The organism is Pseudoclavibacter sp. 8L (assembly GCF_902506465.1).
Classification (GTDB): Bacteria; Actinomycetota; Actinomycetes; order Actinomycetales; family Microbacteriaceae; genus Pseudoclavibacter.
Window position 1 is genome coordinate 736,058 of record NZ_LR733185.1, and the last position, 57,671, is coordinate 793,728.

Annotated in this window: 48 protein-coding genes (2 of these 48 running past the window's edge); 22 read left to right on the top strand and 26 right to left on the bottom strand. The window is 67.8% G+C overall.

Annotated features, from left to right (window positions below):
- The 6 genes from GV007_RS03490 to GV007_RS03515 form a co-directional block, all read left to right on the top strand.
- Positions 1-583: the 3' portion of a glycosyltransferase family 2 protein gene (locus tag GV007_RS03490; protein WP_160071018.1), read on the top strand. The gene continues 251 nt to the left of window position 1, outside the view; only the last 583 of its 834 coding nucleotides appear in the window; its start codon lies beyond the left edge, outside the window; its stop codon occupies positions 581-583.
- Positions 580-1,575, top strand: a complete 996-nt coding sequence (locus GV007_RS03495; protein WP_160071019.1) for a glycosyltransferase — start codon at positions 580-582, stop codon at positions 1,573-1,575. Before GV007_RS03490 ends, GV007_RS03495 begins: the two co-directional genes overlap by 4 nt.
- A 179-nt stretch (positions 1,576-1,754) precedes the next feature.
- Positions 1,755-3,506 carry an ABC transporter ATP-binding protein gene (locus GV007_RS03500; RefSeq protein WP_160071020.1) on the top strand — a complete coding sequence of 584 codons (1,752 nt, stop codon included), beginning with the start codon at positions 1,755-1,757 and terminating at the stop codon, positions 3,504-3,506.
- A gap of 4 nt (positions 3,507-3,510) precedes the next feature.
- Positions 3,511-5,682 carry a glycosyltransferase gene (locus GV007_RS03505; protein WP_160071021.1) on the top strand — a complete coding sequence of 724 codons (2,172 nt, stop codon included), beginning with the start codon at positions 3,511-3,513 and terminating at the stop codon, positions 5,680-5,682.
- 29 nt (positions 5,683-5,711) lie between these two features.
- Complete coding sequence (locus tag GV007_RS03510) at positions 5,712-6,995, top strand: rhamnosyltransferase WsaF family glycosyltransferase (RefSeq protein ID WP_160071022.1); 1,284 nt, start codon at positions 5,712-5,714, stop codon at positions 6,993-6,995.
- Positions 6,992-7,939 carry a glycosyltransferase family 2 protein gene (locus GV007_RS03515; protein ID WP_160071023.1) on the top strand — a complete coding sequence of 316 codons (948 nt, stop codon included), beginning with the start codon at positions 6,992-6,994 and terminating at the stop codon, positions 7,937-7,939. Before GV007_RS03510 ends, GV007_RS03515 begins: the two co-directional genes overlap by 4 nt.
- A 28-nt stretch (positions 7,940-7,967) precedes the next feature.
- Here the strand turns inward: GV007_RS03515 and GV007_RS03520 are convergent, their stop codons facing one another.
- From GV007_RS03520 to GV007_RS03560, 9 genes are all read right to left on the bottom strand, one after another.
- Positions 7,968-9,101 carry a glycosyltransferase gene (locus GV007_RS03520; RefSeq protein WP_160071024.1) on the bottom strand — a complete coding sequence of 378 codons (1,134 nt, stop codon included), beginning with the start codon at positions 9,099-9,101 and terminating at the stop codon, positions 7,968-7,970.
- A 16-nt stretch (positions 9,102-9,117) separates the two neighbouring features.
- Positions 9,118-11,190, bottom strand: coding sequence for a glycosyltransferase family 4 protein (locus tag GV007_RS03525; RefSeq protein WP_160071025.1), 2,073 nt, complete (start codon positions 11,188-11,190; stop codon positions 9,118-9,120).
- A gap of 53 nt (positions 11,191-11,243) precedes the next feature.
- A complete protein-coding gene (locus tag GV007_RS03530; RefSeq protein WP_160071026.1) occupies positions 11,244-13,490 on the bottom strand; it encodes an N-acetylneuraminate synthase family protein in 2,247 nt (748 codons plus the stop codon).
- The gene (locus tag GV007_RS03535; protein WP_160071027.1) at positions 13,487-14,242 is read right to left on the bottom strand and encodes an acylneuraminate cytidylyltransferase family protein; all 756 of its coding nucleotides are present in this window, start codon (positions 14,240-14,242) and stop codon (positions 13,487-13,489) included. The genes GV007_RS03530 and GV007_RS03535 overlap by 4 nt, the downstream gene beginning before the upstream one ends.
- Positions 14,239-15,204 (bottom strand): RNA-binding protein, encoded by a 966-nt coding sequence (locus tag GV007_RS03540; protein WP_160071028.1) that lies wholly within the window; start codon positions 15,202-15,204, stop codon positions 14,239-14,241. Before GV007_RS03540 ends, GV007_RS03535 begins: the two co-directional genes overlap by 4 nt.
- A gap of 65 nt (positions 15,205-15,269) precedes the next feature.
- The gene (locus GV007_RS03545) at positions 15,270-16,265 is read right to left on the bottom strand and encodes a CgeB family protein (RefSeq protein WP_160071029.1); all 996 of its coding nucleotides are present in this window, start codon (positions 16,263-16,265) and stop codon (positions 15,270-15,272) included.
- A gap of 69 nt (positions 16,266-16,334) precedes the next feature.
- Positions 16,335-16,877 carry an arsenate reductase/protein-tyrosine-phosphatase family protein gene (locus tag GV007_RS03550; protein ID WP_160071030.1) on the bottom strand — a complete coding sequence of 181 codons (543 nt, stop codon included), beginning with the start codon at positions 16,875-16,877 and terminating at the stop codon, positions 16,335-16,337.
- Entirely contained in the window at positions 16,877-18,475 is a 1,599-nt protein-coding gene (locus GV007_RS03555) for a polysaccharide biosynthesis tyrosine autokinase (protein ID WP_160071031.1), read from the bottom strand. Before GV007_RS03555 ends, GV007_RS03550 begins: the two co-directional genes overlap by 1 nt.
- 150 nt (positions 18,476-18,625) lie before the next feature.
- On the bottom strand, positions 18,626-19,768 hold the full coding sequence (locus GV007_RS03560) for a glycosyltransferase (protein WP_160071032.1): 1,143 nt from the start codon (positions 19,766-19,768) through the stop codon (positions 18,626-18,628).
- Between the two features lie 220 nt (positions 19,769-19,988).
- Here GV007_RS03560 and GV007_RS03565 point away from each other — a divergent pair, with 220 nt between their 5' ends.
- The gene (locus tag GV007_RS03565) at positions 19,989-21,209 is read left to right on the top strand and encodes an O-antigen ligase family protein (RefSeq protein ID WP_160071033.1); all 1,221 of its coding nucleotides are present in this window, start codon (positions 19,989-19,991) and stop codon (positions 21,207-21,209) included.
- Positions 21,210-21,515: 306 nt separating this feature from the next.
- Here GV007_RS03565 and lepB read toward each other — a convergent pair whose 3' ends face one another.
- Both lepB and GV007_RS03575 read right to left on the bottom strand, forming a co-directional pair.
- Positions 21,516-22,187: a signal peptidase I gene (gene lepB, locus GV007_RS03570; protein WP_160071034.1), complete on the bottom strand. Its 672-nt coding sequence runs from the start codon at positions 22,185-22,187 to the stop codon at positions 21,516-21,518.
- A gap of 59 nt (positions 22,188-22,246) precedes the next feature.
- The gene (locus tag GV007_RS03575) at positions 22,247-23,395 is read right to left on the bottom strand and encodes an ATP-binding protein (RefSeq protein ID WP_160071035.1); all 1,149 of its coding nucleotides are present in this window, start codon (positions 23,393-23,395) and stop codon (positions 22,247-22,249) included.
- A 223-nt stretch (positions 23,396-23,618) separates the two neighbouring features.
- On the opposite strand from GV007_RS03575, the gene GV007_RS03580 reads away from it, so the two are divergent.
- A complete protein-coding gene (locus GV007_RS03580) occupies positions 23,619-24,608 on the top strand; it encodes a nucleotidyltransferase family protein (RefSeq protein ID WP_160071036.1) in 990 nt (329 codons plus the stop codon).
- 43 nt (positions 24,609-24,651) lie between these two features.
- Here GV007_RS03580 and GV007_RS03585 read toward each other — a convergent pair whose 3' ends face one another.
- Together GV007_RS03585 and GV007_RS03590 are read right to left on the bottom strand one after the other, a co-directional pair.
- Positions 24,652-24,993 carry a PqqD family protein gene (locus GV007_RS03585; RefSeq protein WP_160071037.1) on the bottom strand — a complete coding sequence of 114 codons (342 nt, stop codon included), beginning with the start codon at positions 24,991-24,993 and terminating at the stop codon, positions 24,652-24,654.
- A 114-nt stretch (positions 24,994-25,107) separates the two neighbouring features.
- Positions 25,108-26,724 carry a sugar transferase gene (locus GV007_RS03590; protein ID WP_236558277.1) on the bottom strand — a complete coding sequence of 539 codons (1,617 nt, stop codon included), beginning with the start codon at positions 26,722-26,724 and terminating at the stop codon, positions 25,108-25,110.
- Between the two features lie 314 nt (positions 26,725-27,038).
- Here GV007_RS03590 and GV007_RS03595 point away from each other — a divergent pair, with 314 nt between their 5' ends.
- Positions 27,039-28,151, top strand: coding sequence for an LCP family protein (locus GV007_RS03595; RefSeq protein WP_160071039.1), 1,113 nt, complete (start codon positions 27,039-27,041; stop codon positions 28,149-28,151).
- Between the two features lie 341 nt (positions 28,152-28,492).
- Positions 28,493-29,488 carry a helix-turn-helix domain-containing protein gene (locus GV007_RS03600; protein ID WP_160071040.1) on the top strand — a complete coding sequence of 332 codons (996 nt, stop codon included), beginning with the start codon at positions 28,493-28,495 and terminating at the stop codon, positions 29,486-29,488.
- A 102-nt stretch (positions 29,489-29,590) separates the two neighbouring features.
- Here GV007_RS03600 and GV007_RS03605 read toward each other — a convergent pair whose 3' ends face one another.
- Both GV007_RS03605 and GV007_RS03610 read right to left on the bottom strand, forming a co-directional pair.
- Positions 29,591-30,613: a hypothetical protein gene (locus tag GV007_RS03605; protein WP_160071041.1), complete on the bottom strand. Its 1,023-nt coding sequence runs from the start codon at positions 30,611-30,613 to the stop codon at positions 29,591-29,593.
- Between the two features lie 488 nt (positions 30,614-31,101).
- Positions 31,102-31,950, bottom strand: coding sequence for an endo alpha-1,4 polygalactosaminidase (locus GV007_RS03610; protein WP_160071042.1), 849 nt, complete (start codon positions 31,948-31,950; stop codon positions 31,102-31,104).
- A 232-nt stretch (positions 31,951-32,182) separates the two neighbouring features.
- Between GV007_RS03610 and GV007_RS03615 the strand changes: the two genes are divergently transcribed.
- Positions 32,183-32,404, top strand: a complete 222-nt coding sequence (locus GV007_RS03615; protein ID WP_160071043.1) for a hypothetical protein — start codon at positions 32,183-32,185, stop codon at positions 32,402-32,404.
- A 22-nt stretch (positions 32,405-32,426) separates the two neighbouring features.
- Here the strand turns inward: GV007_RS03615 and GV007_RS03620 are convergent, their stop codons facing one another.
- The 7 genes from GV007_RS03620 to GV007_RS03650 all read right to left on the bottom strand — a co-directional run bounded on the left by GV007_RS03620 (position 32,427) and on the right by GV007_RS03650 (position 40,384).
- Complete coding sequence (locus GV007_RS03620) at positions 32,427-33,284, bottom strand: fumarylacetoacetate hydrolase family protein (RefSeq protein ID WP_160071044.1); 858 nt, start codon at positions 33,282-33,284, stop codon at positions 32,427-32,429.
- Between the two features lie 16 nt (positions 33,285-33,300).
- A complete protein-coding gene (locus GV007_RS03625) occupies positions 33,301-34,470 on the bottom strand; it encodes a glycoside hydrolase family 88 protein (protein WP_160071045.1) in 1,170 nt (389 codons plus the stop codon).
- Between the two features lie 32 nt (positions 34,471-34,502).
- Positions 34,503-35,165, bottom strand: a complete 663-nt coding sequence (locus GV007_RS03630) for a ferredoxin-NADPH reductase (RefSeq protein ID WP_160071046.1) — start codon at positions 35,163-35,165, stop codon at positions 34,503-34,505.
- A gap of 2 nt (positions 35,166-35,167) precedes the next feature.
- Positions 35,168-36,085 (bottom strand): carbohydrate ABC transporter permease, encoded by a 918-nt coding sequence (locus tag GV007_RS03635; RefSeq protein ID WP_228502158.1) that lies wholly within the window; start codon positions 36,083-36,085, stop codon positions 35,168-35,170.
- Positions 36,085-37,032, bottom strand: a complete 948-nt coding sequence (locus tag GV007_RS03640) for a carbohydrate ABC transporter permease (protein ID WP_160071047.1) — start codon at positions 37,030-37,032, stop codon at positions 36,085-36,087. Before GV007_RS03640 ends, GV007_RS03635 begins: the two co-directional genes overlap by 1 nt.
- A gap of 67 nt (positions 37,033-37,099) precedes the next feature.
- Positions 37,100-38,392 (bottom strand): ABC transporter substrate-binding protein, encoded by a 1,293-nt coding sequence (locus GV007_RS03645; RefSeq protein ID WP_160071048.1) that lies wholly within the window; start codon positions 38,390-38,392, stop codon positions 37,100-37,102.
- Between the two features lie 63 nt (positions 38,393-38,455).
- Positions 38,456-40,384, bottom strand: coding sequence for a DUF2264 domain-containing protein (locus GV007_RS03650; RefSeq protein WP_236558279.1), 1,929 nt, complete (start codon positions 40,382-40,384; stop codon positions 38,456-38,458).
- 149 nt (positions 40,385-40,533) lie between these two features.
- Here GV007_RS03650 and GV007_RS03655 point away from each other — a divergent pair, with 149 nt between their 5' ends.
- From GV007_RS03655 to GV007_RS03705, 11 genes are all read left to right on the top strand, one after another.
- Positions 40,534-42,864, top strand: a complete 2,331-nt coding sequence (locus GV007_RS03655) for a heparinase II/III domain-containing protein (RefSeq protein WP_160071050.1) — start codon at positions 40,534-40,536, stop codon at positions 42,862-42,864.
- A complete protein-coding gene (locus tag GV007_RS03660; RefSeq protein ID WP_160071051.1) occupies positions 42,861-43,961 on the top strand; it encodes a substrate-binding domain-containing protein in 1,101 nt (366 codons plus the stop codon). The genes GV007_RS03655 and GV007_RS03660 overlap by 4 nt, the downstream gene beginning before the upstream one ends.
- 219 nt (positions 43,962-44,180) lie before the next feature.
- On the top strand, positions 44,181-45,302 hold the full coding sequence (locus GV007_RS03665) for a TerC family protein (protein WP_160071052.1): 1,122 nt from the start codon (positions 44,181-44,183) through the stop codon (positions 45,300-45,302).
- A gap of 281 nt (positions 45,303-45,583) precedes the next feature.
- Positions 45,584-46,582 carry a LacI family DNA-binding transcriptional regulator gene (locus tag GV007_RS03670; protein ID WP_236558281.1) on the top strand — a complete coding sequence of 333 codons (999 nt, stop codon included), beginning with the start codon at positions 45,584-45,586 and terminating at the stop codon, positions 46,580-46,582.
- 52 nt (positions 46,583-46,634) lie between these two features.
- Positions 46,635-48,284: an ABC transporter substrate-binding protein gene (locus GV007_RS03675; RefSeq protein ID WP_160071054.1), complete on the top strand. Its 1,650-nt coding sequence runs from the start codon at positions 46,635-46,637 to the stop codon at positions 48,282-48,284.
- Positions 48,285-48,408: 124 nt separating this feature from the next.
- Positions 48,409-49,386, top strand: a complete 978-nt coding sequence (locus GV007_RS03680) for an ABC transporter permease (protein ID WP_160071055.1) — start codon at positions 48,409-48,411, stop codon at positions 49,384-49,386.
- Between the two features lie 9 nt (positions 49,387-49,395).
- Positions 49,396-50,415 carry an ABC transporter permease gene (locus tag GV007_RS03685; RefSeq protein ID WP_160071056.1) on the top strand — a complete coding sequence of 340 codons (1,020 nt, stop codon included), beginning with the start codon at positions 49,396-49,398 and terminating at the stop codon, positions 50,413-50,415.
- A complete protein-coding gene (locus GV007_RS03690; protein ID WP_104298238.1) occupies positions 50,412-51,317 on the top strand; it encodes an ABC transporter ATP-binding protein in 906 nt (301 codons plus the stop codon). Before GV007_RS03685 ends, GV007_RS03690 begins: the two co-directional genes overlap by 4 nt.
- Positions 51,314-52,252, top strand: coding sequence for an ABC transporter ATP-binding protein (locus tag GV007_RS03695; RefSeq protein ID WP_160071057.1), 939 nt, complete (start codon positions 51,314-51,316; stop codon positions 52,250-52,252). The genes GV007_RS03690 and GV007_RS03695 overlap by 4 nt, the downstream gene beginning before the upstream one ends.
- Entirely contained in the window at positions 52,249-53,751 is a 1,503-nt protein-coding gene (locus GV007_RS03700; protein ID WP_160071058.1) for a glycoside hydrolase family 32 protein, read from the top strand. The genes GV007_RS03695 and GV007_RS03700 overlap by 4 nt, the downstream gene beginning before the upstream one ends.
- Positions 53,752-53,783: 32 nt before the next feature.
- The gene (locus tag GV007_RS03705; protein ID WP_160071059.1) at positions 53,784-55,229 is read left to right on the top strand and encodes a glycoside hydrolase family 32 protein; all 1,446 of its coding nucleotides are present in this window, start codon (positions 53,784-53,786) and stop codon (positions 55,227-55,229) included.
- 19 nt (positions 55,230-55,248) lie between these two features.
- Here GV007_RS03705 and GV007_RS03710 read toward each other — a convergent pair whose 3' ends face one another.
- The 4 genes in view from GV007_RS03710 to GV007_RS03725 are tightly spaced (at most 32 nt apart) and all read right to left on the bottom strand, a layout consistent with a single transcriptional unit that may run on beyond the window.
- Complete coding sequence (locus GV007_RS03710) at positions 55,249-56,217, bottom strand: carbohydrate kinase family protein (RefSeq protein WP_236558283.1); 969 nt, start codon at positions 56,215-56,217, stop codon at positions 55,249-55,251.
- Between the two features lie 32 nt (positions 56,218-56,249).
- Positions 56,250-56,579: a putative quinol monooxygenase gene (locus GV007_RS03715; protein WP_160071061.1), complete on the bottom strand. Its 330-nt coding sequence runs from the start codon at positions 56,577-56,579 to the stop codon at positions 56,250-56,252.
- Positions 56,572-57,372, bottom strand: a complete 801-nt coding sequence (locus GV007_RS03720; protein ID WP_104305877.1) for an ATP-binding cassette domain-containing protein — start codon at positions 57,370-57,372, stop codon at positions 56,572-56,574. The genes GV007_RS03715 and GV007_RS03720 overlap by 8 nt, the downstream gene beginning before the upstream one ends.
- Positions 57,369-57,671: the 3' end of an ABC transporter permease gene (locus GV007_RS03725; protein WP_160071062.1), read on the bottom strand. It continues 732 nt past the right edge of the window; 303 of the gene's 1,035 nt are visible here — the last part of the coding sequence; its start codon lies beyond the right edge, outside the window — the gene reads right to left on this strand; it ends in the stop codon at positions 57,369-57,371. The genes GV007_RS03720 and GV007_RS03725 overlap by 4 nt, the downstream gene beginning before the upstream one ends.

Genomic DNA, 57,671 nt, shown 5'->3' on the forward strand with positions numbered 1-57,671 from the left:
GTCGTTCCTGGCGCGGGCAGCGTGGCGCGGGGGCGCCGACTGGGTGGTCCCGTTCGATGCCGATGAGCTCTGGTACGCACCCGCCGGCACTCTGCGGGGCCACCTGGCCGCATCCCCATCGAGCATCATCGACGCGAACATCTTCAACGCCTACCCGATCGACGGCGAGCCCGGGCCGTATCGCGTCGACACGGTGCGGCACGACTTCACGCAGTGCTGTTTTCGCAGCCACCCAGTCGCCAGGCTCGCGAACGGAAACCACACAGTGAACGTCCTCGGCCGAAAGTCCAACGAGATCAACATGCTGCACATCCCTTGGCGGTCGAAGGAGCAGATGCGCATGAAGGTCACCCAAGGATGGGCCGCTATCGAAGCGACCGGCGCCGAGGTCGGTTTCGACGGGCACTGGGGCGAGATGTCCGAGGCGAAGGAGTCCGCGATCGACGAGATCTGGGCGTCGATCGCCCTGGGGGTAGAGACAGAGCTCGATTTCGGATACAAGGCGCGTGGCTCTCTGGCACGGATCGAACCGTCGACGTGGACGCATTGGCCTGACGATTTCCCAGCAGAGAGCACATCATGACTACGCGAACGCACTTCTTTGCCCGCTCGCCTGAAACTGCGCGTGAAATCGTCGCTTGGGATCCCGATTCCGACCCGCAGCGATTCGCACATGGCGCAGGGCACAATGTCTTCGAATTGTTCGCGCGCCTCAGGGATCTGGGCGCGAACGTGACGATTGGCCCGGATATACCCGGGGATGCCGATGTGGTCGTCGCATTCGCCACTGAATTCGCATTCCTCAAATTCGCCTGGGTTGTCGCGCCGTTCCGGCTGCTCATGATCAGGAGCGATGTGAGTCCAGCGATCGACTGTCCGTATACACCGACTTCCGTCGCGGTCCCCAATGCCTCGTCATTCTGGACTGAACGCTACGGGAGCGCGAGCATCTACTTGCCCGCGCTTCCGCAACGGGGTCTCGTCGCGAGGAACACTGCGCGAGATGGCATCACAAACGTGGGACTCAAAGCGAATCCTGGCAACATTCCAGACGAGATCCTCGCCCCGGAATTCGCGGACCGCCTTCGGGAGATCGGCTGCGCGCTCGACATCGATGCTCCGGCGGACGTCGACGGCTCAGATCAGCGCTGGCACGATTTCTCGGAGACCGACGTCACGCTCTGCTTCCGCCGTTCGGGCGAGGAAGCACTGGACTTGAGGAAGCCGCCGACCAAGCTGGTCAACGCCTGGTCGGCAGGGACCATCCCGATCACCGGGGACGAGCTCGCCTATCGGTCCTTGATCCGTCATGGCGAGGATGGCTTCATAGTCGAATCCGCCCGCGACGTCCCCGCTGTCGTCGAACGGCTGCAGCACGAACCGGAACTCCGGAAGCGCCTGCTCGCCAACATCGCGGAGCGTCGTGACGAGCTCAGCACCGAACGCCTCACTGCAGCCTGGTCGGACCTCATCGACGCCACTGCCCGCGCTCCCCGATCTCCGTTCACGACGCTCCTGAACCGGTTCAGGGTCGGAATCGCGATCTTGCGCAAGCGACTGCGGGAATCTCCGTGAGCGTCGCCGTATTCTGCTCCTGCAACCCACTCCGGTGGCAAGCGCGGTGCTACGCTCGATCCCGCACGTACGTTGAGTCGCTGCGTACTCTCTGACGACCTGAGGTGAACTCGATCTTGCGCGAGAAGTTACTGCTCATTTTTTCCAAAAGCGCCCGCGCCAAGCTCGCAGTGGGACTCGTGGGATCGATCATCGTCGCTCTTGGAGAGACAGGCTCAGTCCTCCTCGTTGGGCCCCTCCTGGCGCTGCTGGTCGGCGGACCGACCGACAGCGGCATGCTTGGCGTCGTCTCCGATTTCCTCGGTAACCCGTCGCCGGAAGCCATGGTGCTCATCCTGCTCGGCGGTGTGGTCGTCGGCTTCGTCGCCAAAGACATCTTCAGCATCGCGTTCCGCTGGTGGATGCTCGGCTTCATCGCCAGGGAGCAGGTCAATACCGCCACACGGCTCCTGCGCTACTACCTCTACGCGCCGTACAGCCTCCATCTCGGCCGCGGCACGGCTGACCTGCTGCGCACCATGGGTGTCTCGGTCGGCCAGCTCTACTCGCTTGGAGTCATCGCCGCCCTCAACGCGATCACCGATGCGATCACGATCCTCGCGCTCCTCATCTCCATGCTGGTCATCATGCCCATCCCATCGCTCATGGCCCTCGCGTACTTCGGCTTGGCAATGCTGGTCTTCTCCCGAGTCATCCGGCCGCGGGCAGAAGCCGCCGGCCGCATGAAGATGGAGGCCGCGAAGCGCGGCTACACGGCTGCGTTCCACGCAATCGGCGGAGTCAAAGAGATCAAGATCCGCAGCGCCCAGCCGCACTTCGTGGGCGCATTCGAGGATGTGGAGCTCGAACACGCACAGGCGACTCGCATGGTCGGGTTCCTTGGCGAGATCCCGAAATACCTGCTGGAGATCCTCTTCATCGTGGGCCTCGGTGGCCTCATCCTCTTCCTCCTCGGCACCGGCGGCGGCATCACCGCGGTCAGCTCGATCGGGCTGGTCGCCGCAGCCGGGTTCCGACTCCTCCCGTCGATGTCACGGCTGCTGGTCTCGGTCGCCAACATGCGAGTAGGCGGCCCTGCCCTCACCGAGGTCTCCTCTGAGCTCAAGCTCGCGAAGCACTACGAAGACAACGAGCTGCTCGCTGTCACGGCAGCTCACGCCGTCGACTTCGAGAACGTGATCAAGATGCAGGATCTCTCCTTCAGATACACAGACGCATCGAAGGATGTCCTGTCGCAGATCTCGCTGGAGATCCCCTACGGCACGTCACTCGCGCTCGTGGGCTCCAGCGGAGCCGGCAAGAGCACCCTGGTCGACCTGATCCTCGGCCTGCACCGCCCGACGGGTGGTCAGTTCCTCGTCGACGGGCGCCCCCTCACGGACGAGCTCATCGCAGCCTGGCAACACAACGTCGCCATGGTTCCTCAAGACGTGTACCTGCTCGACGCTTCCCTGCGCGAGAACATCGCCTTCGACAGCGCCCCGGAAGACATCGATGAGGAACTCCTCCTCGATGTCGTGCGCCGCGCTCAGCTGGACGACCTCGTCGATTCTCTCGACATGGGCCTCGAATCCTCGGTCGGAGAACGAGGGTCTCGGCTCTCGGGCGGGCAGCGGCAGCGGGTCGGCATCGCCCGTGCGCTCTACCGTCGGCCTTCTCTCCTGGTCCTCGACGAGGCGACATCCGCGCTCGACAACGAGACGGAGCGCAAGATCATCGAGACGATCGAGGGGCTCCAGGGTGAGGTGACGGTGGTCATCGTCGCTCACCGCCTGTCGACAGTCCAGGAGGCCAATGCGCTCGCGTACATGAAGGACGGGAAGCTCGCCGGCTACGGCTCCTTCGAGGAGGTTCGATCAACGAATGCCGACTTCGCTCGCCAGGTCGAGCTCGGCTTGCTCAAGCTCCCCGAAGACGAGCCTGCGAAGTAGCATCGTGGTCGACATCTCGACGCGCGTCGTCACGCTGGGCGGCGCCGTCCCGTACCCGGGTGTTCGGCACGCGGGGGGCCTGTACGTCCACCACCTCACGCAGTCGTTGTCGGAACGCGGTCTGGTCGAGGTGATCGCTCCAGACCATCTCGCGAACCAGAAGGCGCTCGAGGATGCGGACGCGCGCGTCTCAGCGCACCTGGTCGGCCGGTGGGCATCTTCCAGCGCACGACAGCGGCTGCTGCAGCGCGGCGTCGGGATCGTCGAGAGGGGCTGGAGGCGTATCGATCCTGCAGCGCCCCCACTCGGCATCCTTGCGAGCCTCTACCTCGATCAGCGGGTCCGCGAGTCCGTCACGAGCGCCGACATCGTGGACCTGCAATGGTTCGAGTTCGTTCGCCTGGCCCCGCACATCCGGCACCTCAACCCGAAGGCGAAGATCTTCGGCACCTTCCACGACGTGCTCTCGCAGCTGTACGCGCGTCGCGCCGAAGAAGGGGATGCGGCCCGCTGGCGTCGAGCGGAGGCCCTGGCCATCGCTGCCGAGCGCAGGTCGTTCCGCCACCTCGATCGCGTCCTCACGCTCAACGAGAAGGATGCGGAGCTCCTGAGGCAACGCGGCGCGGCAGACGTGAGCGTCATCGACCCGCCGCTCGCCCCGGTCTCGCTACCGGAGCGCAACACGCTCGGCAGCAGCCCGGAGATCGTGTTCGTCGGGTACTTCGCGCGACAGGTCAACGTCGATGCGGCTGCCTGGTTCATCGACCACGTGTGGCCGAGCGTCCTCGCCTCGGTCCCGGACGCGCGCCTGAAGCTGGTCGGCCTCGACCCGGACGCAGCTCTGGCGCCGCTCGTCTCGCGCGCCGCCAATGCTGCTGCGCTCGGATTCGTCGACGACCTGTCCCCCGTCTACGCGGATGCCTCGGTGGTCGTAGTACCTCTGCTGTCCGGGTCCGGCGTGAAGTTCAAGACCATCCAGGCGATGACGTACGGGACCCCGACGGTCTCCACCACCGTCGGAGCGGAAGGGGTCGCGCACAGCGACGAGCTCGAAGCTGTCACCGACGACCCGGCCGCCTTCGCGCAGGCCGTCACCGGCATCCTGCGGGATCAGCCCGCTGCTGACCGCCGGGCTCGGGACCTCGCCGGGAAGCTCGCAGCCACCTACGGCGAAGAACGGTTCCAGGAGACAGTGAAGAGCATCTACGCACCGCACGGGCAGCGCACCGCACTCGTCACCGACGCAGTGACCGTCGTCATCCCCTACTACGGGGACCCGACTGACACGCTCAACCTCATCGAGCAGCTGCGCCCTCAAGAGGGCCTCGCAGAGATCATCGTCGCCGATGACGCGTCACCGGTCCCGTTCCCGGACCAGGTGGGAGTCCGAGTGGTCCGCCGCGAGGCGAACGGAGGGTTCGGGGCGGCCGTCAATACGGGGGCGGCGCTCGTGTCGACCGACCTCATGCTCGTCCTCAACAGCGACCTCGACATCGGCACCACCTTCATCCGGGATCTGCTCGCGAGCGCGAAGGCGCTCCCGACCGCCGTCGTGAGCCCGCAAGTGCTGAAAGCGAGCGGTGCTCCGGAGTGGACTGCCCGATCCTTCCCTCGGACCAGGCACCACGTGGTCGAATGGCTGTCACCCCTCGCCCGTTGGCGCCACCTTCCCGCACTCCACCGCGCGGTCGGGCACGTGACCGACCTCTCGCCCGAGGGGAGCGACCGGGTCGACTGGGTCATCGGGGCGGCGATGCTCGTTCCCACGGACGACTTCCGCGCAGTGGGTGGATTCGACGAGCAGTACTACATGACCTCCGAGGAGGTGGACCTGCAGAGGCGGCTCTCCGCTCGCGGAGTGCCATCGTACGTGGCCAACGCGGTCGAGATCACGCACGTGGGCGGCGGCTCGTCCGACTCCTCCCACCGGCGCCAGTGGCTCGTGACCGCCAGGCAGCGGTACGCGAACAAGTGGGGCGGCTCCGTCGCCTTCACCGCTTCCCTGACCCTCGCGAGCCTCGTCAACTTCGCCGCGAATGCGCCGCGCCAGCTCGCCGGTCGAGACCTCGACGCGCGAGCGGTCCTCCGCTACGAACTCGGGCTGCTGCGGACGGCGCGCCAACAGGCGAAGCAGGCAACGCGAGTGACGACGCACACCCAAGGGGGGCAAGGATGATGTCGAGGACACCACGAACCGTGGCGTTGATGGGGACCAGGAAGGCCGCGCACCTCGCGAAGGGTGCACTCGGCAGGGCGCGGGACGTATTCGCCGGAATCGAGGCCCGCATCAGCGAGCGCATCGACGCGAGTGGAGACTCCACGATCACGCCGGACGAGCTGCTGGCGAATCGCTTCGCCGCCTTCCGCCCACTCCACGCAGCTCCGCCGGAACCCGCGCAGCGCCCCTCGGTGACCGTCTTCGGCTTCTTCAACAGCAGCGGCTTCTTCGGCGGGATCGCGACGCTGCTCAACCTGAGCGCCACCATCGCCAAGGATCTCGACTACGACCTGCGCCTGGTGCACACGACGTCGTTCGAAGAAGACCCCGATGTCGCCGGATTCCTCAAGAACCAGGGCATCGACTTCGACGCAGCCCGCATCCGCTTCGTGAACGCGGCGAACCGCAGGGCCGAGGGCGCATCGCTCCCCCTGCACGCAGACGATCTGCTGGTGGTCAGCGCCTGGTGGGATGCCTTCGCCGTGGATCGCCTCCAGCACGACCGACCCTACGTCTACCTCATCCAGGACTACGAGCCGATCTTCTACAGCAACGGCGATCAGCAGGTCTGGGCGTCAGCGACCTACGAGTCGACGAAGTTCGTGCCGGTGCTCAACAGCTCGATCCTGCACGACTACTTCCGGACGACGACCCACGCACGCGTCGCCGAAGAGGCCCTGGTCTTCGAACCGGCAGTGCGTGTTCCCGACCAGGCCTCCCAGCCCGCCAAGCGACCCCTGAAGAAGCGCCTGTTCTTCTACGCCCGACCAGAGACCGAGCGAAACCTCTTCTACACGGGGCTGCTCGCGATCGACAAGGCCTTCGAGGAGAGTGCGGAGCTGCGCGACAACTGGGACGTGTGGCTGGGTGGAACTCAGACCATTCCGCCGCTCCGCCTCAAGAGCGGCCTGGAACTGCAGCGCCTCGGCAAGATGTCGTTCGAGGACTACCAGCAGTTCACGCTCACCGCTGACCTCGCGATCTCCTCGATGCTGGCCCCGCACCCGAACTACCCGACGCTCGAGTTCTCGCGCCTTGGGACTGCCGTGATCACGACCTCGTGGGAGACGAAGACCAACCTCGATCGCTATTCCGAGAAGATCACGCTCGTCGAGCCCACGGTCGACGCGATGGCGGAGGCGATCGTCCGCTGCGCGAGCGCCGGTGGAAGCGAGCCGGAGACGGTTCCGAAGACCACGGACTCCTGGCCGAAGGCACTCGCTGAGGTTGCCGGCTCCATAGCAGCGCTCCACAGGAGCACCGCGTCGTGATCGCCGAGGAGCTGACGCTCGTCATCGTCGGCTACAAACACGAACGCTACGTCACGACCTTGCTCGAGTCCGTCGAGGCGCAGACGATGCTGCCCGCTCGAATCCTCCTCGTCGACGACGACCCCGCGGGTGGAACCGCCGAGGTCGCCGAGCGGTACCTCGCGAAGAGCGCCCTACAGGTCGAGGTAACACGCAACCAGGTCAATCGGGGCCTGTGCACGAGCCTCAACACGGCGCTCACGAGCATCGACACCGAGTACTACGCCTACATCTCCGCCGACGACTGGATGCTCCCGACCCGCATCCGACGTCAGTTCGACGCCATCAGCGCGGCTCCGTCGACGACCGCCGTCGTCTACTCGAACGCGATCCGAGTCGACGAGGCAGATCGTGAGCTCGACGAGGACTTCAAGAGCGCCTACGACTGGCCAACGCACCGCTCTGGCCAGGTCTACGCGGAGATGAGCGACTACAACTGGCTCCCGGCCCCATCGGTGATGCTGCGCACTCAAGCGGTCAGGGACGTGGGCGGCTACGACGCGGAGCTCTTCTTCGAGGACCACGACCTGTGGCTGCGCCTCGCTGTCGGGCACGAATTCCTGTGTGTGGACGAGCCGCTCGTGGCTTTCCGTGAGCTCGGGTCGTCGCTGGGGCACCAGCAGTTCCAGACCGACAACCCGCGGTTCGTGGTGGCGTATCTGCAGATCCTCGCGAAGCAGTTGGGCATCTCATCGACCATCGACGCCGACATGTTCCCGCGCCTCTGGAGCCTGGCGCTCCGGCTCTGGCGCATCGAGGGAGCAACGCCCCGCGTGGTCGCCTATCTGGGGAGCTACGTGCGGGGTGCGCAGAGCCTCCGAGTCGGCAAGGCATACGTGCGGCTTGCGAAGATGGGCGTCTCCTACGCCGCCCTGGATCGCATCCGCAAGCTCCTTCGACGCTGATCCGAGGCCTGCGCGGCCGCAGCCCTGATCAGCGTCGTGCCACGTCGACGAGATGACGGACTCGTCCGTCGAAAACGCCCTCGAACGGGAACCCCTGCATGAACGTCAGGCCTCGTCTGGCCTGAACCTCGAGTTGTGTTGGGTCCGCTGCGAGGCGCGTGACGACCTCGGCGGCAGCGACCACGTCGCCGTTGTCCACCGCCCAGCCGCCGCCGCCTGCGGCGAGGAGCGGTGACAGGGTCCGGTTCTGGAACCCGAGCACCGGAACCCCGGACCCCATCGATTCGAAGTAGGTGCTCGCCGAATCGCCCTGGATGTGTGGCAGGAACATGAGGTCGACCTGGGTCCGAGCGAACGACTTCCAGCTCTGCTCGAAATCCATGTAGCCCGCGAACTGCACGTTCGACGGCACCTCTCGCCTGAGCTGCTGCTCCAGGTTGCCCGCCCCGACGATCGTGAAATCGTAGTCGATGTTTGCCCGATCGAGCTCCGTCATGAACGGCGGGATGAGGTTCACCCCCTTGATCTCCGTCAAACGACCGGAGTAGGCGATCCGCAGCGGGCGCGTGCCGTCCCAGAAGCTCCGCTGACCCGCTGCACGCACGTCGTCCGCGTGCATCCGGTGGTCGAAGAACATGTGCGTCGATTCGTTCACCGTCGCGTAGTGCTCTGCTGCTGAGTGTCCGTTGCACTGGAAACCGTCGGCGCGCGCCGCAAGCCCGTCGAGGCGGCGTGTCCGCCTCGCCGCGCCGAGACGGATGCGGACGCGGTCCGCCAGGCCTCGGTTCGTGACCAGGCCAACCTCGAGGCGGACTTCGGGGGACCAATCGTCGGTGAGGATGACTCGAAAGTCGTTCCCGAGCAGCGTCTCGCTGAGCGGTCCGACGACGGAGTGCATGACCAGGTCAGCCCCGAGCTCGGAGATCCTGCCCACATCGACACGGTCGATGAACCGCAGCTCCCGGGCGAGCGGGTCGTCGGCCCACTTGAACTGCGGGTCGTCGATGGCGGCCGGCAGCGGAGGCTCCAGGGAGGAGACGATCACCTCACCTGGCCAGCGCTTCGCGTACTCGGCGAGGCCGGTCATCGACTTCGCGAAGATGCCCAGGACACCTTGCGGGCTCACCCTCAGTGGGCTGTCGTTCAGGTAGACGAACTTCATGACCTGCCTCGGTCTCTCAAGCGGGTGAGTTGGATGCGATCCTGCGGAGCAGGTCACCGACTGCGCTGGCGCCCGCGTCTGGCGAGTAGTGCTCCAGCCACCGTCGTCGGTTCGACCCCACATTTGCGTCGAGGCCGCGAGCGATCTTCCGCTCGATCGCTGAGGCGAGAGCCGAGGCGCTGCCGGCGGCGAAGACATCTCCGGTGGTCTCCGGCACGATCTCCGGCAAGGCCCCGGCATCGCTGACGAGCAGCGGGACTCCCGCGGCCATCGCTTCGGTCGCGACGAGTCCGAACGGCTCGGGCCACACCGAAGGGACCACAAGCAGGTCGATGCGATCGAAGAAGTCTGCCGGCGCTACCCAGCCCGGACGGTCGGTGAGGTGCGCGACGGGCTGCAACGCCTTCTCCACGGCCAGCTGGGCTTCCGCGGACACGAATCGTGGCTCACCGGCGAGCAGCAGCCGATAGTGGCCGGGCTCGCGCGCCTCCAGCTCCTGCACGGCGGCGGCCAGCACGTCCACACCCTTGTCGATGGATGGCCTGCCCAGGAATCCGAGCACGATCGGCGGTCCTTGCGGCACCCGGTTGCGTGTCCCTGGGCTCTGGCTCCAGTTCGGCAGCACTTCAGCGTTGCCGACGGCCGCCGCCATCGATGCGGATGGCACGATCGTCGTGAGCGCCTTGAAGCGCGCCAAGGGCTCGATCACGCGCAGCGCACCCAACGGGCGTTGGTGAAGGTGCACGATTCGATCGGGGCGCCCTGCTGTGGCTGCGGCGGGCACGAGCCCGTTGCACCAGAGGATCCCCCGTCGCTCCGCGGCGTCCCAACGGCGGAGTGCGAGCATCCACGCTCTCCGCCCGGACGCCTCGAGTTCCACGACACGATGCCCGGCATCCCGCGCGGCGGCGACGAGCTCGCCCGGTTCCGAGGGGCCGACGATGGTCACGTCGACGCCGAGCTCCTCGAGCACGGCGGCGATGCTCAGGAGCATCACCTCTCCTCCGCCGATGTCTCCGTTGTTCGTGGCGATGGTGACGTGGTTCGGGAGGGCGCCCGGCAGATCGGATGCGACTCCCGCCTTGGCGTAGACACCGGCGATGGCTGCGGTCATGTCGGAGACCGACGGCCAATCGTCGAGCGTCGTGACGGCGTCGCTATCCAGGAGCACACGCGCGACCTGCGCGACATCATCGGCGTCGACGAGTCCCGCCTCCGCGACGATCTCCGGGTTTCCGCCGACGCTTGAAGCCACGACGCGCATCCCACGATTGGCGGCGTCGAGCAGCGAGTACGAGCAGTTCTCCCACACGGACAGCTGCGCCAGCACGTCGGCTTCCGCCATGGCGGCGTCTGGATCCACGAAGCCCGGGAAGTCGACGGCATCGGCGAGGCCGAGGTCGCTGACTCGACGTCGGAGCTCGGCGTCCAGCGCGCCGACGCCGGCGATCGTCAGCCGGGCGTCCGCTCTCTGCGCGTGCACCCGAGCGAACGCGTCGATGAGCTGCGGGATGCGCTTCTCGGGAGAGAGCCGCGCGAGGGCGAGCACGCGCAGGGAGTCGGAGGCACGGGCTGGACGCACAGGTAGCTGGTCGACGCCGTTGTAAACGACGTGCACCTCCTGCTTCGGCCCCCACTTCGCGAGCATCGCCCGCTTGGTCGCCTCGGAGACGGCGATGACGCCCTCGAACCGACGGAGCCTCGCTCCGTGCACGCGGGCCATGAGCTGCGACTTCCAGGAGGACCCGTGATAGATGCTGTCTTCGCCGGCGATACCGTGCTCACTCGTGACGCGCGCGGTGCCGGCCGGCAGAGGCGTGGCGGCCACGACGACGTCCGCGTACGCGAGATGCGAGTGCACGACAGCCGGCCCAAGACGGCGCGCGGCCGACCTGAGGGTCCGGATCGACCGGCTCAGGCCGGCGTCTGGCCCGATTCTGCCCACGGCGAGGCGGGCGCCGACCGCACGGAGACGATCGACGAGAGGCCCCTCCGGGCAGAGCACGACGAGCTCGAAGCCGGGAATGCCCTCCTCGGCCACGTCCAGGACGTGACGCGCGACCCCGCCCAGGTCAGCAACGGGAATCACCCAGAGAGCGATCGGCCGCGAGGAGCGGCCTCCGTCAGATGCTGCCCGCGCCTCTAGAGCCACTTCTCGAGCCGATCGAGCGCCGTCCAGAAGCCCTGCCCGTTGTCGATGTGTCCTTGCCAGATCTCCGGGATGAACGGTGCACCCGGCGCGAACTCGTCGAGCTGCCCTGCCAGCAGGGGCCAGTCGACCTCGCCGTCGCCGACCTGTACGCCCTCGCCATCGACCCCCGTCGCGTCGACGAGGTGCAGGTGGATGCTGTGGGGCGCGATGAGCTCCGTGTAATCGGAGAACTGCATCCCGAGGAAGTTCGCCGCGAGCTTCGAGTGCGACACGTCGAAGCAGAGCTTCGTCCCCGTCGTCGCCGAGAACTCCGCAGTGTCGTGCGGATCGAGGAAGAGGTTGTGGAACTGCTGGCCTCCCATGAGCCACGGGAACGGCGGAAGCGTCTGCGCCGCGATCCGCACGCCGTCCGTGTCGAGACGCTGCACGGCATCCGCGATCCGCGCGTACATGGCGGTGCGCGCCTGAGCGGGGACGTGCTTGTCCTTCGTGAAGCCGCCCATCGTGACGACCATGATCGGCTCGGTCGAGCGCGTGAACCACTTCTTCAGGCTGCGGGTCGTGTCGATGGTCCGCTGCACCTCGCGGATCGACCGCTCCCAGTGCTCGTCGTCCGTCGACGCGAGGTCGACGAGGAAGTCGCCGGAGAACAGGTCTGGCAGGTGCGTCGTGAAGTCCATGTCGAGGGGCTCCGTGAAGAAGCTGTCGATGTCGACCTCGAGGTCCTTGTACGAGAAGTGGAACTCCAGGAAGTCAGGAGTCGAGTTCTCGATGAGCTTCTTGTAGTCGTGGTAACGAACCGGAAGGCCCCAAGGGCGACGGAACTCGAACTCGCGCCCGACGGACGCAGTATCGGTGAGGTCGCTCTCGAAGAAGAACTCGCCTTCCGCCATGTCGTGATTCACCGTGCGACCCACGAGCTCGTCGAGACGATTCGGCTGCAGCCCGCGACCGGGGCTCTTCACGGCGATGTCCTCAGCTCGGAGCACCTCGCCCTCGCGGAGCTCTCGTGCCGCGACCAGCGACTTCGCGAGCGTCGTGCGGTTCATGAGCTCTCCCGTGGACACCTCGCGCGGTGCCGCGTCGCCCAGCGAGAGCTCGATGTCTCGGATCTGCTCGACCATCTGCTCGAACTCGTCCGGGAGCAGCGAGACCGTGTGGTCGTTGCCCTCCATGCCGCGATCGACGGTGAAGTGCTTCTCGATGATGCGCGCCCCGCGAGCGACCGCAGCGACAGGCACGTGCCAGCCGCGCTCGTGGCCCGAGTAGCCCACGATGCTGTCGCCGATCTCCGCGAGTCGGTCGAGGTAGGCGAGGTTGATGTCCTTGAAGGGCGCAGGGTACGTCGACTGGCAGTGGAGCAGCGCGAAGCTGGAACCCAGGGACCGCATGAGCCCGACGGTCTCGAGGATCTCCGACTCCCGCGACATTCCGGTCGACAGGATGAGCGGGAGCCCACGCGAGCCCGCATCGCGGAGCAGCTCGTGATTCGTGAGATCGGCCGAGGCGATCTTGAGGCCCTCGATGCCGTAGTCGACAAGCGCCTGGACGCTCGGCCCGTCCCACGGCGTGCACATGAGGTCGACACCGCGGTCGCGCGCGTGGTCGAAGACCGTGAAGAGCTTCTCCGCGGGGAGGGAGACGCGCGAGAGGAGATCCAGCGTGTACTGCGCTCCGAGGTCTTCACCGGCCGTCGACCCACCGCTCTGGCGATACAGCGCATCCATGTCCCGCAGCTGGAACTTCACGGCGTCGGCGCCCGCGTCGGCCGCGAGGTCGACGAGTCGCTTCGCGAGGTCGACATCGCCGTTGTGGTTGTTGCCGATCTCCGCGATGACAAACGCGGGGTGGCCGGCACCGATCTGGTGCCGACCGATGCGCAGCACATCATTGCGGTCGATGGCGACGGCGATCAGGTGGCCCGTCTCATCGACGAGCGGCAGATGCGTGATGCCGCCGTGCCCAAGCAGCGGAGCCAGGTCGGACGGCGTCGAGGTCGCCGGCGCGGTGCGGGTGCTCGTGTTGGCGACTTCGACGCACGTGACATCGAGGGAAGCCGTCGGGTTCGCGACGATCCAGCGGCGGAAGTCACCGTCGGAGAGGGAGCCACGAAGACGGCCGTGCTCGTCGACGCAGAAGACGATGCGCTGCTGGTTCGCGCTGATCTTCTGCAGACCAACGACGATCGGGTCCTCCGCGAAGACGATGTAAGGGGTGAGGTTGCGCTCGAAGATCACTGAGCGGAGTCCTTGTCTGTCGATGCTGCGGTGTGCGCTGACGGGGCGGCGGCCGCGTCAGGGTGAAGCTGGGAGAGCTGGTGGTCTGCGATGGAGAGATCGAGCTCGGTGTCGATGTCGACGCCCTCGAGGTCGTCCATCTCGAAAATGCCGATCGTGCCGCCGAGCCGGTTGTGGTCCCGCTCGTAGATCTCGGTCTTCGTGAGGTAGAGCGAGCCCGTCTCGCGGTAGAACATCTGCGTGCGCTGCAGCTCCTGCCGGCGAGGCCTCGCGCCGATCGTGAAGTGCGCCTTCGGCTGGTCCTCCTCGGATGCTCCGTACTGCCAGAGGAACGGCGTCTGAGGCACGGCACCCACCATCGAATCGACGCCGGTCGCCGCGAACTGCGAGATCGCACGGTCGAGGGTGCCCGGGAGCCGCACGGGCGAGGTGGCCTGAAGGAGCATGACGGCATCTGGTCGTCGCCCGGCAGCCGTGTACTCGGCGATGGCGTGCTCGACCACCGGCTCGGTTGCCGTCGTGTCTTCAGCGAGGTGCGCGGGACGCAGCCACGGCACCTGCGCGCCGGCTGCTCGCGCGATGGCGGCGAGGTCCTCGTCGTCGGTGGAGACGAGGACATCCATCTGCGGACGTGCTGAGAGGGCCTGCTCGATGGTCCAGGCGACCAGCGGCTTACCGGCGACGTGGCGCCTGTTCTTGCCGGGGATGCCTTTGGAACCTCCCCGAACGGGGATGACGCACAAGATCCTCATACTGTTTCCTCCAGAATCCGCGCGATGCTCGCGGCTATCAACTGTGCTGGCTCTGTCTGGGGAACAGGCGGGGCAGGAGTCGAATCGCTGCCCCACTGCGAAAGACCATACCGTGTCCAGAAGTCGCGCACCCACGCGGGCGGGTCGACGCACGTCACCCAGGCATCCTGGCCGGCGGCGGCGGCTTCGAGGACGCCCGTGGAGAAGACCGAGACGACCGGCCGGTCAAGGGTCGCGAGCGACTGACCGGAGCTCTCGAACCGCACTCCGCGCCGCTGCCAGGCGCGGTGCTGCAGGCGTGAAAGGCGGTCGGTCTCCGCTGGGTGCGGACGATACTCGGCACCCGTTGTCGTGCAGAACGTCCGAGCGGTCTTCGCCGACGTCCACCGCGACAGCTCAGCACCGTGCAGCTGTCCGAGGAACACCGGAGTCGCATCTCCGGGCCCTGCGGGACGACCGCTGCCGCGCCGCGAGGCATGCCAGAGCAGCTGCGCACCGACGACCTCATGCGTCACATCGTCTCGTCCCGACTTCCAGAACTCGGCGTCCTCCTGAGAGAACGCGAGCAGGTGGCTGCCGCGAGCCAAGGGCGGTGCGAACGGTGTCGTCAATCCATGCTGGGCCACGACGAAGCGTGCGCCGAGCTGCTTGCTCCACCGGTAGCCGAGAGCCCCTGCGGGAAGGAAGTGCCCCGCCGTGAAGACGGCGCGAACTCCGCGGAGCTCACCAGGAAGCTCCACCCCGTCGAGGCGACGGCTCGTCCAGCTGCCCGCGAGCATCCCACTGAGGTCTTTCGGCGCCAGAACGGCGACCTGTTCGCCTTCGAGGAAGCGCAACGGCTCCGCGTACGCCGCGACCGCGCTCGGGGTCGGCACGTCGATGAGGACAAGCAGACGCGGTTCGGGCCCATTGACGAGGAGGGTGAACTCCGGCTCCCCAGAGGGGCGCCGCACACGGCTCATGATCTGGCGTTTGAGGGACCTCGAATTCTGCCAGCGCTGCCACGCTTCGAGATCTTCTGGAATGTTCAGTCCCACAACGCCTCCAGGGCTCGAGCGCGGTGCTCGAGGGTGTGCTCGGCCAACGTCCGTCTACGAGCTGCCTCACGCACCTGATCGGCCCATGCAGGCTCGCGCTGCGCGCGACGCGCCGCGTCCACGATCTCCTCGACGCTCTCGAACACCAGCACCTCCTTGCCGACCTCGTAGAACTCGCTCACCTCGGGCCTGTCGACGAGTTCGAGCCCGCCGACACCGGCGGCCTCGAAAGTTCGCATCGTGAAGCCGTCCTGATTCGCGTGCACGTTCAACGTCGCGAGGCTTCCCGCCATCACGCCGTACGCCGCGCCTCGCGACAGGTCTCCGCTGGCAGGCACGCCTGCCGCGCGGAAGCGTCGCGTCCTCACGACGTCGGAGAGCCTCCGTGACCAGTCGCGGCCGTACGCGCGCACGGGAACCCCAGAGCCCTGGATGCCTCGCACCAGCTGCTCGCGATTCGGGTAGCGGGCACCGACCAACGTCACAGCCGGCACCTCGACGCGCACGAACGACTGGCTCGAGTCGAAGCCGAGGGGAACGAAGACTGCATCCGCGCCGTGTTCCCGAAGGAGGCGCACGTCGCCGTGGCTGTAGCTCGCGATGCGACCAGTCGACGCCAGGAACTCCGGGGTGTACCTGGTCCTGCGGATCTCGTCGTACAGCCAGATGACGGATGGCACCGACTCCGCGCTCAGCGCGTCCCACCAGGCTTCTCCGAGCTGGTCGCCCTTGATGACGAGGACCGCATCGAAGCTCTCTCCGCGCAACTGCTCCACGGCGCGCAGGGTGGCCTTCTCTGCCGCGGCACGAGACCGCAACGACTCCGGGAGGTCATGGAGCAGCTTGTTCTGAACCCGATCGGCGAACGTCGTGTGGCTGTCGTACCGGTGCACCCTCACCGAGTAGCCGATCGACTCGAACGCCGAGGCAACCGCCTTCCAGTACCCATGGAAGTCGGGACTCACGATGAGCAGGCGCTTCAGCATGCGCCAGCTCTCCCGCAACCCGCACTCGCACGGCGCATGCGTGACATGTCCACGTTCATTCCCTCGAGGTCAGGTCGTCTGCAGACGGGGGGTCCGTGCGATCGCGTCGATGCCCGGGAGGATGGTCGCCAGGAGGGCATCGATCTCGGCAACTGCCTGCTTGGCCACCGCGGGGCCGCGGCCGTACGGGTCCGCGAAGTCGAGGTCGCCGCCCGGCGGGGTCTTGACATGCGCGAGGAAGGGCAGCGGCGCCGCGCGCCGCGGGATGGTCTCGAGCAGCCGTGCCGCGCTGCGGATCGTGAACGTGTTTCGAACGGCCTTGGGCGATTCGCTGAGCATCCACGATCGGTGGGCACCCTCGAATGCGAGCACCAGGTCCGCGTCCTTCAGCATGGAGACGTCGACCTGCCGCGCCACGTGGGGCGTCGGCTCGACGCCCCGATCACGGACGGCCGCCGAGATGGTCGGGTCGATGTCTTCGCCGACGAGAGCGCGGACGCCCGCGCTCGACACCTGCCAGTCGCTCTCGGGCCCGAGCTGGGCACGCGCGAGGAACTCGGCCGCGGCCGAGCGCGCGATGTTCGCGTGGCAGACGAAGAGCAGGCTCGGCACTAAGCGCCTCTGCGCGATCGACGGCTCTGAGGCTGTTCGGTCGCAACGGCGGTCGGAGCCGAGGCCTGGACGGGGGCTGCCTGCGCCTGCTCGGGAACAGCCTGCCCGGTGGCCGGCTGGGACGGGCGGGACGGCGAGAGCGACTCCCGCTGCGGTGCGACCACGTCAGGCTGGGCGCCGAAGTGCTCCGAGGGGTCGGTGTGTCCCTTGACCGCCTTGAACTTCGGCATGCCCTTCTTGTCTGCCGTGACGTAGTAGCTGCGGTTGCGGCGGTACTCGTAGCCGTCTGCACTGTCGCGCGGGGGCACCATGTTGAGCACCGTTCCGAGCATGCGGCTGTGCACCTGCTTGAGCATGTCGCGCGCAGCCGCCACGTCCTCGCGGCGGGTCCGACCCGCGGAGGCGACCAGCACAACGCCGTCGACGCGCGTGGACAGCACGGCGGCGTCGGTGACGGGCAGCAGCGGGGGCGCGTCGATGACGACGATGTAGTCCTTGGAGAGCAGGCTCACGATGGATTTCATGGCCTCCGAGCCGAGCATCTCCGACGGGTTCGGGGGGATGCGTCCGGACGGCAGCACATAGAGCCCAGGGATCTTGGAGCCGACGAGCGCATCCTCGAGCGACACCTGGCCGCTGAGCACCTCGCTCAGGCCGATCTTGCCGTCGATGCCGAGGACAGTCGCGACCGTCGGACGGCGAAGGTCCGCGTCGATGAGGATCGTCGGCGTGTTCGATTGCGCCAGGACCTGCGCGAGCGAGGTCGCGACGGTCGACTTGCCCTCACCCGCGTTGGCGCTCGTCACGACGATGGAGCGGATCTCCTCATCGACGCTGGCGAAGCGGAGGTTCGTGCGGAGTCGCCTGAAGGACTCGGCGGCGATGGCGTCGGCGTCGTTCGTGCCGCGGTTCTTTCCCATCAGCTGCGGCGACTTCGGGATGCGGCCGAGCGTTCCCGCGCCGGAGGCCGTTGCGAGGTCCTTCGAGTCGCGGACCTTCACGTCGAGCGAGCGACGGAGAAGCGCGAAGGCGTAGGCGAGCACGAGGCCGATGGCACCGCCGATGATGAGGTTGTTGCGGAGGTTGGGGCTGACCGGTGACGTGGGCTCGACGGCGTTCTGCAGGGGAACGACGGTGACTCCGGAGGCTCCGCCGCCGACCTGCGTCTCGATCTCCGTGATGACGTCGGCCATCGCCTGCAGTGCCCCGTTGGCAAGCGCGACCGCCGATGAGGGCGTGCTGGCACTGGCGCTGACCTGGATGAGGTTGCTGCTTGGGGCAACCGTCGCGGAGAGGCGACCGTTCAGGGTTTCGCCCGCGGCGAGTCCGGAGTTGGGGTTCTCAGCGATCTTGTTGTAGACGGGCTGGCTCGTGATGAGGGGGAGGTACGAGTTCGCCTTGGCGATCGCCGCCTCCGAGCCGTTGATGTATCCGAGTTCTGCGGAGCCACCGGCGATGACAAATCCGGCGGAGTCGGCTTCGTACACCTTGGGCTGGATCTGCGTGTAGCCGAAGGCGGCCAGCAGCCCGATGATGACTCCGACAGCGAGGATCTTCCAGCTCTTGCCGGTGAGACGCAAGAAATCGAGTACCGTCACAGCGCGTACGCCTCTCCTAGACACAACATTCCGCGCACGGGAATAAGACCCGGGCGCGAGGACAACTCACAGTAACAACTGGATGCACCGAACGCCATCCGCTGGCCGTTCATGCGGTCCAGGGATGCGACCTCGCGCGACACGCGCATGTCACTTCCCCCCGCGTCGCGTGGCCGCTTCGTCGACGAGCTCGCGCAGACGCTGCGCGAACGCCTGTTCCGAGAATCCGTGGGCGTGGGTCTTGATGGCCGCGACGTCCCAGACCTGGAAGCGAGAGGCCGCGACGGCGTCCGCGATCGCGGCGGCGGTCGGCACATCGAAGAACCGTCCTGTGGCCCCCTCGCGCACCGTGTCGAGGTACCCGCCGGCTCGGAGGGCGATGCTGGGCTTGCCCCACGCTGCCGCCTCGATCACGGTCAGTCCGAAGTCTTCATGCGAGGGCGCGATCAGCGCACGGCTCCTGGCGTAGAGCCAGCGAAGGTGCTCGTCGCTGATGCCAGAGACGAGGCGGACGTTGTCGGGCAGCGTCGCCGACAGCTCAGCCCGCTGGGGACCGTCGCCCACGATGACGAGGCGCTCGTTCGGCAGGCCAGCCACGGCTCGAATCGCGGCGTCAACGTTCTTGTAGGGAAGCAGGCGCGACACGAGCAGGAGGTGTCCACCGCCGCCGACGAAGTCAGCGAGCTCTGGCATGGCACTTCGCGGCCCGCTGATATCAACGCTGTGCGGCGGGAACAGCAGCTCGGACGAACGCCCGTACACATCCGAGACTCGCTGCTGCACGATGGACGAGTTCGTGATGTAGGTGTCGACGCTGGCGGCTGCCTTCTGATCCCAGCGCTTGAGGAACGGCGTGAGCACGCGCAGGCCCATACGCGTGGGTGAGAGACGGCCGGCGTCTCCCAGGTACTGGTCGCTCAGGTAGAGATAGCGGGCCGGGGAATGGCAGTACGCGATCGTTCGTCCGGTAGTTCGAAAGCCGTGCGCCCACCCGGTCGTCGATGCGATCACGACATCAGCGTCGATGTGAATGCCCGAACTCGCGGCCGCCAGCAGCGGCAGCGCCTTGCGGTGGTCTCTCCGGAGCGGCCCGACCCTGTTCAGCGGCGACGTGACGATGTCGATATCGCGGAACTCGGGAAACGTCGTCTCCGGCTCGTAGAGCGTCGTGAAGACCTGCGCCTCGGGAAACGCTCGACTGAGGGAGAGCACAACACGTTCGGCGCCTCCGCGCTGCGTGATGTAGTCGTGGGCGATTGCGACGCGGGGACGCGGGGAGCCAGTCGCGCGCATTCCACCACCTCGGTTTTCGTTCATGGGCCACCAACGGGAGGTGAAATGCAGATTCCCCGAAAGCGGGTCCTGCAATTCCAGAAACCCGGCTCCCTACATTCTATGTAGGCAGGCTAAGCCCTGTGTCCGAGGAGCAGGGATCCCGCAGAACGACTCCCCCCTGAAACCGCTCTGCAGCGACGCTGTTGGCCAGCACCAGCAAACACCGTAGCATCGGAACGTGACAGAGCATTCTCCGTTGGCAGGGGCCAGCAGCAAAACTCCGGACTTCGTTCGAGATTCCATCTTTGCCGTCGGCAGCACCCGCATCATCGATGCCGTGCTGATGATGTTCTTCGTCGTCCGCATCGCGACACCCGGCATCGGATTGCCCGTGAACGACATCGCCGGGCTCCTCCTCGTCGCCGTCGCCGCCTTCCGCCGGCCCACCAGGCAGCTCAGCGGCACGACCTGGTTCGCGGCGATCAGCGTCCTCCTCGTCACGTTCCTCGCCATCGTGGCAATCGCGACGGGCCCGACTCAAGCAGACATCACTCGCCTCGGACGAATCCTCATCATGCTCTTCCTGGCCGGCTTCATCGCCAGCGGACGCATCGACATCGTCTCGGGACTCAAGGGTTTCTCGGTCGGGCTGCTCGCCAACATACCGCTCTTCTACGCGGGGCTCGCCCCGGATACCTACGGCGGTCTCCTGACGGGGTTCCTCAATGACAAGAACGTCGCGGGATTCACGTACGCGATCCTGACGGTGCTCCTCTTCCTGATCTACCGGCGCCTCTGGACCCGGATCGTTCTCACCGGCCTCGGCTTGGGGGCGGTCGTGCTGACCGACTCGCGAACCTCCATGGCCGCCCTGGCCGCGGCTCTCATCTGGCTGGTCTGCGCGCGCTTCCTTGGCCCGTTCTTCCGCATCATCCTCGCCGGAGTGCTGCTCGGCGGGTTCTTCTACGCGGAGGACAACCTCTCGCAGGTCGGCGCTTACGCCGCACGGTCCGGATCAGACGAGCTGCGGGAGCGAATCGACGCCGCATCGCTCGAGAAGACGCTGGCTGCGCCCTGGTACGGCCACGGACTGGGAGAAGCGACCACCGAACTCGCCGGAGATGTCTGGTTCTATCACAACTCCTACTGGGGGCTCATCACGGAGGGCGGCTACGCCTTCCTGCTCGCCATCCTCGCGCTCCTCGCGTTCGCTGGATTCCAGTTCCTGGGGAAGGGCAGGCAGACACCCGAAGCGCGCATCGTCGAGGCCGCGACCATCGTCATCCTGCTCTGCTCGTTCCGCCTGGGAGAGGTGTTCATCACCCTCCCGACCTTCATCGCCATCGGCATCGGCCTCGGCATCTACTCGCAGCGACACTCGGACTGGCTCGTCCGCCAGGCGGCAGCTGGTCCGGAGGTCGAAGGGGCGCTCTTCCCCATCCAGCAGCGCGTCAGCTAGGTCGCCGCACCCGGCAGCGTCCGGCAGCCCACGAGACGACGGAGCGCCCGACCCGCACGCAGCGGGTCGGGCGCTCTGCTTCCAGCACAGGGGGCCGAGCTGGAAGCGTCTGGGCCGGGGCGTCTCCCCAGACACGAGAACCGGCCCGTGCCGCGAATCGGCGGCCCGGTGCCCCAGGCGCCAGCAGCGCGACAACACGTCCATTGTGCTGCGGACACGGATGATGCTCACGCGAAGGGGAGCTTCTGGCGCGATTGGAGCACAAAACGGCCGACGACACCTCGCCACCGCAGTGCCGGTGATGGGTCAGACGGCGCCGAACCGCGGAATCGGCCACACGATGGAGAAGACTTCACCCACGACGTCGTCATCGCGGACAGTGCGCAGGCAGGATGCGTCCACTCCCCCGCCGCGGCACGCAGCGAGCGAATCGGACGAGTTGGTGCGGTTGTCGCCGAGGACCACGATCTGACCCTCGGGCACCGTGAACTCATCGAAGCAACGCAGAGAAGCCGGCGATGTGGAGCAGTCGAGCGTGCCTGGCACGAACTCGAAGTCGAGGTCGACGTAGGAGCTCTCGTCGAGCGCGGCGCCGTCCACGACGATGCCACCCGTCGCCGGGTCGACCGCCATGGTCTGTCCTCCGGTCGCGATGACGCGCTTCACGAGGATGTGCGAGAAGCCCTGGCCGATGCCGAAGACCTCACCCACCACGCGAGCAGCGAATCGCAGCGGATCGCTGGGAGCCTCCGGCGGCGCCTCGTCCCACGTGTCGGAGGCCGCGAACACGACGATGTCACCCGTGACCGGCTCGGCATCGCCGAGGTAGGCGAGGCGATTGACCAGGATGCGGTCGCCGACGGCGAGCGTGTCGTCCATCGAGGCGGACGGGATGGCGTACACCTTCACGAAGAACGCCTGCACGAGCGCGAGGACCGCGAACGCGGCGACAAGATGGAAGAGCGGATGCGACGTCACGCGTCGCAACCGTGAACGCGGTGCCCTTCTGACAGGGGCGTTCGCGAGGTCGTCGTCGCTCACTGACCCGCCGTATTGCCGACGACCGCGGCCTGCACCCGTTCGACGAGATTCGCCTCCACGAGACCTTCGAGGGCCACCTGCACCAGGTTGCGCGCATCCGGGACCTCACCGTACTGCTCGATGAGCGCTGCCGTGAGGGTCGTGAGGGTCGTCCAGTCGCCGAGGAGCTCCCAGAGGCCAGGCGCGATGCCGGCCAGCTGCCGGACGATGCGCGACTCGAGCGTGACCGCCTCGTTCGCGAACAGCAGCCAGTGGACGCCAGGAGCACGCCGGTAGGAGTCCTCTCGGACCGTGGCCGAGGGTGTCGTCGTGTCTGCCACGCTGTGACCAGATGTCCACGGTTGGACGTCGCCCTGAGCGGCGAGGATCTCGGGGACAAGCGCGACGACCTGCGAGGCCTCGGAGTACGTGACCCGGCGCACGCCGTCAGTGGCGTCGATGAGCTCGGCAAGCTGCACCAGCGGATCCGGCAGGGCCGGCAGGTAGCTGAGCTCCGGAACCATCGAGCCGATCGCGCTGCCCGTCGCGACGGGCGAGAGCTGCGGGCCGTCGACGAGCTCGTGCTCGTCGACGCGGTGCAGGAGGACGATCGCCGCGATCTTGAGCGGCGACTCCGGGAGGGGGCGCAGCCCGAGCTTCGCAGGTGAGAGCTGCGCCTTGGGCCGGGCCGAGTCCACGATGACCGAGAGCGGCTTGCGGTAGGGCAGGACGTTGCCGTCGAAGTCGACGGCGAGCGTCTCGTCCGTGACGTAGCCGAATTCGCGGCCGAGCGTCTTCGCGAGAGTTGTCTTGCCGCGGCCAGAAGGACCGACGAACGCGATGACTCGACCATCGTCGAGCGCGACCCCCGCCGCGTGGATCATCACCAGGCGACCGCCGTTGTGCTCGATCGCATCGAGGGTCACCATGGTCGAGATCTGCGAGGCCAGATCGGCGGCCGAACCGCTCACCACGTCGGTCGCTTCGGGTTCGCTGAAGGGAGCGAGCGCGAGACGATGTGATTCGTCAGGCTCACCTTCCCCGGGCTGGCCCGTCACGTCTGCCCAGGACTCCCGCAGATCCGCCTCGAACTCCGCCGAGATGCTCTCATCGAGGCGAAGCTCTACGTCTACGCCGAGGGGATTCAGGCGCAGTGTTCTCGTCATGCTGGCAACTGTACCAAGCAGGCTGAGCCCCAGACGGCTCAGGGGAGCACTCCCCATTCCTGCGCCTCGAGCTGTCACCCGACATGGAGGCTTCGAGAGCACCTTCGAGTCGGTCGGAAGGCGCCTTCCGGCGCCCTGGAAGTGCACGCCCACACACTCGCAGACCTCGATATGCTCGCTCTGGCGAGTTCTCTCGGCTCGCGACGCAGATCTAAGGACCTCAGTGACCGCAGCAGCCGCGTCCCCGGACGCCGCGACCATCGCCTTCTCGGTGAATGATGGGGTCGCGCTGTCGACGGCGCTCACGCAGCATGTTGCCCGCGAGCAGGGCATCCGGATGCTCGTCATCAAGGGGCCGATCTCAGCAGATCTCGGACTGCGCACGCGTCGCTACTCCACCGATGTCGACATCATCGTCGAGCCCGACCGTGCGAAGGACCTCATAGAAGCACTCCGGGCGTACGGGTGGAGCCCTCGCCCCTGGCCCGACTTCCCGAAGCTGCTCAAGCAGCACTCCCGCACCCTCATCCACGAGTCCTGGCCCAACGACATCGATGTGCATCACTACTGGCCAGGCTTCCTCGGCAGCCCGCAGGAGGCTTTTGATCGCCTGTGGGTGCACCGCATCCAGGTCACCGTGGCCGGCCACCCCATCGACACCCCCGATCGAGCGGGCAGCGCGCTCGTCCTCGCCCTGCATTCCCTCCGCGAGGAGGGCCAGGTCTCAGCGGATTCGCGTCAGATGACGGAGTACAGCGAGCTCGTCAGCGCCCTGAAGAAGATGGACAGCTCCGACACGGAGTTCATCTCGGACGCGCGCTCGACCGCCTCCCTCATGGAGCAGATCCTGCAGGACGCAGTCGGAACGGACTCCACGCAGACCGCGCGTCGTTTCCTCACGGACCTCGGACACGACGTCCCGCTTGTCCCCAACTCGAACGCGAGCGAGGCGCTGCGCCTGTGGCGCCTCAACGCGAAGGCAGAGCATGCGATGACCGGGTGGATGCTCAAGCTGCAGCGGGCTCCTCTCCTCGAGAAGCCGGGCATCGCGGCTCGCGCGTTCTTCCCGTCTCGCGCGGATCTCGCGGCTATCGACCCCGAATTGCGCAACGGCTCGATCAGCGTCGTCAGAGCCTGGTGGAAGCGCGCGAGTCGAGGACTGCACGGTCTTGTGCAGGCCAGGCGCGACCTGAGGGCGTTCGACAAGCGCTAGCGGCGCCGTTCGTCCAGCCCATGCCCGCCGCGCGTCGCAGCTGCTACGCGGAGGTGGGCGAGTCGAGGATCTGCAGCAGTTGGGCGTCCAGCAGCTGCGTTACGAAACCGAGCACCTGCTCGCCGATGACCTGCTCGTCGAGGCCGTAGTCGGCAGCGAGCTCCCGCACGATGAGCTCCAGCGAGCGGACGCCGTCGAACTCGTCCCAGATGACGGCCGCGGTCCCGCTCAGCACAAGCGGCTTGCAGCTCGTGTCGACGAGCGACAGCACGGTCACGTCTCCGCTTTCGTCGTCGCGGACAAGCGCCAGCTCAGGCACCGGGGCGATCACGGCCTCGAAGAGCTGCGCGCTCTCACGACGCTGATCACCTGTCCCCTGATCCATCCGGCCAGCCTACTGTTCGGCTGAGATCCGTCGCACGCAACAGACCGGCGCACGCAAAGAAGCAGCGGCGACCCATCTGATGGGTCGCCGCTGCTCGATGTGCGTGCTTCGTTCCTAGTAGGCGCCCTCGCTGGCGACGACCGCACGAGCAGTGCGGAAGAGGATGACGAAGTCGCCGGCCATTGACCAGTTCTCGACGTAGTAGAGGTCGAGGCGCACTGTCTCCTCCCAGGTCAGGTTGGAGCGGCCGCTCACCTGCCAGAGGCCCGTGATGCCGGGCTTGACCATGAAGCGACGGTGCACGTGGTCTTCGTACTGCTTGACCTCGCGGTCCAGCGGCGGGCGGGGGCCGACCAGCGACATGGAGCCGCCGAAGACATTGAACAGCTGCGGGAGCTCGTCGATCGAGTAGCGGCGGATGAACTTGCCGACCTTCGTGATGCGAGGGTCGTCCTTCATCTTGAAGAGGATGTCGTTGCCCGCGTCGCGGCGCTCGCTCTGCAGCTTCTTGAGCACCTCTTCGGCGTCGGCTCGCATGCTGCGGAACTTCCACATCGTGAAGCGACCACCGCTGTAGCCGACGCGTTCCTGCTTGAAGAACACGCCACCAGGTGAGGTGACGGCCACGGCGATCGCCGTTCCGACGAGGAGGGGCGAGAGCACGAGGATGAGGAGGCCGGAGACGAGGATGTCGAAGGCCCGCTTGAGGAGGAGCCCCATGCGCGTGAACTTCGGGGAGTCGACGTGCAAGAGCGGAAGGCCGGCGACCGGGCGCGTGACGATGCGCGGACCGCCCACGTCGAGCAGACCGGGCGCGACGATGAGGAAGTGGCGGTCAGGGTCGAGGTCCCAGCCGACTTCGCGCAGCCACTGCGTCGAGGTGACGTCGTTGCCTGCGATGACGACGGTGTCGGCGCCGATGGCGTCGAGGGAGCCAGCCAGGTCTTCCGGGTTGCCGCCGATGGGGACATCCGTTCCCGGCAGGAAGTCGGGAGAGTTGGGGTCGAGCTCGCCGCTCTTCCCGTCGATGAGGCACGCGCCGACGACGTTGTAGCCAGCGGCTTCACGACGCGAGAGGTCGCGGTTGAGGTCGAGCACCGAGTAGCGCGAGCCGACGAGCAGCACACGTGCCTGCAGGTTTCCACCCTTGCGCTGGCGGACGAGCCACTGGCGGCCGATCCAACGAGAGAGGAGAAGTGCGACGGTGCCGACAGGGAAGGCGATGAGCACGTAGCCACGTGCCAGCTCGAACGCCGAGAGGTAGGCGAAGATCGAGACGATTCCCGCGAGCATGAGCGAGGCGTTGAAGATGCCGCGGTACTCCTCGAACCCTGAGCCCAGGATGCGGTAGTCGCGGGTATCGAAGAGGGAGAGCATCCAGGCCCAGCCGACGACGATGACAGCCGAGACGAGCCAGTAGGACACTTCGCTGCTGATGAAGCCGCTGCCGCCGGCGGGAACGGCCGCGTTGCCGCCACCGAGCCAGACGAGCTGGGCTCCGACCATGACGACTGCCAGCACGGCGAGGTCGGTCAGGACGAGGAGCTGCGCGTACCCCTGGCGCCAGTTGGCGCGGCGCTTGATGTTTCGCTGGACGCGAGCGTTCGGATCTGAGGAGGTCTGCGCGAAGTGCGGTTCGACCGAGGGCACCGTGTCGCTGTCTCGCGAATCGTCAGTCGCGGTTGCGACTGGGATCTGCGAGGTAGCGGGCCCTGAGGTGGGTGGCGTCACGTGTGCTCCAATAAGAGATGAGTACTTCTTGGTGCGCAGACCGCGTCGGTTCCGGGAATGCGCTTCGGGTCTCCGCGGCCACTGGCCGCGCTCTGTATGGGCCTGTGGGCTCATCGTAGAGATCCTGGGTGCCAGCTGAGACTATCTCAACGTTCCCGCATAACGAAAGGGTCACCCAGGTATTTTTTCCGCATCTCTGGCGTGTTTTCCTGACCGAAACATACTTGTTGTGCATTCACGTTCGATTTCAGGGAAGCGAGACACCGCTCGGCCCGACTCGTGCTCGAAACTTGCGTCGTGTCATACTCGCCTGCATGGAGCAGACCCCAGGACAGGCTTCGTCGCGCCCACGAAGCGACGACGACGCCCTCACAGATCTCTTCGAGCACGAAGCCGATGGCGGTTCGAGCGGCACGCGCCGCGGAGCCCGCGAGGACGGCAAGAAGAAGCGTCGCGGGCCGAAGATCCTGTTGTGGACGCTTGTCGGCGTCCTGATCGTCGCAGTGGCAGGCGCCGGGATCATCTGGTGGAATGTGAACCAGGCCTTCGATGGCATCGAGAAGATCGACAATGCCCTCCCAGATGACTACGAGGGACGCCCAGAGCAGGTCGTCACCGAGGCGGGCTCGCCCATGAACATCCTTCTGCTCGGCAGTGACTCGCGTGTGAGCGGGAGCACGTCGATCATGACCGACCTCGGCAGCCGCAGCGACACGATGATGCTCGTGCACATCCCCGCCGATCGCAGCGACGTGCAGGTCATCTCCATCATGCGCGACAGCTGGCTCGCGATCCCCGGCCACGGCGAGGCGAAGATCAACGCCGCCCTCTCCTTCGGCGGCGTCCCGCTCGTCGTCCAGACCGTCGAGGGCCTGCTCGGACTCCGCATCGACCACGTCGGAGTGGTCGACTTCGATGGCTTCGCTGGCATCACGGACGCGCTCGGCGGCGTGACCATCAACAACGATGTCGCCTTCAACTCCTCGCACATGCAGGGCAAGACCTTCGAGGCGGGGCCCATCACGCTGACCGGCGATGAAGCGCTCGCCTTCGTGCGAGAGCGCTACGCCTTCACCGACGGCGACTACCAGCGCGTGCGCAACCAGCAGGCCTGGGTCAAGGCGGTGCTCGACAAGATGCTCACGGCGGAGACCCTGACGAACCCGGGCAAGGTGCAGGAGATCATCACGCAGTTCTCCCCCTATGTAGCAGTCGACAACACCTTCGACCTGCAGACCATGCTGAACCTCGGCCTCTCGATGCGCGATATCCGCGGGAGCAACGTCCGCAGCTTCACCCTGCCGACCAACGGCACCGGCATGGTCGGCGACCAGTCGGTCGTGTTCCTCGACACGGTCAGCATCGGGGAGCTCAAGAAGCACCTCGTGACCGACACCGTCAGCGAGTACCAGCCCACCGGGAGATAGCCAGACCGCTCCGCTTCTCCGCCCCGTGCATCCGACTGGATGCGCGGGGCGATTTGCGTCTCCGTATCCACGTATCGCTGAATCCACCCGAGTCTGCGAACACCTACATGTCCGAGGCACATGCTCGGGAGCGAAGCACGTCTCCGTCGCGAGGCCGAGCAGAAGTCCACGACAATCGCCAGAACATGGCATCTCCCGCCGAAAAGTGCGACGTATTTTCTGGTGATGCGGCAAAGAGTGAGACTCAATACAGCTTCGTTCAACCCGCAGATCCTTCCGCGGTCACAGCAGGGGTTCTCCCCGTTCCACCGAAGCCCGCCGTGATGTGAGTCGGAAAGGAGATGACGGCCGTGATCTCGGAGCTCGATGTCGCACTGCGTGGTGAGAGGGCCGTCGACTGGCTCCAGTCACGAGGCCTGCAACTCGTGACCGCGGACGGCGAAGTGAAGATCTTCGCCGACCTCGCGACGAGCCCCACGATCGTCATCGGCCGCATCTGGGTGACCCCCATGGTGGTCCAGATCAAGCCGCGCCCCCAAGACGACAACGGCCTGGTCTTCCTGAGCTTCGCGATGCGCGGCACGACGAGGCTGAACGGCCAGAACGAATCCGAGGGCTCCGCACCGTCGCCGTTCTACGTCCACGAGTCCGCTGAGCCGATGCGCGTCGAATCCACCGACGCTTCCACTCGCCTCCTGTTCGGGATCCGACGGTCGAAGATCAAGGCGGTACTCGGCAACGACCTCAACTACACGGGACCGCGCACGCCGAACGCGCACCTCCGCAAGGTCCTGACCAGCGCGGCAATGGCATCCCTCGATGGGTCGATCGACGAGGACAACCCTGGCTTCCCCGCCTGGCGGACCGCGATCGAGAACCTCGTGATCGCGGTGCTGCGCTCGTCGATTCGCGAGAGTACCGTGGCGGGCCCCTCGAAGACCCTGCTGATGCGCGCCCACCAGCTCATCGCGGAGCAAGCTCACGACGCGAACTTCTCAGTGGTCGATCTCGGACAGCAGCTCGGCATCTCGCAGTCGCACCTCCACCGAGTGTTCCGGGAGACCGGCACGACGCCCGCGAGGCTGCTGCGCGAGACCCGTCTCGCGCTGGCGGAGGACTTCCTCGGGACGGGCGACCCGACGGTGCAGGATCTGAAGGCCGCGGCCGCCTACAGCGGGTTCAGGAACCTCCGGATGTTCCGCAGGGCGAGCGCAGACGAGTCAGGGCAGGCCGAGGCTCAGGCTGGAGCCGCGGCCGCAGAAACGCCCTCAGAATCCCCCTCGGAGAACACGGCGGAGAACACCTCGGAGAACGCGTCGGGGTCCGCCCTGGTCTGAGTCCGCAACGACGGGCTACTTCGTCACCGATGAGCACAGGAAAGGCACCCGGCACGTGGCCGGGTGCCTTTCGTTGTTGCTCAGTGGGGCGTCAGCCGGAGATCACGCTCGCCACGTCACGATGACCGTGCCGTTGTGGCCGCCAGGGCCGATCGGCAGCACGTTGCTCGTGCCCGTGGTCGTGACGACCACGCCGCTCGCCGCTGTGAAGTTGGAGCCACCGCCACCGCCGCCGGCTGCCTCGACAACCAGGTTGGCGTTCGACTTCTGGATGGCGCCACCCGAGCCGCCGCCCGCGTAGCCTCCGCCACCAGCACCGGTCGATCCACCACCGACGGTGGCGCCGGCCGCGCCGTTCCCGCCGCCGTTGGCACCCGCGCCATGGTTCTGGCCTGCCGCTCCGGCCGAGCGCACGATCGTTGCACCGCTCGGGTTCGTGGCAGGGAAGTTGGCCGTCGAGACTCCGCCCGCACCACCGGTGGCGCCTGAGGCCGCGGAGCCCGGAGCACCGACGAAGACCTGACTGGTGGAGGTCTGGGTCACCTGGCGGGTCATGCCGTTCGAGCCTGCCGCGCTGGATCCGGTCGACGGCACCTGGGTGTTCGTCGCGTAGCGGTCGATCACCGTGTAGGTGTTCTGCGTTCCGCTGACCACGGAACGACCGCCGCCGCCACCGGCAACGACGAGCACGGTGCCCTCGAGTGCGATCGAAGACCCGCCACCGCCGCCGTAGACGGGGCCAGAGCCTCCGCTGCCGTACCCCGTGCCACCGACTCCTGCGGCAGTCGCGCCGCCGCCGACGATGATGTTGAGGTTGCGGCTCGTGGTCGACGCGGGCAGCGTGATCGTGCCGACCAGGCGCCCGCCCTGGTGGGCTGGGCTTGCGGACGTGGCGGTCGCGCCTCCACCGCCGCCGATGACGGTGAACTCGACGGTGCGCACCTGAGGGGTGATCCGGATGCTCGTGGAACCCGGCGTCGAGAGCGTGCGGGTTCCGCCCGAGCTGGACGCGACGGCGAGGGGTGTCGCTGCCGCGAGGGCGATGATGGGTGCCGACCATGCGGCTGCACCGAGGAGCTTTCGGCGGTTGAGTTCGGACGGGTTGGCGTCTGGATTCTTCGTCAAGATGACCTTTCTTGCACGCCGAAGGTCCACGTGAGAGTTCGGCGTGGTTGTGGGGGTTTGGGGGCCGCGGACCAGCGGGTCAGCGGAGGCGCGCACCTCGGTCGGCGTTGAAGCCGGTGGTGAAGGACGTCTGGGTGTCGTCGGTGGCGCCGGAGACCAGGTGGCCGCGGATGCAGATGCGGATGCGCGCAGCGGCCCAGCCGCGATGGCGGAGAGGCTGCCGGCTGCGACTATGAGGGTTGAGCGGCTCGCCGAAGATGCAATACGGGGGCGTTGTTCATACGTCCATTTCATTCTTGGAATAGCGCGCGACAAAATACTGACTTCCGGGCGCACAAAAGTGCCCGAGTCCGATGAGTTCATCGCGGCAGGCAACCGGCATCGGTCGACTGAGGGGATAGAACGATTCTACGATTACACGGCTAAGTGCGCTAGTTAAGCGAAGTAACTAATCGGTAAACCGTGGACAGCGCCGTGGGAGCCCTCGCTCAGCACTGCAGCCTGAAGTAGTCCGATGCATCCGGAGCACCAAGATCACGGTCGCGGATGACCGTGAGCGGAGCCCGGCTATCGTCAGCGCAGACCTGCTCAGGCGATCCTGCGAGGTCATCGGTGTACTCGATCTGCAGGACGAGATCACCGTAGGCGCTCGCGTACGCGTCGCACTCCCCGTACGCGCCGCACTCCTCCGCGACGGCGAAGTCGAAGCCCAGCTCGGCTCGGCCGCGGTCGGCGAGCTCGGCCGCGTTCTTCTGCCCGATCGCGAGGCCAGCAGCGTGGGCGGCGTCGACGTAGGCCGCCGCGAGCTCGAGGGCCCCGCTCTCGTCGATGCCAGCTCCCCCGCCGCTCGTGGACGCGTCGAAGCGCGTGAAGGTGTCGAGGTTGTCGATCTCGACGGCGTCGAAACCCGACTCGGCGCATCCCGTGATGATCGGGGCCATCACGTCGAGGATGCCGTCGCGCTGCTCGGCCGTCGACGGGTCGAGGATGTACTCGTCTGGCCAGTCCGGGTCGACGATCGGCTGACCGGCGGCGTCGTGGAGCAGCAGTTCGCTGCGCTCGTGGAGCCAGGCCGTGGACTCCCCCGGCTGCGTCTGGAAGCCGTTCACGTAGCAGATGCTGTACGCCCCGGAGTCCGGTGCGGCAGTGGCGTCACGGGCGACGACGTCGAGGCCGCCGTCGATGTCGTACGGCTCGCCGAGCTGGTAGTCGAAGGTGCCGCTCGTGGGCGGGAGGGGCACGGTCGACTCGGCGGACACCTTCGTCCCGCCTTGCGCGCAGCCGCTCAAGGCGAACACACTCACGACGAGAAGCAGAGCTGCTGGAAAGACGCGCATGGAGTCATCATGCTCCAAGGCACATCACGGTTCTTTGTGTATTCCCGCCGATTTCACCTCGCCTTTCACCCCGAGATCCTTTCTCTTGAGAAGAAGGCTGCGCCTAAGCTTGGTCGACTTATCCCAAAGGAGTGCCGGTGTCCCCCATCACGCCCCACGCCCCCTTGCACGATGCACGCGCCACCGACCTCACGGCGTCGGCCTAGGCGGCGGGCCCGGCAACGGTCGCTGCGTGGTTCACCAGCCAGACACTGTCCTGCAGTTCGTCGGATGGACACTCCTCGCCTGCAGCGCTGCCCTCTTCGCCCTCATGATCGTGGCGGCGGCGTTCGCATCCCGACGACAGAACCCCTCGAAGCGCAGGCTGCGCGTGCTCAGCGTGATCCTGGCCGCGCTGGCCGCCCTGAGCGCCGTCATCGGCGGCGTGAGCCTCGCGGCCGGGACCTTCGCGTGATCTCCCGTGCGACGGAGACGAGCTAGCCCGCGAACACCGTCGTGAGCTCGCCGATCCCCTCGACGCGGATGCGCACCGAGTCGCCATCGGCGACGGCGCGGTGGTCACGGAGCGCGTCCGGCAGCTTCTGCGGGGTGCCCGTCGCGATGACGTCCCCCGGCTGGAGCGTGATGGACTGCGAGATGTACGAGACGAGCTCGGCGAACGGGAAGATGAGCGTCGACGTGCTCTGCGAGACCGTCGTCTCCCCGTCCCGGATGACCTCGACGAGCAGGTCAGCGGGGTCGTCGATCTCGTCCGCGGTCACGATGGCGGGCCCGAGCGGCGCGAAGCCGTCGAAGCACTTCCCAAGCGTCCACTGGCTGGTGCGGTTCTGCCAGTCACGGGCCGAGACGTCGTTGACGAGGGTGTAGCCGACGACGTGCGAAAGTGCCTCCTCGGCGGATACGGCGTGCGCCGTCCGTCCGATGACCAGGCCGATCTCGCCCTCGTAGTCGACGTCGCTGCTCTGCGGGGGCAGGAGCACGGCGTCGTCTGGACCGAGCAGCGTGTTCGCGGTCTTCACGAACACGTCCGGGCGTTCGGGGTCGGGCTGCCCTTCCCCACCCGCGACCACATGGCCGCGATAGTTGTAGCCGACGCAGAGCAGCACACGCGGCGTCACGGGCGCGAGCAGACGCTCCCCGTCGCGCCACGGCAGGCCGCTGGGGTCGGCCGACGCGACCGCGGCGCGCGCATCCGCGAGCAGCTGCTCGTCGGAGAGCAGCTCGAGTGTCGATGCGACGAGACCGGAGAGGTCGAGGAGCCGATCACCCTCGGGCGACTCGACGAGGGCCGCGGGCACGCTCTGCCCTGCACGATCCCAGGTGACGATTCTCATGCGCCTGCTCCCCCGCTCACCAGTACCGCTGCCAGTCGGGGCGTGACGCGCGCGTCAGCGCCTCCAGGAAGAAGTAGTCGCCCCAGAGCGTTCCCTCGTCGACGCCCACGAGCTTCGGCATGTCGTACACGCCGTGCAGGAGGAGCGCGTCAGAGGACTCGGCCGGCCGCGGCGTCGCCTCGGCGATGAGCGCGTCGAGCTGCGCGTATGCGGCTTTGCGTGCGCGCGACGACCGCTCGGGGTCGGGCTCGACCGCGGCGAGCTCGAAGAACCCGCACGCGGCGATCGCGGCGGCCGAGCTGTCGCGGGGAGCGTCGCTGCCCTCGGTGTAGACGAGATCCCAGTAGGGGATGCCGTCGCTCGGCAGGTGCGCGAGGTAGTAGTCGGCGCACCTCCAGGCAGCCTCGAGCTGCCTCGAGTCGCCAACGGCCTGCGAGTTGAGCGCGAAGCCGTAGATGCCCCAGGCTTCCCCGCGCGCCCAGCACGACTCGTCGAACGCGCCCTGCTCGGTGCCCCCGCGCAGGGGCTCGCCGGTCTCCGCGTCCCAGTAGAACGTGTGGAACGTGGAGTCGTCGGCGCGGAAGATCTGCGTGCGCAGCTGCTCCGTGTGGCGGCGGACCGCATCCGCGTATCGGGGGTCGCCCGTCTGCTCGCCGACCCACGTGAGCAGCGGCATATTCATGAGGCTGTCGATGATGGCGCGGCCACGCTGCGCTGGGTCGCTGAGGTCCCCCCAGGCCTGCAGGATGCCGGCCGGCTCGAGGAAGCGCGTCATGAGCCGCTCCCCCGCCTTGATCCCGGCGGTGCGCCAGCGCTCGTCGCCGGTCTGCTTCCACGCGGTGACGACCGAGAGCGAGTACAGGAACCCGAGGTCGTGGGTCTCGAGGTCCTCGTCCCCGTAGAGACGACGTTCGAAGTCAGCGGCGTGCGCGAGGGCGGCTTCGTGGAAGGCCGCGTCGCCGGTGGCATCACCGGCGAGCCACATCATGCCCGGCCAGAAGCTCGTGGTCCAACCGCGGTTGGCCCCCTCGGCGAAGGCCTCGGTCGCGGGTCGCAGCAGGTAGCGGCCGTCGGTGGTCGTGTCGTCAGGGTAGGCGGCGCCGAACGCGACGATGTTGCGTCGGACGGTTTCGGTGGCCGCTGCCAGCGCGTTCTCCACGGTCGTGGATGCGGGCGCGAAAGTCATGGGGATTCCTTCGAGTGAGTTCGTGGTGTCCGTCAGGCCGCGGCGTGTGCCGGGGTCTGCTGCAGGGTGTATCGGCCGCCAGCCCAGACGACGTAGAGGCAGGCGGCGGCGGAGAGCCCGATGGCGATGGCCGGGGCCGCGGTGAGGACCGCGGCCTGGACGGCGACGATCGCGAAGGACGCGAAGGTCATCGGCCAGCGGCGCACGGCGAGGAAGAGGGATGCGCGCACCAGCACGAGCAGGCGCGTGTCGTCGGCCTGCGTGATGGCGACGAGCGACACCGCTGCGGTCGCGAGCGTCAGGATCGCGACGACGGCCAGCAGCGGAACGAGGAGGACGCCGATGCCGGTGGGGACGAGGACGAAGATGTCCACAAGCGCGACCGTGACGACGGCGGAGGTGACCGCCGAGATCACGAGGGCGCGCTTCCAGGTGCGGCGCACCCCGCGGAGGAACGCGCGGATCACGTCGCCGTCGCCCTCAGCATGCGCGCGGAAGGTCGCGAAGGCGCCGGCGATGCCCGGTCCCGTGAGCGCCGCGCTCGCCGCGAGCAGCGGCCACGACAGCGATGGGTCCGTCGTCACGAGCAGCACGAGGAACGGCAGGCTCATGATGGCGAGCATGGCGTTCACGCCGAGGGCGAGGTACGCGACGTTGAATGCCGTCGAGTAGATGCTGTGCGGGATGCGCTTCACGATCAGCCCTTCAGTCCGCTTGTGGCGACGCCTTCGACGAAGTACCGCTGGCCGAGGAGGAAGACGATCGCGATCGGGACAACCGAGATCGTGAGCCCCGCGAAGAGCACGCCGTAGTCGACGTCGTAGAGGCTGGAGACGAAGTTCTTCAGACCGAGCTGCATGGTCCAGAGGCTCGGGTCGCGCAGGTAGATGAGCGGTCCGAGGTAGTCGTTCCAGGTGTTCACGAAGGTGAGCAGCGAGAGGCTGGCGATGGCGGGAATCGAGAGCGGCAGCATGATGCGGCGCCAGATGCCGTACTCGCTGAGGCCGTCGAGGCGGGCGGCTTCGGAGAGCTCCATGGGGATGGACTCGTAGAACTGCTTCATGAGGAACACCCCGAAGGCGCCGAAGGCCTGCAGCAGGATGATCGCCCAGAGCGTGTTCGAGAGGTTCGCGTTGGAGAGCATGATGAACTGCGGGATCATGTACGACTGCCACGGCACGGCGATCGTTCCGACGTAGAGCAGGAACAGCGCATCGCGGCCGGGGAACTTGACTCGCGAGAAGCCGTAGGCGGCGAACGAGCCGGTGAGCACCTGAAGCGCCGTGACGGTGACCGAGAGGAACAGCGTGTTGCCGATCCAGGTCATGATGTCCGACTTGGTCCAGATGTCGATGTAGTTCTGCCAGACGAAGACCTCGGGAATCCATCTCACCGGCACCGAGAAGACGGCGTTCGCGTCCTTGAGGGAGCTCATGATCATCCAGAAGAACGGCGTGAGCATGGCTGCCGCAGCGAGGATCAGCGCGATGTAGAGCAGCGCCTTCGCGAGCCCGGCCTTCTTCTTCTTGCCGGCTGCCGCGGGATGCGCGGGCGGGTCGATGAGGAGGCGACGTGAGTCCTCTTCTGGGAGGACGACTGCCATGGTCTGGGACATCAGTTGTCCTTCCGCTTGTTCCACAGGAACTGGATGATCGTGACGACGATGCAGAGGAAGAACAGCACGACGGACGCCGCTGACGCGTATCCGAACTCGTTCTCCTCGAAGCCCTTGCGGTAGATGAACTGTGAGATGACAGTCGTGGACTGTCCCGGCCCGCCCTCGGTGAGCACGAGGATGAGGTCGAAGATCTTGAAGGAGTTGATCGTCAGCATGACGGTGACGAAGAACATGGTCGGGCGCAGGCACGGGAGGGTGACGTTCCAGAAGCGCTGCCAGGCGTTGGCGCCGTCGACTCGGGCGGCCTCGTGCAGCTCGGGCGGCACCGTCTGGAGGGCCGCGAGGAAGAGCACCATGTAGTAGCCCATGTCGCGCCACGTGCTGATGATGACCACCGCCGGCATCGCCCACTCCGTTGAGGTGAGCCAGCCCGGCGGGTTGTCGATGCCGATGAGGCGCAGGCCCTCGTTGATGGGGCCGAAGTCCGGGCTGAAGAGCAGGTTCCAGACGAGCGCGATCGCGACGATCGACGTGATGTAGGGGAAGAACGCGGCGGTGCGGAAGAACGCGACGCCGCGGAGCTTGTTGTTGAGCAGCAGGGCGAGGCCCAGCGAGACGACGATCGTGAGCGGGATGTGCAGCACCGAGTAGTAGATGGTGTTGCCGAAGGCGACCTGGAAGCTGCCGTCGTTGAAGAGGCGCGTGAAGTTGTCGAAGCCGATGAACGTGGACGTGCCGAAGATGTTCCAGTTCGTGAGAGACATGTAGAACATCACGATGACGGGCACGAGCGTCAGCGTCGCGAACCCGATGAAGTTCGGCAGGATGAAGCTCCACCCGACGAGGGTTGTCTTCCTTCGCAGGCGGTTGCGCTGCTTGCGCGCCTCGGCTGTCAACTCCGGCGGGGCTGCCGACGGCGGCGTCGGTTCCGTGGTGGTGGTCATGATTCTCCTGGAGAGAGGGTGCCGGTCGGCCGGTGAGAGAGCACCGGCCGACCGACGGCAAGGGGGGTTAGTCGAGGCCGACTTCGTTGGCCACGCGGCCCTCGGCTTCAGTGATGGAGTCCTGCACCGACTTGGAACCGGAGAGGATCGAGGAGTGCATGTCGTTCAGGATGTTCTGGACGGCTGCGGTCTTCGAGTTGGTCGGGCTCTCGGGGAGCGTCTCGTGCGTCTGCACGGCGAATGCGGAGAGCTCGTCCTGCGGAGCGCCCTCGACGGCGAAGTACGCCTCGACGACGGGGTCGCTCAGGAGCGCCGGGGTGATGCCGATGCCCGCGAGCTTGGTTGCTGCCTCTTCGCTGGCGGCGTAGGCGAGGAAGTCCTTCGCGGCCTGCGTCTTGCCCTCGTCGATGTTGGCGTTGATGCCGAACCCTGCCGGGTCACCGAACGTGACGGGGGTGTTGTCCATGCCGGTGGTGGATGCATCCATCTGCGGGACGGGTGCGATGCCCCACTCGAAGTCGTCCGCTTCGCCGGAGGCCTGCTGCGAGATGAGGGTCGCGACGAACCACGAGCCCATGGGGATCATCGCGGCGTTCTGCTTGCCGAATTCGCCCTGGTAGGTGAGCTTGTTGGCCGTGACCGTGTTGAAGGAGGCCTGCGCGCCGTCGTCCTGGAGCTTGAGGGACTTGTCGTAGTAGGGCGCGAAGTAGTCGTACTCGCCGCTGAAGATGTCGCCGCCGGCCTGCGCGTTGGCGAAGCCCTGCACGGTCGACTGCCAGCTGTGCTGATGAGCGCCCTTGGCGGTCGAACCTGCACTGGCGAGGTTCGTGGTCAGGAGGTCGGCGTTCTCGACGTAGTCATCCCAGGTCCAGCTGCCGTCTGGGTAGGCGACGCCTGCCTCGTCGAAGAGTGCCTTGTTGTAGTAGAGCACCCACGAGTCCTGGCGGTAGGGAACCGCCCACGTCGTGCCGTCGATGTTGTACGACTCGGCACCGCTGATGCCCTCGGGGAGCGCGACGTCGGAGACGTCGAGGAGCTGTCCGCCTTCCTGGAAGGTCGTGACGAACTTGATCTCCTTCTGGGTGATGATGTCCGGCCCGGAGCCCGCTGCGAGGTCGGCGGTGATGAGGGTGTTGTACTCGGCGGGGTCGTAGTCGACGACCTCGACGGTCACGTCGGGGTACTTCTCCGTGAAGCCGTCTGCGAGCAGCTGGAACTCGGGGGTGGATGCGACGCTCCAGCCCGACACCGACAGCGTGATGGGGCCGTCTGGGTCGACGCTCCCGCCGCCACTGCATCCGGTGAGGGCCAGTGCGGCGGCGGCGAGGCCCGCAGTGGCGATCATGGTGCGCTTCTTCATGGTGCTGCTCCTTTGCTGCAATGAACGAGATCCGCTTCGAATCTCTGAAAACCGACGCCCGGGCTACGAGAGGCGGTAGTTGGTGAGGTCGAGGGTGCTGTGGGCTCCGTCTGACCAGGTGATGGCGGCTCGCTCTTCGGTGAGTTCGACGCCGGTGGTGCTGCTCGGGGTGTGGTCTGCGCCCACGAGGGTGAGGTGCGCGGCGACCCAGGTGTCCGGTTCGACGGGGGCGTCGAGGATCGGGACCCGGGTGGATGCGCCGAGCGGACTTGCATCCGCCCTCGTCACGGTTCGGGCCGTCGTGCCCGCAGTCAGACCGCGGAGCGTGCTCGTGACCTGCGCGTCCTGTCGGCTCGTGACGGGCCAGCCGCCCCAGCGGAGCTGCCAGTCGGTCGCGTCGACCCCTGCCTCGGTGTCGGTGACCCGGGCGAGGCGCACCTCCTCGGCGCCGCGGACGACGGAGACGACCGTGAGCCGCGCGATGACGGTCGCGTCGCCGTCGAGGCCCGAACCATGGCGCTGCTGCTTCAGCGCGGGCTCAAGCGTGTGGGCGAGCCAGGTGGATGCGGCCACGCCGGCGGTGCCGTCCTCGCTTGCGGTGAGGAGCTCCATCGCGGCGCGATGGGTGGCCGTGCCGGTTCCGTCGACGAGCGCCACCGACTGCTCGAGGGGCTCGTGCCAGGCGAGGTCGTCGAGCAGCGGGCTCGTTGCGCTCGAGTAAGCGAGGCGGGCGTAGAGGGGCGAGTCGCCGACGAGCGTGTTCGGCTTCGCGTGGTCGGTGCCGTGGTTGGCGATGCGCACGATGCCGTCGCTGCTCGTGCCGGTGACGACCCAGCCGGGGGCCGCGATCGTGCGCACGAAGTCGCCGCGCTCGACGGGGAGCAGCTCGGGGTCGGCGACCCAGACGGGGTGGTCTGCGGGAAGCAGCACACCCAGGAGTCCCTTGGACGCCCAGTACGGGGACGCCGGCCCGGAGTAGGCCTGCGCGAGCTGCCGCCACTCGCCGTGCCAGCCCATAGTGAGCAGGCCGCGCTCGTCGGGCACTCCGCGCTGATCGAAGTGGGTGACGACCTTCTCGGCCGCGTGCCGCAGGGCGCCGAGCGACACGGAGGGGACCTCCGCGAGCGCGCCGACCCAGAACGGGGCCGCCGCGGCGAAGCGGTAGATGAGGCTGCGGCCCTGCAGGAGCGGCGAGCCGTCGCCGCCGATGAGGTGCACGGCGTCCTGCAGGAAGCGGTCGAGCGCGGCGACGTCGCCCGCGAGGCGGCTACCCGCCAGCTCGTCGGCTCCGCGCATCCGCGACCACAGGACCGGGTAGATGTGCAGCGCCCAGCCGACGTAGTGGTCGTAGGAGCGCTCTTCCCCGTCGGACAGCCACCCGTCGGCACGCACGAACGAGTCGTGCAGCGCGAGGTCCGCCGTGACGTCCTCGGGCGACCATGGGCCGCCGACGGAGCGGAGGAACGTCTGGACCACGAGGCGGAACCAGAGCCAGTTGGTGCGCGGGTAGGTGTCGTCGCCGACGGCGGGAGCGAAGTAGTCGATGACGCGCTGCTGCGTGAGCTCGTCGAGCGAATCCCAGATCCAGGGACGCGTGAGGTCGAGGATGAGGGCGAGCGACGCCGCCTCGACCTTCGCCTGGGGATGCTCCTCGAGCCGCACCCAGCGGTCGACGGCGTCGGGGTCCACACCGGTTCGGATGCCCTCGGAGAAGAAGGCGATAAGCGAGTCGACGCCCTGGCCGCGCTCCCCGGCGATGCGGAATCCTGCGAGGAGGAAGGTGCGTGCGAAGCCCTCGAGGCCGTCGATGTCGTGGCCGTAGCCACCCTCGGCGCCGGGAGGAGTGATGCGGCCCTTGCCTGGTGAGGCCCAGGCCATGGCTCCGGCGAGGAGGCGGTCGGCGTAGCCGGTCCAGTCGTCGCGGGTCCATGCCGACTGCGACGCTGACTGCGCCGCGGTGGCGGGCGACGCGGGCGTGAATGCAGTGGACACGGATTCTCCTTTGAATTGCCGTCCGAGGGAGGATGAACCGTCTCCTCGGGGGTGGTGACATTTCCGAGCGTAGCAATCATTCTCGATCACAACAATGCGGTTATGATCGTGCATGATCGTTTACGATCGATTTGTGAAAGAGGTCAACGATGACAGACACCAGGCCTAGGCCGCCGCTTCGCGCTCCCCTGACGCACGCCCTCACGGCGCAGCTCGGGCTTCGAGGCGACCTCGATCTCTCGACCGCCCTCCGCGCGGTGATCGCTGCCCCGAACGACGCCCTCCCCGTAGCACCCGCATCCGCCTGGGAGCCGGGCGAACCCGAGCCGATCACGCTCGCAGCACTGAGCGCTCGCGCCGACGCTGAGCGGGGCACGCCCTGGCCGCAGCCGCTCGCAAGCGACGCCGCCCGCTACCACGGAGACGGCGACCGCCTCGCCTGGGAGACACCCGCCTTCGCGCGGCAGGAACGCCTCACCCGCGTCGCTGTGGCCGCCACCGCCGACCCGGCGATGCTCGGTGACGTCGTCGACGGCATCATCCTCCTCTGCGAGCAGAGCTCCTGGTGCTGGCCCGCCCACGACGACACGCTCCAGCGCCACGGCTCGGTCGTCGCGACCGTCACCGACCCCTACCTCGACCTTGGGGCAGGCGAGGTCGTCGGCCAGCTGGCCTGGGTCGACCAGCTGCTCGGCGACCAGCTCGACGCCCGCTACCCGGGCGTGCGAGCCCGCATCCGCCACGAGGCACGCGTGCGGGTCTTCGAGCCGTTCACGCGCCGCCGTGACTGGCACTGGCTCGGCCTCGACGGCGACGCCCACAATTGGAACCCGTGGATCCACGGCAACGTGCTCGTCGCCGCGCTGCGCCTCCTCGACGACCCGGCGGAGGCCGACGAGCGTGCCCGCATCCTCGCGCTCGTCGTGGAGGGACTCGACCGGTACGTCGCCGTGCTCCCCGAAGACGGCGCCATCGACGAGGGCTACGCCTACTGGTGGAACGGCGCCTGCCGCCTGCTCGAGGCCCTCGACCTGCTCACCTTCGCGACCGGCGGCAGGCTCGACCCCGTGCCGAGCATCCCGGCGCTTCGCGAGACCGTGGCCTTCCCTCACCGCATGCATCTGGGCGCCGGCTGGTTCGTGAACGCCGCAGACGGACAGGCGAAGCCGAGCACCGACCAGCCCTGGCACTCCCTCCACCGTGCCGCGGTGCGTGCGGGCGACCTCGACGCGCAGCGGTTCGCCGCCTCCCATCGGCGCCCGGATTCGCCAGCGGCCGTCGAGGCCGAGGGGCTCGGCCGGGTGCTGCGCGGCATGACGGATGCGGCCTGGCTGCAGGCGAGAGCCACGACTCCCCCGACCCCCGCCGCAACCTGGCTGCCGTCCACACAGATGCTCGTCGCCCGCGAGCGCGAAGGGTCGAGCGCCGGGCTCTCCGTCGCCACCAAGGGCGGGCACAACAACGAGCACCACAACCACAACGACGTGGGCAACTTCCTGGTCGCCTCCGACGGTGTGCCCGTCATCGTCGACGCTGGCCGCCCCAGCTACGACGCCCGCACCTTCAGCGAACGCCGCTACGAGCTGTGGCCGATGCAGAGCGAGTGGCACAACGTGCCGTTCGTCGCCGGGCGCGGCCAGCCGACGGGGCGCGAGCATGCCGCCACCGTCATCGACGTGCAGACGGGGGATGCCCCCTCGCTCGAGCTGGAGCTCGCCGGCGCCTACGACGTCGCTGAACTCGAGTCCTGGCGCCGCGAAGTGCGCCTCGACCGCGAGCGCGCCGAGGTCCGCATCCACGACGCCTGGCGGTTCGCACAGCCCGGCCCTGCACCCGCACCGGCACCGGCACCCGCCGACCCCGCGGCACCCGCAGACCCCGCAGCGCCCGCAGCACCCGCAGACCCCGCAGAGTTGTGGCCAAACGCCATCGCGCCGGACACGAACCGCACTCCGCCACAACTCTCCGCCGCGGAAGCCGCGCCCGCACCGGCCGCCACACCCACACCCGCGACCCACGCCCCCACGCCAGCCGCATCCGCAGCGCCCGCAGAGTTGTGGCCAAACGCGCTCGCGCACGACACCAACCGCACTCCGCCACAACTCTCCGCCGCGGAAGCCGCCGGTGCGACGCAGTTGCGGCTGCTGCTCGCCGGGGAGGTTGCGCTCGACAGCGACAGCGACAGCGACAACAACAACAACGGTGACAACCACAGTGACAACGACGGCCCCGCTCAACGCGGCGCGACGGTGACCCCGCTCGCCGGGGCCCCGCGCATCCGCATCACGTGGGACGAGGGCGTCCACGCGAGCCTGACGCCCATCGAGCTCGAGGATCCGATGCTCACGGACGTGTGGGGCCCTAGACTCGTGCGACTCGACCTCGACGTCGCACACCGGTCAACGCTGACCGTCACCGTGCGACAAGAGCACTCGACACTGCCCCTCGGGCAGACAGAAGCTGTGGGGGTCACAGAATGATGGAACAGGGATCACGACTCGCGACCGAGCGTCGGGACCTCATCCTCGAGCGACTGCTCGCGTCCGGCGCGGTGCGAGTCGCCGAACTCACGGATGCTCTGGATGTCACCCCCGTCACGCTGCGACGCGACCTGCAGCAGCTCGAAGCGGAGGGGCTGCTCGTGCGCGTGCACGGCGGCGCGGTGCTCCCACCCGACGGGGCACCGGCCCTGCAGGCGCGCCAGGGGAACAACGGCGCGCAGCAGACCATCGGCGTGCTCGTGCCGTCGCTCGACTTCTACTGGCCGCGCGTCATCCGCGGCATGGAGCAGGCGGCCCGCGAGCAGGGTGCGAAGCTCCTGCTCCGCGGCACGTCCTACGAGATGCAGGATGAGCGGCCCGTGCTCGAGCGCATGGTCGAGCACGAGGGCGTCACCGGCCTTGTCGTCGCACCCAATACCGACACCGACCACGCGCGCGAGGTCATGGAATGGCTGCACGAATCCGGTCTGCCGTTTGTGCTCGCCGAACGTGACGCCGTCGTCGGCCCCGACCGCACCCCGGCCGAATCGGTCACCACCGACCACGCGCTGGGCGCAGTGCTCGCAGCCCGCCACCTCGCGCAGCTCGGGCACCGCAAGGTCGGCCTCTTCATCTCGCGGAACTCCCCCACCTCGCGCAAGATCATCGCGGGCTGGTCCGCCGCGTGCCGCGAGCTCGGCCTCACGCCGGGCGAGCACGTCGAGCGCATCCTGCCCGACCGCCGCGATCCGCGATTCTCGGGGGCAGTGGATGCGGTGCTCGATGCCGTCCTCGAGGCCGGCGTCACGGCCTTGCTCGTGCACTCCGACCGGGAGGCGATGGCGATCATCGACGTCGCGCTTGCCCGCGGGCTGAGCGTGCCGGAGGACCTGTCGGTGGTCGCCTACGACGACGAGGTCGCCGACCTCTTCACGCCGGCGCTCACCGCGGTCACCCCGCCCCGGTCCTCGCTCGGGCGGGCCGCCGTGACGACCCTCCTCGCGCGCATCGCCGACCCGACGCGCCCCGTGCACCGCACCGTGCTCAGCCCCAGCTTCAACTCGCGACTCTCCACGGCGCCGCCTCGCGACAGCTGAGCCGTTTGCGGGCGTTCTCCCAGCCTTCCCGCCCGCGCATCCCCCTAAGCTCTTCCGAAGCAAGGGGAGTACTCCCGTCTGCGGTGTGCCCGTCAATACGAGCGTGAGTCCACGTTCCGGGGCACCGGTTCCGCCAGCACCACCCGAGAGGGAAGCCGGCCGGAGTGGAGGAGACCTTGGTGTCGTTGTTGAACACCAATCCCCCTTTGGAGTACCCCCATGCAGGTCACCACCACTGTCTGGCTCATCACGATCGCGGTGACGATCGCCTTCTTCGTGTACGAGTTCTTCGCCCACGTGCGGAAGCCGCATGAGCCCACCATCGGCGAATCCGCCCGCTGGTCGGCGTTCTACATCGGCCTCGCGCTGCTGTTCGGCGTCGGCATCGGATTCGTCACCGACTGGCGCTACGGCGGCGAGTACTTCGCCGGCTACCTGACCGAGAAGGCGCTGTCGCTCGACAACCTCTTCCTGTTCCTCATCATCATGACCGGCTTCGCGGTGCCCAAGATCTACCAGCAGAAGGTGCTGATGATCGGCATCGTCATCGCGCTCATCATGCGCGGTGGCTTCATCGCCGTCGGGGCCGCCCTCATCGAGAACTTCTCCTGGGTCTTCTACCTGTTCGGCGCGCTGCTGTTCGTGCTCGCCTACCAGCAGATCAAGGGCGACCACGGGGATCCCTCGAACAACGCCTTCATGCGCTTCGTGCGCCGCATCCTCCCCGTCACGGATGAGTACCACGGCGACAAGATGACCGTGAAGAAGGACGGCAAGCGCTTCGTCACCCCGATGCTCCTCACGATCGTCGCGATCGGCTTCATCGACCTGGTCTTCGCGCTCGACTCGATCCCCGCGATCTACGGGCTCACCAACGAGGCGTACATCGTGTTCACCGCGAACGCCTTCGCGCTCATGGGCCTGCGCCAGCTGTTCTTCCTCATCGGCGGACTGCTCGAGCGCCTCGTCTACCTCAGCCAGGGCCTCGCCGTGATCCTCGGCTTCATCGCCGTGAAGCTCGTCTTCCACGCCCTGCACGTCAACGAGGTTCCGTTCATCAACGGCGGCGAGCCGCTGCTGTGGGTGCCGGAGATCCCGATCTGGTTCTCGCTCACGTTCATCGGCGCGACCATCGCGGTCGCCACGATCGCGAGCCTCCTCAAGACGCGGAACGACCGCAGCAAGTCCGAGCGCTCCACCGTGCAGGACGAGCCCATCGAGACGGCCGCCGACACTGCGGATGCGCCCCGCGCCGCCAGCGCCGGGTCGAGCGGTGCGAGCGCGAGCGAAGTGACCGCGAGCGGGTCCCCCGTCTCCGGCGGCGACTCCCGCGACGCCTAGCAAGCCGCAGAATCCCGACACCGCAGACGCTGCCCGGCGTTTCGCCCTCTGAGACCACTCTCAGAGGGCGAAACGCCGGGCAGCGTCGCAGATGGGGCGAAAGCTGCGATGCGACGCCTCGGCGAGGACAGGGCCAGCGCTCCAGTTGACGCGCGTTAGTGAGTGTCGTACTGTGCTCCTATCGCTCGCATTAACGCGGGTTAGTCAATGAAGACAGGATTCCAATGAGCGGTCAGAATGCGTCGACACACGGGGGTCCCGCGCGTGCGAAGGCAGTCACCATGGCCGACGTGGCACGCCACGCGGGCGTCAGCCGGACGGCGGTCTCCTTCGCTCTGAACGGAACGGACGCGGCCATCCCGGAAGGCACCAGGCGTCGCATTCGCGATGCCGCCGCCGAGCTCGGGTACCGCCCGAATGCGGCAGCCAGGGCGCTCGCCGTCCAGCGCACCGGCTGGTACGGACTCGTCACGGAGATCGTGACGGCCCCGTTCGCCGTCGACATCGTGAAGGGCGCCCAGTCGGCTGCGTGGGAGCTCGGCAGCTTCCTCCTCATCGCCCCGAGCGACGAGGAGCCGACCATGGAGTCGCTCGCGATCGAGAAGCTGCTCGAGCAGCGGGTCGAGGGCATCATCATCGCCGCGACGTGGCACCGCGGCATCCGCGTGCCGGACAACGCGCACGACGTGCCCTGCGTGCTGGTGAACTGCTACGACCTCGACAACCGAGTGCCGAGCATCGTCCCCGACGAACGCCAGGGTGGTCGCACGGCAGCTCGTGCGCTCCTCGACGCCGGACACGAGCGCATCGGCCACATCACGCTCGCCCCCGGCATCGCGGCGACGGTCGGCCGCCTCGCAGGCCTCCGCGACGAGATGCGCCTAGCGGGGCTCCCCCTCGGCGACGAGCTCATCGAGTCGAGCGACGGGACAGCGGATGGCGGTTACGCCGCGGCCACCAGACTCCTCGATCTCCCCGAGCGCCCGACAGCGATCTTCTGCGGCAACGACCGCGTCGCGATGGGCGCCTACGACGCCATCAAGGAACGCGGGCTCCGGATTCCCGAGGACATCTCCGTCGTGGGCTTCGACGACCAGGAGATCCTGGCCGGCTACCTGCGACCCGGCCTGACCACCGTCGCCCTTCCCTTCGAGGAGATGGGCGCGGCAGGGGTGACCATGCTCACCTCGCTGGCAGCGGGCGAGGCGATCACCGATCGACAGATCGAGATCGCCTGCCCGCTGCGCTCGCGCTCGTCCATCGGAGGTCGAATCCGATGATCGAGCAAATCCCTCCCCTGCGAACTCCTACGCACGCGAAGAAAGAGACACCATGACCCTATCCATCAGACAGCGCGTCGTCACCGTGGTCGGCATGGGCGCCGTTGCCGCGGTCGCCATGTCCGGCTGCACTGCGTCCGCTTCCGGCGCCGGTGAAGCACTCCTGACGATCCCTCGCGAGGACATGGGAACGTTCAGCCAGAACTTCAACCCGTTCTCGCCAACCGCCGCCCCGATGACGCAGCAGGCGATCTACGAGTCGATGCTCATCTACAACCCCGCCGCTGGCGACACCGTGCCGTGGCTCGCCGAGTCCTGGGAGACGAGCGGCGACGGCCTCACGCAGACCTTCGACCTCCGCGACGGCGTGCTGTGGTCCGACGGCGAGGCGTTCACCGCCGACGACGTCGTGTTCACCGTCGACCTGCAGCGTGAGCTGCTCGGCGGATTCGACTATCTCGCCGACGCCAAGGCCGTCGACGCGGACACGGTCGAGTTCACACTCTCGAAGCCGTACAGCCCGGCACTCTACGAGCTGGGCCAGCTGACGCTCGTCCCCGAGCACATCTGGGCGGCCCAGGAAGATCCCGGCAACTTCGAGAACCCTCTGCCCGTCGGCACCGGCCCCTACACGGAGGTCACGAACTTCCAAGCGCAGTCGTTCGACCTCCTGCCGAACCCGAACTACTGGCAGGAGGGCGCGCAGAACATCCCAGGCATCCGGATGCTGGCGTTCGCCGGAAACGACGGGGCCAACCTGGCGGCTATCAACGGCGATGTCGACTGGGCGCCGCAGTACATTCCGAACATCCAGACCGCGTTCGTCGACCGTGACCCCGAGAAGCGGCACTACTGGTTCCCGCCGACGGGATCGATGATCAACTGGCAGCTCAACACGACCCTCCCGATGTTCTCCGACGTCCGCGTCCGGCAGGCGCTCTCCATGGCGCTCGACCGCAAGCAGATCGTCGACGTCGGGATGTCCGGCTACACGACGGCGGCGGACTGCACCGGGCTCTCTGGCGCATACGACACCTGGCGCGACGAGGCGGTTGCGAGCTCCTGCGGCTGGGCCTCGCTCGACCTCGCAGCGGCGGCAGACCTCCTCGATGCCGCGGGATACCCGGAGGGCGCAGACGGGACGCGGACCACCCCGGACGGCCAGCCGTTCTCGTTCACCATCTCCGTCGGCTCGACCTCGAGCGACTGGCTCTCGGTCGCGAACATCATCTCGCAGAACCTGGGCGAGCTCGGCATCCAGGCGACCGTCGATTCGCCCGACTGGGCCTCGGTCGTCGCCGGATACGAGACCGGCGACTTCGAGACCGGCATCGTCTGGAGCGCCGCCGCGCCGACTCCGTACCAGTACTACCGCAACACGATGTCGACGGAGACCGTCGTTCCCGTCGGCGAGCAGACCTTCGACAACTACCACCGCTTCGGCAGTGCGGACGCCGATGCGCTGCTCTCCGAGCTGGCCAGCGCCTCCGAGCCGGAGCAGCAGGCCGCCGCGACCTCGGGCCTGCAGCAGCTCTTCGCGGAGCAGACCCCGGTCGTCCCCCTGTTCTCCGGCCCCGAATGGGGTGCGTACACGACCGAGCGCTTCGTCGGCTGGCCGACGGAGGAGGACCCGTATGCGACCCTCGCGACCCGTTCCTCCACCACCGTGCTCGTGCTCACGAAGCTGACGCCCGCCGAGTAACAGCCGCCTTTTCTCGCCGCCGGCCGGGCCACATCCCGGCCGGCGGCCCAGCCGCCGCCTGCCCTGAAGGGGCCGCGCCGCCGCCCCATCAACTCCACCCGCTCCATCCATCGAGGAGGATGTCGTGAGCTTCATTCTGCGCAGGCTCGGGTTCTACCTGCTGGCCTTCTGGGTCTCCATAACCCTCAATTTTCTCCTACCGCGTCTCATGCCGGGGGACCCCGTGACGCGCATGCTCTCGCGTTCTCAACAGCGCCTCGACCCTGAGCAGGTCGATTCACTCCGCGAGATGCTCGGCGTGAACGGTGGCCCATGGTGGCAGGAGTACCCCGAGTACCTGGTCCGGATCCTCACCGGCGACTTCGGCGTCTCCATCTCGAGGTTCCCGACGCCCGTGACGGAGGTCATCGCCCAGCAGCTGCCGTGGACGCTGCTGCTCGGCGCCGTCTCGCTGTTCATCGCCGTGATCATCGGCAACCTCCTCGGCATCCTGGCCGCGTGGCGTCGGGGCGGAGTGCTCGACTCGATCGTTCCGCCCTTCCTGGTCTTCATCGGCTCGTTCCCCTACTTCTGGCTCGCGATGGGCGCGCTCTACGTCTTCGGAGTCATGCTCGGGTGGGCCCCGCTGCGCCACGCGTTCAGCGTCGGCCTCACCCCGTCGTGGGATCCGGTGTTCATCAGCGACGTCGCGGCGCACCTCGTCCTGCCTGCGCTCTCCATCGTGCTCGTGTCGATCGGCGGGTGGATGCTCGGCATGCGCAACACGATGATCGCCACGAACTCAGAGGACTACATCCTCATGGCGGAGGCGAAGGGGCTCAGCTCGTCGCGTGTCATGCTCCGGTACGGGGCCAGGAACGCGCTGCTCCCGAGCGTCACCTCCATCGGGATGAGCCTCGGCTTCATCGTCGGCGGCGCCCTGCTCACCGAGGTCGTCTTCGCCTACCCGGGCGTCGGCTACCAGCTGCTCGCCGCCGTCCAGGGCCTCGACTACCCGCTCATGCAGGGCCTGTTCCTCACGATCACCGCCGCGGTGCTCCTCGCGAACTTCCTCGTCGACCTCATCTACGTCCGACTCGACCCGCGCGTTCGCGTGCGCTGAGAGGTACCCATGTCGATCCAAAGCCCCGAGTCGCTCGCGCACGCCTCAGCCGTCCGCGACGCGAGCCAACCGCCGAGCACCAGCTCGATCGCCACCCGTCTGCCGGATGAGCAGAACCGCTCGCGCGGACGTCAGCTGACGCGCCTGCTCCGCGCCCTGCTGCGCAACAAGAAGGCGCTGTCCGGGCTCATCATCCTGCTGGTCTTCGTGGTGCTCGCGCTCGCCGCACCCGTGATCTTCCCCGGTGACCCGTCCCGGATCGGGTCGGGCGGAGCAACGCCACCCAGTGCGGACCATCTGCTGGGCACGACCGCGAAGGGGCAGGATGTGCTCGCGCTCACCGTCTGGGGAGCTCGCTCGAGCCTGCTCGTCGGGTTCGTCGCGGGTGTGCTCTCGACACTCGTCGGCATCGTCGTCGGTCTCACGAGCGCCTTCTTCGGCAAGCGCGTCGACGATGCGCTCTCGCTGGTGACGAACGTCTTCCTCCTGATTCCCGGCCTGCCGCTGCTCGTGCTGCTCGCCGCGTTCCTCCCGCCGGGACTCGGCACGGTCATCGCGGTGCTCGTCATCACGGGCTGGGCTGGCAGCGCTCGGGTGCTCCGCGCTCAGGGCCTCTCGATCCGCGGCAAGGACTACATCGGCGCCGCCATCACCTCCGGAGAGCGACCGCTGTCGATCATCCTGCGGGAGATGCTGCCCAACGTGGCATCGATCGTGATGACCACGCTCCTCGCCTGCATCATCGGAGCGATCGGCGCGCAGGCCGGCCTCGAGTTCCTCGGGCTCGGCGACCCGAACACCCTCTCGTGGGGCACCAACCTGTTCTGGGCGTCCAGCGACGGCGCGCTCATGATCGGCCAGTGGTGGATCTTCGTCCCCTCCGGTCTCGCGATCGCGCTCGTCGCTTTCGCCCTCGCCCTCTGCAACTACGCGGTCGACGAGGTCACCAACCCACGGCTCCGGAGGCCGCGCACCGCGCGGACCGCAACGGCGCCCACGACCGTCGACCGCAAGGAGCAGGCACGATGAGCGTCCTCGAAGTCCGCGACCTCACGGTCGACTACGTCAGCGACGAGCGGTCCGTCCGCGGCGCCGACCGCGTCTCCTTCTCGATCGCGCAGGGTGAGATCCTCGGCCTCGCCGGGGAGTCCGGCTGCGGGAAGTCGACGTGCGCGAACGCCATCATGCGACTGCTGAAGGAGCCGGCCCGGATCACGGGCGGCAGCATCCTCTTCGACGGGCAGGACGTGCTGAGCATGGACGCCGGGCGCCTTCGCGATTGGCGCTGGCGGGAGGTGGCGATGGTGTTCCAATCGGCGATGAGCTCGCTCAACCCGGTGATGCGCATCGGCGACCAGCTCGTCGACACGCTGCGGGCTCACGAGCGGATCTCGAAGCGCGACGCTTGGCGCCGCGCCGGGGAGCTCCTCGAGATGGTCCGGGTGGGCGCGGACCGTCTCCGCTCGTACCCGCATCAGCTCTCCGGCGGCCAGCGACAGCGGGTGGTCATCGCGATGGCCTGCTCGCTCCGCCCCCGCCTGCTGATCCTCGATGAGCCCACGACGGCCCTCGATGTCGTGGTGCAGCAGGACATCCTGCAGCAGATCCGGGACCTCCAGCAGGAGCTCGACTTCGCCGTGCTGTTCATCACCCACGACATGTCGCTCATGCTCGAGCTGTCCGATCGCATCGGCATCATGGTCGCCGGCCGCATCGTGGAGGTCGCGCCCGCCGCGGTCATCCGAGACGGCGCGCGGCATCCGTACACCCGGGCGCTGCTCGGGGCGTTCCCACCCATCAGCGGGCCGAGGACGAAGCTCTCCGGCTTGGCTGAGGGCGTGCGCTTCACCGATGTCCCCGACCTCGTCGAGGTCGCCCCAGGCCACCTCGTCGCTCCGAGCGGCGCACTGATCGAGGAGGAGACGCGATGAGCGTCGTCACCGAGCACGAACCCGTCCTGCGCGTGCGGGGCCTCTCCAAGCGGTTCCCCGGCGCTGGCCTCTTCGGCCGTCGCGGCGCGGTGGACGCCCTGTCCGACGTCGACCTCTCGATCGGCCGCGGTGAGATCGTCGCGCTCGTCGGCGAGTCCGGGTCGGGCAAGTCGACGCTGGCGCGGTGCGTCGCGCGCCTCGAGCAGCCGACGGCGGGAACCGTCGAGCTCGACGGAGTGGATGTCCTGCGCTCCGAGCGCCGCTCGGCCTCCCGCGCATACCGGAACCGCGTGCAGATGGTGTTCCAGGACCCCTTCGGATCGCTCAACCCGGCCCACCGCGTCGGCGCGGTCCTCGAACGGACCTTCCAGCTGCACGGCATGGGCCAGGGCGACGTGCACGAGCGCTGCGCCGAGCTCGTGGAGTCGGTCGGCCTGGATCGCCAGGTCCTGAGCGCATTCCCGCACGAGCTCTCGGGCGGCCAACGGCAGCGCATCGCGATCGCGCGCGTGCTGGCCGTGGAACCCGATGTCATCCTCGCCGACGAACCGACGTCGATGCTCGACGTCTCCGTGCGCATCGGCGTGCTGAATCTGCTCGCCGGGCTCAGGGACGAACGGGGCATCGCCATGCTCTACGTGACGCACGACCTCGCCTCGGCGAGGTACCTCGCCGACCGGATCCTGGTCATGCACCGCGGTCGGATCGTCGAGGGCGGCGAGTCGACCACACTGCTCGCCAACCCCAGCCACCCCTACACGCGCCTGCTCGTCGGCGCCGTCCCCGACCCCAATCGGGGCTCCGCACCGGACGTCGGCGTTCGCGCCCGCCTGCGCGAGGAGATCGCCGCGTGGACCTCCGCGCCGGCACTCTCGCGCCGCATCGTCGACGCCGACAACGACCACTGGGTGCTCGCACCCGAGGAGAACGAATGACCGACACCACCGTCCGCGCCGACGAGCAGCTCGTGAGGGCTCAGTCGGACCGGCTTCGCCCAGCGTTCCACTTCACCTCGCCCGGCGGCTGGCTCAACGACCCGAACGGAGTCGCGCAGGTCGATGGGCTCCACCACCTCTTCTACCAGCACAACCCGGAAGCTCCGGTGCACCACCGCATCCACTGGGGTCACGCCGTCAGCGACGATCTTGTGCACTGGCGCGATCGTCCGATCGCGCTCCGCCCCGGAGAGGGCGCCGACGGCGACGGCTGCTGGTCCGGTGTGCTCGTCGACGACGCTGGCACGCCCACGCTGGTCTACTCGGGCCGCCAGGGGCTCCGCGAGCTGCCCTGCCTCGCCGTCGGCACGGCGGATTTCGAGGAGTGGTCGCCGCTGCCGGAACCGATCATCTCGACTCCTCCCGAAGGTGACCTCACTGCGTACCGCGACCACTGCGTGTGGCGCGAGGGCGACGTGTGGCGCCAGCTCATCGGCTCGGGTGTGCGCGGAGACGGTGGGTGCGCGTTCCTCTACGAGTCCCCGGACCTCCGCGAGTGGCGGCTCATCGGCCCGCTCGCGTCGCTCCCCGCGGGCCCGGTCGCTCTCGACGACCCGGACTGGACGGGAACGATGTGGGAGTGTGTCGACTTCTTCCGGCTGCTTCCCGGCGAATCGGCTGGAACCGCGGCGACCGCAGCGCCGGATGCCGCGAGCGGCGACCCGCATGCGCTCATCTTCTCCGCCTGGCACGAGGGCGCGACCCTGCATCCACTGATCGCCCTCGGGACCTATCGGGATGACCGGTTCCAGATCGACCGTGTCCAGCGGCTCGATCTCGGGAGGCGCCACGCCTACGCCCCGCAGACCTACCGCGACGAGGCGGGCCGACGCATCCTCTGGTCGTGGATGCAGGAGGGACGCACCGACGAGGCCATGATCGCCTCGGGCTGGTCGGGGGCCATGGCTCTCCCCCGGATCCTGTGGCTCGACCGTGGCGGGGTCGTCCGGCAGGAGCCGGTTCCGGAGTTCGCCGCTCTTCGAACGCACGAGCTCGCCGGCGACTGGTCTGGCGACGCCCTCGACATCGAGGTGGATGCGCTCGTTGGCGACGGGCGGCGACTGGCCGTGACCGTTCTCGCAACCCCGGACGGTGAGGAGGCGTGTGTCGTCGAGCTCGCTCGCCGGGACGGAGCGCTGCACCTGAGCCTCGATCGATCCCGGTCCTCCGCCGACACGACCGCGGACCGTTCGCGCCTCGCCGGCACGGTGCCGGAGCCGAGCACCGCCGACGACCGCGAGCGCCCCTCGCGTCTGCGCATCGTCGTTGATCGGTCCTCGATCGAGGTGTTCTGCGATGGCATCGCCCTGACGGCTCGTGTCTACCCCACCCGCACCGATGCGCTCGGCGCGAGAGTCGAGGGGGACGCCGCGGTCACGCGCGCGACCGCGTGGCACATGGCGGGCGCCGAGGAGCACGACCGGATCCAGCTGCGCTGAACGCGGCACCGACCCACCCCAGAGGGAACCTGATGACAAGCACCGCACCGACCACCTTCCGTCCCGCGTTCCACGTGAGCGTGCCCCGCGGGTGGAAGAACGATCCGCAGCGCCCCATCCGCGTGGGCGACGAGTACCTCTACTACTACCTCGCGAACGACGACTACGTCGAAGGCGGGATCGGAACATCGTGGCGTCTCGCGACCACGCGGGACCACGTTCGCTTCAGCGATCAGGGCACGGCGATCCCCAAATTCGCGAACGGGAACGGGGACTGCTGGTCGGGCTCCGTGGTCGTCGATGCGCACAACACGGCCGGGTACGGACGTGATGCGGTTGTCGGGCTGGTCACGCAGGCGCCGGCCGGCGTGCAGGCGGTCTACCTCTGGGTCTCGACGGATGGCGGGCGCACCTTCACGCCAGGCCCGCCCGAGCCCGTCCTCCCGAACCCCGGGGCCGTCGACTTCCGCGACCCGAAGGTCGTCTGGGATGACGACCGTGCGCGCTGGTGCATGCTCCACGCGGAGGGTGACACGATCGGCTTCTACGTGTCGGCTGATCTGCACGGTTGGCGGCGAGTCGGCGAGCATCGCATCGAGGGCATCGGCCTCCTCGAATGCCCCGACCTGTTCCGGATGCGCGCGAGCGACGGCACGCGCCACTGGGTCCTCGGTATGAGTGCGAACGGCAAGGCGAGCGGCCTGCCCGCGACGTACGCCTACTGGGTCGGCGAGTTCGATGGATCGGCCTTCACCTGCGACGAGCGGGAGGCGCTGTGGCTGGACCACGGGTTCGACTTCTACGGGGCCGTCACCTACGACGCGCACGACGCGGGCGGAGACGTCGACGAGTCGTTGCGCCGCGCCATCGGCTGGGCGAACTTCTGGGACTACCCGCACAATGCGCCGTCGATGGTAACCGACGGGTACAACGGCGACGACATGATCGTGCGAGAGCTTCGCCTGCACCGACGCGGCAGCGGCTACTCGCTGAGCGCTCAGCCACCGGCCGCGCTCCTGGAGCACGCCACTCGCCGCCATTCGCTGGGGACTGTGGCCGTCGCCGGATTCTCGGACCTCGAGGTGCGGGCGGTGGCGTACGAGCTGCGCTGCGAACTGCGCTGGGACCCGAGCTCGCCACCCACCGGTGCCGGGCTGGAGCTCCGTCGCGCGAGCGGGGGTGCTCGGCGCATCGGGGTGGGAGTGTCCTTCGCGGATGCCTCGATCTCCGTGGACCGAGGTGAGACGTGGAGCCCGAGTGGCGGCGCGACGACAACGAGCATCGACGCGTCGGCGGGATCGCTCCCCCTTCGGATCCTCGTCGACCGGTCCAGCATCGAGGTCTTCGTCGGCGAGGGGTTCGAGGTGCACTCGCATCGCGTGTTCCCGCTGCCAGCCGACGACGGCATCCGGCTGCTCGCCGCGGGCGGCCAGGTGACCTTCGCGGACCTCGAGATCATCGAGCTCGAGGTCCGCTGAGGCGCAGGCGCCCGCGTGCTCAGTCCAGCACGGCCGCGACCGGCACACGCGGCCGGGGCTCTTCAGCCAGCTCCGCGGATGAGGGCGGGTCCGCGCCCGGACGGGAGACGGTGACCGCCGCCGCCCTGGCCGCTCGCTCCAGCAGGCTGCTCAGGTCTCCGCGATCGAGGCGGCGGAGGGCCCCGCGAGCAGCGCCGTCCCTGAAGCCGAGCCGGAGCAAGCCCTCGATGATCGCCGACATGAACGTGTCGCCGGCGCCCACCGTGTCGGCTACCGCCACTGCGGGCGCGGAGATGTCCGTCGTTCCGGCCTCGGTCACTGCGGTGGCACCGCTGCCCCCTGCGGTGACGACAACGACCGAGGGGCCCATCGCTCGCCAGGCGCTGGCGACGTCGACGAGGCGTTCCCCGGGGTAGAGCCAGGCGAGGTCCTCGTCGCTGGCCTTCACGACATCCGCGAGCGCCACGATCTCCTCGACTCGCCCACGGACCTCGCGGTGATCGCCGAGGAGTGCAGGCCTGATGTTCGGGTCGTAGGTGATAAGTGCACCTTCGCGCAGCCGGCGGATCGCCTGCAGCACCTCGCGTGCCCCCGGCTCGAGCAGTGCCGCGATGGACCCGGTATGCACGATGCCGGCAGTCACGGCGTCCTCGACTCGGACGTCCCAGTCGAGCTGGAAGTCGTAGTGCGCCGAGCCCGACTCGTCGAGGAATGCGGTCGCCGTCGACGTGGTGCCGACGCTCGGTCCCCCTCCGGTCAGAATCTCGACGCCGGACGCGTGCAGCCACGCGCGAACGCTCTCGCCGCGCCGGTCGTCACCGATTCGCGTCAGCAGGCGGGGACGGCAGCCGAGTCGTCCAAGCGCGAGCGCCACGTTCGCGGGGCTGCCCCCTGGGCTCTCATCGATGCTCCCGTCCACCCGGTGGACGACATCGACGAGAGCCTCGCCGATGACGAGGATGCTGGCGGTTGATAGCCCGGGCGCCACGTCTGCTGTGTCTGTGGCGCCTCGCATCTCGATCAACGCCCCGTCGAGCGCAGGAAGCTCAGCTCGCTCTGCGCCTCTTCGATGAGCGGGGTGAGCCGCTCGTTGAAGGCCTGCCCAGCAGGATGCGCCAGGTGGGCCTGGAATGCGGCGTCGTCCTCGTAGATCTCGAAGACCAGGAATCGGGCCGGCGCCTCCTGCCTGCGGTAGACCTGGAAGTCCAGATTGCCTGGCTCGGCTCGCACGACCTCGGCGTAGTCGAGGATCAGCTCCAGGACCGCGGCCTCGGCGCCGGGCCTGGCCGTGAACTCCGCGTAGAGCGTCGTCTGCTCAGCGGCCGATGCGCCGCCCTCGCCCTCACGCATCAGCGGCGCCCGTCATGATCGCGACGGCGTCGGTCATGCTGTGCGACTGCGGCGTTATGGTCGCGGCTCGCTTCCCGAGTCGTTGGATGTGGATCCGGTCGGCGACCTGGAAGACGTGCGGCATGTTGTGTGAGATCAGGATGACGGGAACGCCCTGCTCGCGAAGCCGCTCGATGAGCTCGAGCACCTGCTTCGACTCCCGGACGCCCAGCGCCGCCGTCGGCTCGTCGAGCACGACGACCTTGGATCCGAACGCCGCCGCCCGGGCGACCGCAACCGCCTGCCGTTGACCGCCTGACAGGTTCTCGACGGCGACCGTGACGTCCTGCAGCGTCGAGATGCCGAGGCGCTGGACCTGCTCGCGGGCTTCCTTGCGCATCCCCGAGGTGTCGAGGGCACGGAACACTGTGCCCGCGATGCCCGGCTTGCGCCGTTCGCGGCCGAGGAAGAGGTTGGATGCCACGTCGAGCGCAGGCGACACCGCGAGGTTCTGGTAGACGGTCTCGATGCCAGCGTCGCGTGCATCCTGCGGTCGCTTGAAGTGGACCGGCTCGCCGTCCAGCAGCAGCTCCCCCTGGTCGGGCACGTAGGCGCCGGTGAGGCATTTGATGAGCGTCGACTTCCCGGCGCCGTTGTCGCCGATGATCGCGAGCACCTCTCCGGCGTGCAGCTGAAGGCTCACCCCATCGAGCCCCACGACCTTGCCGAAGGTCTTGACCAGCCGCTTCGCCTCGAGGACAGGGACCCCCTTCGGTGCTGTCGTGGGCTCGACCGCGTCTGCTACGAGGCTCATTTGCGTACCTTCCTGATCCACTGGTCGACGGAGACCGCGACGATGACGAGAATTCCGATGGCGAGGGTCTGATAGAGACCGTCGACGCCCGCGAGGAAGAGACCGTTTCGGAAGACGCCCACGATGATCGCCCCGAGCAGCGTTCCCCAGATGATTCCCCGCCCGCCGAAGAGCGAGGTTCCGCCGATGACGACGGCGGTGATCGAGTCGAGGTTGAGGTCGGCGCCGGCATTGGGGCTGGCGGCACCCGATCGTCCGATCTGGATCCACGCGGCGACCGCGAGGACAGCACCAGCGAC

Bases quoted from the DNA above. Each gene is read 5' to 3' on its own strand.
- GV007_RS03495 (WP_160071019.1), top strand. From the start codon at position 580: ATGACTACGCGAACGCACTTCTTTGCCCGCTCGCCTGAAACTGCGCGT.
- GV007_RS03510 (WP_160071022.1), top strand. From the start codon at position 5,712: ATGGGGACCAGGAAGGCCGCGCACCTCGCGAAGGGTGCACTCGGCAGG.
- GV007_RS03520 (WP_160071024.1), bottom strand. From the start codon at position 9,101: ATGAAGTTCGTCTACCTGAACGACAGCCCACTGAGGGTGAGCCCGCAA.
- GV007_RS03535 (WP_160071027.1), bottom strand. From the start codon at position 14,242: ATGAGGATCTTGTGCGTCATCCCCGTTCGGGGAGGTTCCAAAGGCATC.
- GV007_RS03540 (WP_160071028.1), bottom strand. From the start codon at position 15,204: ATGAGCCGTGTGCGGCGCCCCTCTGGGGAGCCGGAGTTCACCCTCCTC.
- GV007_RS03545 (WP_160071029.1), bottom strand. From the start codon at position 16,265: ATGCTGAAGCGCCTGCTCATCGTGAGTCCCGACTTCCATGGGTACTGG.
- GV007_RS03560 (WP_160071032.1), bottom strand. From the start codon at position 19,768: ATGCGCGCGACTGGCTCCCCGCGTCCCCGCGTCGCAATCGCCCACGAC.
- GV007_RS03575 (WP_160071035.1), bottom strand. From the start codon at position 23,395: ATGACGAGAACACTGCGCCTGAATCCCCTCGGCGTAGACGTAGAGCTT.
- GV007_RS03585 (WP_160071037.1), bottom strand. From the start codon at position 24,993: ATGGATCAGGGGACAGGTGATCAGCGTCGTGAGAGCGCGCAGCTCTTC.
- GV007_RS03595 (WP_160071039.1), top strand. From the start codon at position 27,039: ATGGAGCAGACCCCAGGACAGGCTTCGTCGCGCCCACGAAGCGACGAC.
- GV007_RS03600 (WP_160071040.1), top strand. From the start codon at position 28,493: ATGACGGCCGTGATCTCGGAGCTCGATGTCGCACTGCGTGGTGAGAGG.
- GV007_RS03610 (WP_160071042.1), bottom strand. From the start codon at position 31,950: ATGCGCGTCTTTCCAGCAGCTCTGCTTCTCGTCGTGAGTGTGTTCGCC.
- GV007_RS03620 (WP_160071044.1), bottom strand. From the start codon at position 33,284: ATGAGAATCGTCACCTGGGATCGTGCAGGGCAGAGCGTGCCCGCGGCC.
- GV007_RS03625 (WP_160071045.1), bottom strand. From the start codon at position 34,470: ATGACTTTCGCGCCCGCATCCACGACCGTGGAGAACGCGCTGGCAGCG.
- GV007_RS03635 (WP_228502158.1), bottom strand. From the start codon at position 36,085: ATGTCCCAGACCATGGCAGTCGTCCTCCCAGAAGAGGACTCACGTCGC.
- GV007_RS03640 (WP_160071047.1), bottom strand. From the start codon at position 37,032: ATGACCACCACCACGGAACCGACGCCGCCGTCGGCAGCCCCGCCGGAG.
- GV007_RS03645 (WP_160071048.1), bottom strand. From the start codon at position 38,392: ATGAAGAAGCGCACCATGATCGCCACTGCGGGCCTCGCCGCCGCCGCA.
- GV007_RS03655 (WP_160071050.1), top strand. From the start codon at position 40,534: ATGACAGACACCAGGCCTAGGCCGCCGCTTCGCGCTCCCCTGACGCAC.
- GV007_RS03660 (WP_160071051.1), top strand. From the start codon at position 42,861: ATGATGGAACAGGGATCACGACTCGCGACCGAGCGTCGGGACCTCATC.
- GV007_RS03665 (WP_160071052.1), top strand. From the start codon at position 44,181: ATGCAGGTCACCACCACTGTCTGGCTCATCACGATCGCGGTGACGATC.
- GV007_RS03670 (WP_236558281.1), top strand. From the start codon at position 45,584: ATGGCCGACGTGGCACGCCACGCGGGCGTCAGCCGGACGGCGGTCTCC.
- GV007_RS03675 (WP_160071054.1), top strand. From the start codon at position 46,635: ATGACCCTATCCATCAGACAGCGCGTCGTCACCGTGGTCGGCATGGGC.
- GV007_RS03685 (WP_160071056.1), top strand. From the start codon at position 49,396: ATGTCGATCCAAAGCCCCGAGTCGCTCGCGCACGCCTCAGCCGTCCGC.
- GV007_RS03690 (WP_104298238.1), top strand. From the start codon at position 50,412: ATGAGCGTCCTCGAAGTCCGCGACCTCACGGTCGACTACGTCAGCGAC.
- GV007_RS03695 (WP_160071057.1), top strand. From the start codon at position 51,314: ATGAGCGTCGTCACCGAGCACGAACCCGTCCTGCGCGTGCGGGGCCTC.
- GV007_RS03700 (WP_160071058.1), top strand. From the start codon at position 52,249: ATGACCGACACCACCGTCCGCGCCGACGAGCAGCTCGTGAGGGCTCAG.
- GV007_RS03705 (WP_160071059.1), top strand. From the start codon at position 53,784: ATGACAAGCACCGCACCGACCACCTTCCGTCCCGCGTTCCACGTGAGC.
- GV007_RS03715 (WP_160071061.1), bottom strand. From the start codon at position 56,579: ATGCGTGAGGGCGAGGGCGGCGCATCGGCCGCTGAGCAGACGACGCTC.
- GV007_RS03720 (WP_104305877.1), bottom strand. From the start codon at position 57,372: ATGAGCCTCGTAGCAGACGCGGTCGAGCCCACGACAGCACCGAAGGGG.